Below are 55,166 nucleotides of genomic sequence, written 5' to 3'. Positions count from 1 at the left end.
TTTCAGGCAGCAGCTCTTGAAACCTCCTCCGGGAACCGCAGGGGCAGGGATCGTTACGGCCGAGTTTTTCGATCAGCTCGACATCACCATGGATGAATTGCGAGCCGGTCTTTACCCGAGTTTCCGATGGGAATGACTTGCGTCGTTTGGACGTGGCCTCAAAAGCTCACGTCATGGAGGATTCTGGATTTGCGTGACATGGCCGCCTCCTCTGTGTTGCTGTTGCTGCGATTGTCTGCAGCGCGCGTCCTATAGCTCGATTTTCGTGCTTCCGCGAGCCGCAAGACACATTTTCTGAGCAAGGCTATTGCGACCATGAAAAAGACGGCCGCAGCAAGCTGCGACCGCCCCTTTTTTGTTCCCGCCGATATTTTGCGCTGTTACTCCGCCGCCTGCCGAGCCATCGGATTGTTCGGATGGGTCGTCCAGTTGGCGTAGTTCGGGTCGACGACCTTACCGGTGCGCTTGTCGAGCGCGCCTGCCGGCAAGGCTTCCATGGTGATGCAGTTTTCGACCGGACAGACGCTGACGCAGAGATTGCAGCCGACGCATTCCTCGTCCATCACCTCGAAGTGCCTGACGCCGTCGACCATGTTGGTGATCGCCTGGTGCGAAGTGTCTTCGCAGGCGATGTAGCAGCGGCCGCATTTGATGCAGGCGTCCTGGTCGATCTTTGCCTTGGCGATGTAGTTGAGGTTGAGATACTGCCAGTCGGAAACATTCGGCACGGCGCGGCCGATGATGTCGTCCAGATTGCGGTGACCCTTTTCGTCCATCCAGTCGGAGAGGCCCGATATCATTTCCTGGACGATCTTGAAGCCGTAGGTCATCGCGGCGGTGCAGACCTGCACGTTGCCGGCGCCGAGCGCCAGGAATTCGGCTGCGTCACGCCAGGTGGTGATGCCGCCGATGCCGGAGATCGGCAGGCCGTAGGTTTCGGGATCGCGGGCGATTTCGGCCACCATGTTGAGCGCGATCGGCTTGACTGCCGGGCCGCAATAGCCGCCGTGGCTGCCCTTGCCGCCGACCGTGGGGTTCGGCGCGAAATTGTCGAGATCGACGGAGACGATCGAGTTGATCGTATTGATCAGCGACACGGCGTCCGTACCGCCGGCCTTGGCGGCGCGGGCGGGCTTGCGGATGTCGGTGATATTCGGCGTCAGCTTGGTGATGACGGGCATGCGGGTATATTGCTTGCACCAGCGCACGACCATTTCGATATATTCCGGCACCTGTCCGACCGCGGAGCCCATGCCGCGCTCGGACATGCCGTGCGGACAGCCGAAATTGAGCTCGATGCCATCGGCACCGGTTTCTTCCACCAGTGGCAGGATGGCCTTCCAGGCCTGCTCCTCGCAGGGCACCATGATCGAGGCGATCAGGGCGCGGTCCGGCCAGTTCATCTTCACCTGCTTCATCTCGCGCAGGTTGGTATAGAGGTCGCGGTCGGTGATCAGCTCGATATTGTTGAGGCCGAGCAGGCGGCGATCGGCGCCCCAGATCGCACCATAGCGCGGGCCGTTGACGTTGACGACCGGCGGGCCTTCCTCGCCCAGCGTCTTCCAGACCACGCCGCCCCAGCCCGCCTTGAAGGCGCGTTCGACGTTGTAGGCCTTATCGGTCGGCGGCGCCGAGGCGAGCCAGAACGGGTTCGGGGATTTGATGCCGATGAAATTATTGCGGAGATCAGCCATTTTGGTTCTCCTTTCAGGCGACTGCAGCGGCCGGCTTGGCGGCAGCGAGCGCACGATTGATGGATTCGGCCGCGTCGCGACCCTGTGCAACGGCGGAGACCGTCAGGTCGTCGCCGCCGAGCACGCAGTCGCCGCCGGCCCAGACGCCGTCAAGCGAGGTCCGGCCTTCGCCGTCGATAGAAATGCGGCCGGATTCCATGCGCAATGCGCCGAGCCCGGAGGCCTCGAAGGTCTGGCCGATCGCCTTGAAGATCTGATCGGCGGCGATGACGCCAGTATCGCCGGTGCCGGTCAACTTGCCGTCGCGTAGTTCCGTATATTCGACTTCGATGCCGGCGACTTTGCCGTCCTTGTCGAGGATACGCTTCGGCGCCAGCCAGTGGCGAATGATGACACCCTTTGAAGCGGCAAGGTCCTGCTCGTATTCCGAGGCGTTCATATGCTCCTTGCCGCGGCGATAACAGATCGTCACCTCTTCGGCGCCGAGCAGCTTTGCCTGCACGGCAGCGTCGATCGCGGTCATGCCGCCGCCGAGGACGACGACACGGCGACCGATGGCGATATCGGCCTTGTCCTTGGCCTGGCGCAGATCGGCGATATAGGCGACGGCATCGGCGACGCCGTCGAGATCTTCGCCTTCGGCACGCAGCGCGTTGACGCCGGCGAGGCCGAGGCCGAGGAAGACGGCGTCATACTGCGACGAAAGATCGGCAAGGCTGAAATCCCGGCCGAGCGCTTGGCCGTGCTTTACTTCGATGCCGCCGATCGACAGAACATAGTCAACTTCCTTCTGGGCGAAATCGTCGACCGTCTTGTAGGTGGCGATGCCGTATTCGTTGAGGCCGCCGGCCTTTTCGCGGGCGTCGAAGATGGTGACGTCATGGCCATTCACCGCCAGGCGGTGGGCGCAGGCAAGGCCGGCCGGACCGGCGCCGACGACGGCGATCTTCTTGCCGGTCGAAGCGGCACGGGCATAGAACTGCTTGTTCTCGGCCGTTGCCGTGTCGGTAGCATAGCGCTGCAGGCGGCCGATTTCGACGGGGCGCTCTTCGGCAGTATTGCGCACGCAGGCCTGCTCGCAGAGCTGTTCGGTGGGACAGACTCGCGCGCACATACCGCCCAGAATGTTCTGGTCGAAGATAGTCTTGGCCGAGCCGATGGGGTTGCCGGTCGAGATCTGCCGGATGAACAGCGGAATGTCGATGGAGGTCGGACAGGCCGTCATGCACGGCGCGTCGTAGCAGAAATAACAGCGGTCGGCAGCGACCAATGCCTCGTGACGGTCAAGGCGCGGATGCAGATCGGAAAAGTTCTGATCATATTCGGCCGGCGTCAGCCTGCCTTTATGAATCCCAGTTTCCAGTCGTCCCATTGAAGTTCCCTCATTATAGTAAACGGCCAGTGGAATGAACGGTAACTCAGGTTAAAAAATTTATCAAACGGTAAAATTTTGGAGAGTTCCGGCATTGCAAGCATAGGGATAGCTGTCATGGCCGCCTAGCCTAGTTTCCGTCCACAAACGACAACTTATTGATATTATTACGTGAATCTGAATTTTGCGCGGGTAAGGCCCGGCGGTTTCAGGTATACTTTGGGCTCATGCCACTGATTCCGAAGCACAATCTGCAACCGCCGGAGCCGACAATGCGCCAAGAACGCACCGTCCAAGCCAGTATATTCGATGTTTTCGCTACGCACGAGATCGGCCACGAACTGAAGGCGATGTCGCAGTGGCTGGACGAGCATCACGATCTGTTTGGCTTGGTGGGTCGGGATCTGGGTCGGCACGGTGTCAAGCCCACCGGACGGCAAGGGCTGCCGGCCGAGGCAGTGCTGCGTTGCGCATTGCTCAAGCAATACCGGCAGCTGAGCTACCAGGAACTGGCGTTCCATCTCGAGGACTCCGCATCGTTTCGGGCCTTTGCGCGTCTGCCGTGGTCATGGAGCCCGCAAAAGTCAGTGCTGCAAAAGACGATCAGCGCGATCCGACCCGAGACCTGGGAAGCGATCAATCGGGCGCTGCTGTCGAGCGCTCGGCAGGCGAAGCTGGAGGACGGCACGGTCGTGCGGCTGGACAGTACAGTGACCTCAGCACTCATACACGAACCGAGCGACAGCAGCCTGCTGTGGGATGCCGTGCGGGTCATGGTGCGCCTGCTGAAGAAGGCAGATACCTTGGTCGGCGCCGGCCTGGCATGGCGCGATCATTGCCGCGCGGCCAAGAAGCGTGCCCGCAAAATCCAGTTCACACGCGGTCAGCCCAATCGGGCCCGGCTCTACCGTGAGCTGATCGCGATCGCCCGCGCGACCTTGGCATATCTGAAGCAGGCAACCGAGCGACTGGGCGTGGCGAGCAATCCGCTCGTCCAACTCTGGCAGGCCCAGGTTTGCCGCTATCGACCGCTGATCGAACGCATCATCAAACAGAGCGAGCGGCGAGTACTGGCGGGAGAGAAGCTGCCGGCGGGCGAGAAGCTGGTAAGCCTGTTCGAACCCCATGCCGATATCATCGTCAAAGGTAGCCGCGAGACCGAATACGGCCACAAGCTCAACCTGACCACCGGCAGAAGCGGCATGATCCTCGATCTCGTGATCGAGGCGGGTAATCCGCCCGACAGCGAGCGGCTGCTGCCAATGCTGGAGCGCCACATCGCCGTCTATGGACACGCGCCGCGGCAGGCGGCGGCCGACGGCGGCTTTGCCAGTCGCGGCAACCTGGCCACAGCCAAGACCTGGGGCGTTCGCGACATGGCATTCCACAAAAAAGCTGGCCTCAAGGTCGAGGACATGGTCAGAAGCAATTGGGTCTATCGCAAGCTGCGCAACTTCCGCGCCGGTATCGAAGCCGGAATATCATGCCTCAAGCGTGCCTACGGCTTGGCACGCTGCACCTGGCGGGGCCTTGACCACTTCAAGACCTACGTCTGGTCCTCCGTTGTGGCTTACAACCTCGTCCTCTTCACCCGCCTCAAACCGACCTGAACTCCGACTAGCTTTTGGAATTACGCCGTCGCTACCAATGCCGGCCTTCATGGCGTACGCCTCAGCGCCGCCAACTGTATACTGTCCAACAACAAGCGCCCATGATCCTGTCGGTCGCCCTAAACTACTCTCTCCTCCAAGCACAAGCCCTTGTAAACGCGCCGAAATACGTATGTTTGTGGACGGAAACTAGCCTAGCGGGCAGCGGAGGGGTCTCCGCTAAACATATGTTTTAGTTTATTTTCGAGGATCGATTGCTGGCTGATTGGAGGGCAAGCCGGACGCTTCCAAGTCCAGCGTGGCTATAAACATTCGTTGGCGCCCGTTTTTGAAGTTCGCGATGGACGCGCGAGAAAAAAATCAAAATTTTTTTTAGAAAGATGGAACCAAGGTTGGGCGCCGTCGTTAAGAAGGTGTCTTGGTGATGATCGCATCAACCGATGCACGCCCCCAAAACTCATCACCGGGCATCTACTCACGGTCCCCTCCCGATGAGTGAAAAGCAGCCAGTGCGCCGCCCTCGCGCTGGCTGTTTTCTTTTGCAGTCTTCGTTTCGGATTGTCAGCGGCGCTTCAGGATTTCGTATTCGGTTTCGGGTATCGTCAGGCGATAGCCGATGCTGTCATCGTCGATCGCGAACTGGGCGCGCCCGTTCATCGATGTGGGCACGACCCGCTCCAGCACGGTGCGGCTGAAGCTGTTGTCCTCGAACTCATGGTCGGCGGGGAAATAGAAGCGCTCCGACCAGGCTACTTCGATCGCCTTCTTGCCGTCGAGTTCGGACTCCTTGCAATTCAGCGTGATGCTGGTGGCGCCGGCGGAGATGGCGCCGTGGGAGGCGGAATTGACGATCAGCTCGTGCAGGGCAAGACCGAGATGGACGGCCGCATTCGGCGTGAGATGCGCGTTGATGCCGTAGATCGGCATCGGCACGCCGGCATCGGGCCAATAGGGGGCGAATTGCTTTTCGGCAAGTTCGAACAGATAGGCGCCGCGCCAGCTTGAATCGGTGATCAGGTCCTGCGAATTCGACAGGGATTGCAGGCGGCCGCGGAACTTGATCAGAAAATTGTCGAGCGACAGCGTATGACGCGCCGTCTGCGTCGCGATGCCCTGGATGATCGCCAGGAGGTTCTTGGAGCGATGCGACAGCTCGCGCAGCAGCGATTTCAGCACCTTTTCGCGGTGACGGGTCTCCGTGACCTCGGTGATGACGGAAAGCAGGCCCTGCGGCTTGCGGCCACCGATGCGCTCGATCTTCAGCTCGTAGATGCGCACGCCGTCGCTGGTCACGAACTCCACTTCCGCGCTGACGGGCTTGCCGCTTTCGAGCACTCCGCGTTTCAATTGAGTGAGGTGCTCACCATCCTTCTCGCCGAAAAGATGGCGGTCCGTGCCGCCGATGATGAGGGACGGTTTCAGGTGGTCGGGCAGGTTTTCAGCATAGCGGATCGCGAGGCTTGTATCCTGAAAGAGGATCGAGACGCCGGCGCTATTGAGCGCCCGCTCCATCATAGCGGCCTTGCCTTCAAAACTCAGAGGCATGCCGGATAATGGTTCAGTCGTATTCACCGGCTTGCCTTTCACTCCAATTTCGAGAACCCCGCCGACAGGGTATTCTCAGCCGGAAGAACTCAATCCGGTTTATACAATCACTCGCTATAACAGTCGGTAAAGCGTCCCTAAGCTCCCGGAACGTCCGGTTGCTTTCTTTGTTCCGCGACAAAGTGTCGATTCGGGTCAGGCGGCCACCTTTGTGGTTTCATTAAAGAAAAGGGCCTGACTGATCAGAGCTTTCACCATATCGGGATTGAATGGTTTGGTTACGAGGAAGGTCGGCTCCGGCCGCTCGCCGGTCAACAAGCGCTCGGGGAAAGCGGTAATGAAAATGACCGGAATGCTCGACGTCTTGAGGATGTCATTGACGGCGTCGATGCCTGAGCTGCCGTCGGCAAGTTGGATGTCGGCGAGCACCATGCTGGGATTGGTGGCATTATGCAGGGCAACCGCTTCCGCATGGGTGCGGGCGATGCCGGTGACGCGATGTCCGAGGCTTTCCACCATCTGCTCGATATCCATCGCAATCAGCGGTTCGTCCTCGATGATCATGATGTCGGTGGCGACTTGGCGTGAAATCTCTTGGGATGCCTTGTCCAGCAGATTCATGGCCTCGGTCTCGGTCACCTCGAGAATGTCGGCGATCTCGCCGAGACGGAAGTTTTCGACGGAGGCGAGGAGGAAGGCCTGGCGGGCGACCGGAGAAACCTTGGCAAGATTGACCGAGGCGCGCTGTTCCCAAGCATAGGGAGAGGTTGGCTCGGGTATCTGGATCGCCGTGGAACCGAAGAGTTGGGTGAAGAGTTTATAGAGTGCAACGCGGTCGTTGGACGTGTCCGGGAATATGGAAAGATCAGCAATGATCGCTTCCAAAACCGCCGCGACATAGGCGTCACCCGATGTCTGTGTCCCGGTCAGAGCACGGGAGTAGCGGCGCAAATAAGGAAGATGCGGCGCAATGCGTGTGGAAAGTGTCATCAATGGCTCCCGCCCTTTATTAATTCCTAATTGAAACACAGCCTCCAAGACTGCAATGACAAACAAACGCAAATTCAGTAAAAAAGTTCCTCGGCACCGGAACTTTTTTTGGAGAAGTACATTACCCCTGCCGACGAACACTAGGTTCAACTTCTCCGATTCGGGCCGAAGCGGACGTGAGGACCTTCCAAACTGGGGTGCATAGAGGTACACCCCGCATCCATGAACGCAAGAAATGCGGAAGCGAGCAGGCTAAATGACCACCCAAAATCAAGAGGACGCGGACCGTAAACGGCCTGACGTGCGTGCCGCCGATATCCTCGATCCTAACAATCAAATCGGCAATCGGCTGCGCTCATTCTATGCCGCGGTGCAGGATGAGGCTATCCCGGATCGCTTGCTCGACCTGCTCGAGAAGCTGGATCAGGCCGAACGTTTGGCTTCCGCAAAAGTCTCCGATTAAGGAGGAAGCGTCATGGAACCGCAACCGAGCTTCAAGCGCGAACTCCTGGCTGCTCTGCCGAGCTTACGCGCCTTCGCCATCTCGTTGACCGGCCGCCACGACCGTGCCGATGATCTCGTGCAGGACACGATCATGAAGGCTTGGGCCAAGCAGGACCATTTCGAGATGGGCACGAATATGAAGGCCTGGCTCTTCACCATCCTGCGCAATGAACTCTACAGCCAGATGCGCAAGAGCGGCCGCGAGGTGCAGGACAGTGATGGCCTGTTCACGGAATCGATGGCAACGCATCCCTCGCAGTACGGTGCGCTCGACCTGCAGGATTTCCGCAAGGCGCTGGATCAATTGCCGCCCGATCAGCGCGAAGCCATCATCTTGGTCGGCGCGTCCGGTTTTTCTTATGAGGAAGCCGCCGAAATCTGCGGCTGCGCCGTGGGCACCATCAAGAGCCGGGTCAACCGCGCCCGGCAGCGCCTGCAGGAATTGCTGCAGATTTCCGGAGAAGCCGACTTTGGTCCGGACGCCACCTCAGCGCCTTTGACGTCCAAGGCGTTTGCCTTCTAAATCATGCGATCTGTCCTCGCCTGCTGGCGCGGACGGATTCTGTTGCGCCCATGAGGCTTTAGCGCGCCTGTTTGCCGTGATGTGCGGACTTGTGATGCAGCATGAGCCGATCAAGTCGCCCTAATCATCCCGCCTCTTTGTGCTCATCAAGTTGCCGAACACCAGGGCGGTCGCAATGGCGGCGGTCAGCAGCGGTTGCGACTTTGCAAGGCCGAGTGCCGCGACGGCCATGGTTTCCAAGGCGGCGCGGCGTTCGCGGGCACGGCGTTCTTCCTGCTTGTTGATGATCATCATGATGACGAGAACGATCACGGCGAGCACCAGGGCGCCGGCGGCAATCAGCAGCGCCGAAACGGCTGCGCCGTAAATGGTTGCCAGCCAGATGGCGGCCGCTATGAGGGCAAAGGCATAGGCCGTCAGAAAGAGGATAGCGGCGATGCCAATGAAAACACCGCTGCGTTTCGTGCGCGCAACGGTGCGATGCAATGTGCCCGAGAGAAGCAGGCCGAGTAACGGAGCTAGCATTGCGGCTCCTTAACGGCGCGACAGAAGCAGGGCAAACGCCAATCCGAAAGCTGCAGCAGCCCCGATGGTGGCAATGGGGTGTTGGCGCACGGTCCTGCGCATTTCGCGCGTACCCTTCGCATAGCCGTGCTGCAATTCACGCAGCAGGTCTTCGCCGCGAGCTGTCAAATCCTCAAGCCCGGTTTCGGCGCGCGCGCGCATCGTCTTGCTCTGGATCGCGCTGTTTTCACCGACGATCTTGGCGAAAGCGGCAATTTCGTTGCGCAGATGTTCGATCTGCTCCTCAATGCTGGCTTCGAGGTCATGTAGGCTGCCGCCATTACGCTTAGCTCGCGCCGAATGGAGGATGGTTGCCATGGTCTTGCTCCCTTACGTCGTTAGCGTCTGTGGCCTGGCGCCGCAAAGCTGCGCCGACTTTTGCGATGAGCGAATGCTGCCAGACATATTGCTGCTGATTTGCGCAGAACATTGATCTGGATCACCGATCATCAACGCGGCGATGCAACGAAAAGTTCCGGATTTGACGAAAGGAAGGTCAGTGCGTCAGTGCACTGTGGGCGAGAACGAATGGGACGCCGTCGATGGGAACGCGATTGACCCTGAGCGCACAGCCGAAGACATCCTGCAAATGCTGGTCGGTCAGAACGTCCCCCACGGGGCCTGCTGCTCGCAGCCGTCCGTTCTTGAGCAGGACTATCTGGTCGGCGAAGAGGGCCGTGAGGTTCAGATCATGCATGACGGCGATGACGCCGCCGCCGCGCCGACAGAATTGCCGGGCGAGCGTCATGATGGTCAGTTGATGGCTGATATCGAGGCTAGAGACGGGTTCATCGAGAAGCAGCCAGCAGGGCTTGCCGTCGACGATGGGTTCGGAGATCTGGCATAGCACTCGGGCGAGCTGGACGCGCTGTTGCTCGCCACCGGAAAGCTCCTGATAAAAGCGCCCTTCGAAGCCGGCGAGATCGACGGAGGAGAGGGCCTCCGCCGCGATGCGATCGGCCTGCTCGGGACGGCTGTTGCGCCCGCTCGTCAGCCCCATGCGGACGATTTCGCGAACGGTGAAGGGAAAAGAGATGGCGCTCGCCTGCGGCAGCACGCCGCGCATCTCAGCCAGTTGCCAGGCTTGAAGGCTGCCGATCTCCGATGCGTTGAGGCGCACCGAACCTTGATAGGCGAGCTCCCCCGAAATGGCCTTCATGGTCGTCGTCTTGCCCGAACCGTTCGGCCCGCAGATCGCCGTCAGCGCGCCGGCTTCGGCGGTAAAGCAAACGTCGTGCACGACTGTCTTGCCGGAGAACCGCACGGAAAGGTCAGAGACGTCGATCATCGAAAACTCACAGGCTGAGGCGCGAACGCTGCCGAAGCAGCATCCACAGGAAGAAAGGCCCGCCGACACCAGCGGTGATAATGCCGATCGGCAGTTCGGCAGGCGAGACGACGGTGCGGGCCACCACGTCGGCGATCATGAGCAGCGAGCCGCCGAGCAGGGCGGAGGCCGGCAGCAGAAAGCGATGATCCGGGCCGATCGCCATGCGCAGGATGTGCGGCACGATGATGCCGACGAAGCCAATGCCGCCGCTGACCGCGACGGAGGCGCCGGTTGCGGCCGCAACGCTGACGATAGCAATATTCTTTAGCCGCTGCACGGCGACTCCCATGTGGAAGGCTGCCGCTTCGCCGAGCGTCAGTGCATTGAGACCGCGTGCCATGAAGGGCAGTGGCAGCATGGAGAGGACGATGATCGGTCCGGCGGCGGCGATCTTGGTCCAGGTCGCACCGGCGAGCGACCCCATGCTCCAGAAGGTGAGATCACGCAATTGCCGATCATCTGCCATGTAGATCAGCAGGCCGGTCGCCGCCAGCGCCAGCGCGCCGAGCGCAATACCGGCCAGGAGCATGGTCGCTATGGATGTCTGTCCGTGCCGCGTCGCCACTCTGTAGAGAAGCACGGTCGTGACGAGGCCGCCGATGAAAGCGGCGATCGGCAGGGAAAAGATGCCGAAGAGATGCGCGACGGGGGCAAGGATGCCGCCGCCGAGGACGATCATTCCCACTGCGCCGAGACTGGAACCGGCCGAAATGCCGATCAGGCCGGGATCGGCCAGCGGATTGCGGAACAGGCCCTGCATGACCGCGCCCGACACTGCGAGCCCGCCACCGATCAGGAATCCGAGAATGGCGCGGGGGAGGCGGATGTCGAAGATGATGATACGGTCGCGGCTGCTCAATGCGCTGTCCGCACCGCCGCTTATCATGCTGCCGATGACGTCGACGATCGAGGCATCGGAGGCGCCGGTCGTGATCGAAAACGAGAACGCAAGGAGGGCGGAGATCACGAGGCCAGCCAAAACGAAGAGGGAGAGCGCAGTACGGTCGCCCTCGTGATGGCGGCGGTCCCTTCTGTGCGACATGCGCTTCAGCCCCGGCATGACCTCGTTGAGCGCCACCTCAGCCTCCGTAGATCGCGGCGTTCAGCTCGCGCACGGCGCTGGCGGTACGCGGCCCGAAGCCGAGCAGGTGCAGGCCGTCCATGCGGATGATCGCCTTGCGGCTCGCCGCGGGCGTCAGCGAAATCGCCGGCTGCTTCAAGAGGTCGTCCTTTTTTATCGACAGCGGACCTTCGCGGTCCATGATCAGGATGACGTCGGGCTTGGCCTCGATGATCGCTTCGTCGGTCAGCGGCTTGTAGCCCGAAAAACTGTCGACGGCATTGATGGCGCCGGCAAGCTTGATGATGCCGTCGGCGGCGGTGGCGCCGCCGGAAGCGAGGATTTTGCCGTTCTGGTTGCTCAGGATGAATAGCACGCGTTTGCGTTCGGCTTCAGGGCGTTTCCCGGAGTCTATAATCGCTGCGTCGAGATCGGCGGCAACCTTGTCTTCGAGCGCCTTCGCCTTATCCGGCACGCCGAGCAGCGAGCCGACGACGTCGATCTTCTTCAAGATGCCGTCGCGGTCATAGGTCTGCGGCACGGTTTCGAAAGGCACGCTGGCATTGCGCAGCACCATCAAAGCCTCCGGCGGGCCGGAGCCGTCCACCGCGATGATGGCGGTCGGATTGACGGCTAGGATGCCCTCCGGCGACAGCGCTCGCATATAGCCGACATCGGGCAGCTTGGCTGCCGATTCCGGATACATGCTGGTGGAGTCGCGGGCGATTAGCCTGTTTTCCTCGCCCAGCGCGTAGATGATCTCGGTGACATCGCCGCCAATCGAGACGAGGCGGGACGTGTCGATCTTCGGCGCTTCCGCGGCATGGGCGCGCTCAACCAGGCTATAGCCGCCCTTGATCGGGCTTGCGGGAACCAGTGGTAAAGTCATCACCATCGCCGTCAGCGCGATTTCCCACGGCTTGATGCGCTTGAGGTTCTTCAACATCGTCATGGCTCGATCCTTACGCGGCAACGCTGGCGTCGGCCTTCGGCAGGTTCTCGATAATGGCGCGCCAGTCGGGACGCTCGTCGAAGCCTTCCTTCCGCTTGCCGAAGAACTGGATGATCATCTCGCCTTTGGCGTTGTAGGCTTCGAGCGAGGTGACGTGACCGTCCTTCGTCGGCTTGCGCACGGCCCAGGCCTCGGCAATGTGATCCTGGCGCAGATGCAGATGGAAGGTGGGGTCCATGACGTTGATCCAGGGGCCCATAGCCTGCACATTGAAGATTGGCCCGGAATGGATCTGCACGATGCCGTCATTGGCGACGAAGCACATGATCGGCAGACCTTCGCGAACGGAAGCATACATCATCTCAGCGACCGCGTTCGTCTCCAACTTCCAGGCATAATCGTCGCCGACCGTGCGGATCGCCGCCTGGCGGCCGATCTTCAGCTTTTTCAGCATGCCGAAGAATTCATGCGTGTCCGTCATGCGGCTCCAGTGGTCGCGCAGTTCGTCCCGGCTGACATCGCCGTCGATCTCGCCGTTATCGTAGCCCGAGCGATCCTCTAAAAAATCCTGCGACTGATCTTCGAGCCGCAGTTCGGCGACGATGGCGTGATAGGCCTCGACATTCGAGGCGGGGCGCAAATGCACCTTATGAACGGCGTCGCCGGCCTTATCGAAGAATTGCAGGCTGAGCCGCTGCTGGTCGCCATCCGTCTTGGTGACGGCGAAGGCATGCGCCCAGCGCTTCGGGAAGATGCGCAGATCGATGTTCTCGCCGAGCACGATGGCCGCCTGCACGCCTGATTTGATGTTTTCGTAAGCCCCGATCTTTTCATGCACGGCGCTTTCGTTGCGCGACAGCGCCAGGACTTCGCCGAGGGAAGCGACGTGGGCGAGGAACCGGTGGGCATCGGCATCGATGCGAATGGCGGAAATGCCGACTTCCGCGGCAACCAGCGCCGCTTCGGAAACGCCCAATCGAGCGGCGATATCGCGCTCGCGCATTTTCGAATTTTCGGCGCGGAAGGCGCGGATCTCGGCTGGGGCCAATCGGATCGTTTCTCTGGTCGTCTCAGTCATCTGCAATGCCTATTTGTTGAGAATGAGTTTGCCTTGGCGCGTGATTTTCATCCGGTAGATGATGCCCTCGTGCCTGATCATGATTTCAGTCTGGCCACGAAAAATATCCGTGCTCTCGACAATTCTAATGTGCGGTGCGGCTGTCGGCGGCACCGGCTGTATTGGTGTTTTCTCAGCAATCATCCTGCTTGGTTTGGCCTGAAAATTCATAGGAAGCCGGGTTCTGTTCCGGCCAGATTTATCTTGACTCACATACTCAAGGTTTCCTAAAGACGCAATAGAAGACTGTAAGAGTCAAGTTTAAATTTTGGGCGATGCGCGCAGGAGCATCGATGTTCGATCTGCGCTCGCCAGCAGATATTCAGGAGAGATTGCCGATGCCGACGAAAACGATTTTGGCGCTGGCTGCCGGCGGGCTGTTCACCATTGCCTCCTGCCTCCCGGCCTTCGCGCAAGATGCGACCGCGGCTTCGGCGAATGCGCCGAAGCTCAGTGTCGAACTTAATGCGCTCGTGCCGTCTCAGAAGGGCTGCATGATGACCTTCGTCGCGGAAAACGATCTGGCAACACCGATCGGCAAGATCTCCTTCGAGCTTGCCTTCTTCAACGACAAGAATGCGGTCGACCGCGTGACCGTTCTTGATTTTCGCGACCTGCCGGTCGGCAAGAAGCGGGTGCGGCAATTCGATATGCCCGGTGTGAAGTGCGAGAGTGTCAGCCGCATCATCATCAACGATACGCCGGTATGCGATGGTCCGGCGGCGGGGCAGTGTAAGGCCGCGCTCACGACGCGTTCACAGCTTTCCGTTCCTTTCGAAGGCTGAGACTATGGCCTCGCGCTCGGTCAAGGTTTCCATCGAGCGTCGCCGCGCCGGCGGTGACATGAATGACAACAATCCGAGTGTGCTTCCCGGCCACGAGCTAGCCGGCCTTGACGGCCTGCCGAGCCCGCCGGCCGCCGAGGCGGTTGTTCATTACAGCCGCTTTGCCCAGATTGGTTCGTTTCCTGCCCATCCGAGTGAGCCCGTGGCTGATGCGTCGGAGCCGCCCAGCATGGATCTGTCGGCGGAGAGACCGGATCGCGTCCTCGCGCTGGGTAAGAGAACAGTCACCTTCGCCTGCGTAGGCTCCTTCCTCTTTCACGCTGCCATTGTCGCCGCTTTGTTGGTGACGATGGTTGCAACGCCCGAAGATGCTGTGGAAGAGGCAGGCGATACCGTCAGCGTCATCATGCTCGGCAGCTCCGATATGGACCAGATGTCGGCAGGCGAGGAAAGCAAGGACCCGCAGCCCGAAGAGATAACGGCAGATGCCGTGCAGCCGGAGACGGTGCAGCCAGCCGATGTAACGCCCGCAGAAACGGAAGCTGTTCAGCCGATGCCTCAAACCATGGAGGCCGCACAGCCGTCGCAACAGGTGTCCCCGGAAACGGTCGTCAGCCCGGAGCCGGAGGTGCTGGCGACGCAGGCGCCGGCCGAGACGACAGTGGTTCAGCCGATGACGGCATCTGTCCAGCCGACAGATGCTGAGTCTACCGAAGTCCGACCCGCGGAACCGGTTGAAGTGCAGCCGACGGAAACTGCACAAGCGGCCATACCGCCCACTGAAGTGGTGACCCCGGTCGAAAAACCGGCTCAACAAGCCAAGCCTGTCGAGAAGCCGAAAGACGTCGTCAAGAAGCCGGTGCCGAAGGCCGTAAAGAAGGCCGGCTCGGGCGGTGAGAGCGAGCAGGATTCGAAGAAGGGTTCTGCAGAAGGCACCGAAACCGCGCAGTCGAATACCAATTCGCTAACCGATGGCCAGCGCAGCGGCTCAGGCAGTGCGGCCGTTGCCAATTATCCAGGCAAAGTGCAGTCCCGCATTCGCCGCGCTGTCCGCCTGTCGTCGAAATACGAAAAGGGCATAACGGTTCGTGTGCGTCTGACGATCGGTTCGGGCGGTGAGCTCAGTTCCCTCTCCGTAGCGCGGAGTTCCGGCATTCCTGAACTGGATGAAGCCGTTACCGATGGTGTTCGCCGCGCCGCGCCGTTTCCGCCGCTGCCACCGGAATGGGGCAAGCCTAGCTGGTCCTTCACGCAAGAGGTTCAGGTGACAGGGCGATAGCCAGCAATAAAATATGACATAAATTATCAACTTTATACTTTACTGCAAAAATCAACTTTAATATGGTCCGCTTGCGCTCGCCGGAATCGAGCGCGCAAGAGCAACCAGCAAACGGGTGATGCATGGCGCGTAAGGGGAAAAAGGATTTTGGCCGCGATAGCAGCGAGGCGCAAACGCCGGCGCAGGTATCGGCAAGATCCAGTCTCGACGGGCGCAGTTTCCTTTATGTCGGCGGCCGGGATTGCCAGGTGGCGCATCTTCGTCAGATCGCCAGCAGTTTTGGCGCTGAGCTGATCCACCACGACGGCGGCTTGCGCGAGGCCGTGTCGCGCATCGACACCGTGCTGCCCTCCGTCGACTGCGTCTTCTGCCCGATCGACTGTATCAGTCACGATGCCTGCCTGCGGGTGAAGACCGGCTGCAAGAAATTCGGCAAGGCTTTCATACCCTTGCGCAACGGCAGCAAGTCGAGCCTCGAGCGGGCGCTGCAGACGATGAACGAGCGAGACAATTCCCGATGACTGACAAAGGCCCTGACGGGTTCATGATGATCGGCCTGCACAGGCTGGCCTCGCAGAAGGGCGACGGCTTGGTGCCGGAACTCTACGAGCTGCTGATGCGCCGCGCCGAAGAGCAACGGCAGGCTCCGAACGTGACGGCTTTTCCCTTTTGGCAAGCGCGGCTTCCAGGCGAAGCACCGGATGCGCCGCTCGGCATTTCTGCGCGCGACGGCACGAATGTCATTGCCTTTACACAGCAGCCGGGCAAAACTGCCGAGCGCCGCAAGAAGGTCTGACTGTCGGGAGATCCAGCCATGTATATTGCGATGAACCGCTTCAAGGTCGTCATCGGTTCCGAGAGCGCTTTTGAAGCCGTCTGGAAAGGTCGCGATTCACGGTTGGAAGACGTTCCGGGTTTCGTAGAATTCCGCCTGCTGCGCGGCGGCACAAATGTGGAAGAGGGCTTTACGCTCTTTTCCTCGCATACGATCTGGCGCAGCGAAGAGGATTTCCTCAACTGGACCAAATCCGAGAATTTCCGCATGGCGCACCGCAATGCCGGAGATAACAAGGCGCTCTATTGGGGACCGCCTCGCTTCGAGGGATTCAATGTGGTTGCTGGGGTTTGACGGCGTCGCTACATATCAGTCAAGCGAGATAAGTCGCCGGTTCTTCAAGCTTCCGTCACTGCTCTTTTAAAGAACGCGCCCAGAGCCACCACGGCCCATCCTGCTATCATGCCGAGCCCACCGGTCGGCGCGGCCAATGGGAAAAGCGAGTCACCGCCGAAATGGCGGCTGACGAGATCGCCGGCAAAGATCAGTGTTCCCAACCCAAGCAGCACCGCCGCCACCGGCGCGGTTCGGATACGGTCGTATCCGGCGTAGAGGGCAAGCAGGGCAGGGGCATGGGCCAGGCACATGGTCGAGGCAGAGCCGAGAAAATGCGCATCGCCGCCATGGGATGCCGCCGCCGCGAGCGCGACACCGGCGCCGCCGAGTATGCCGGCGACAAACAGGGTGAGCGGACGGATTGTGGCGCTGAAGCTCATGTCTTTTCTCATTCCCGGTTCTGCATATGAAAGGCGAGGCGCTCGATCGGCTCCCAGATAATGGCCCGAAGCTTCTCGTTCTCGATGGTTTCGTCCATGGCGCGGCGGAAGCAGAGGAGCCATTCGTCGCGTTCGCTAGGCCCAATAGCGGCAACGAAATGGCGGCTGCGCAGGCGCGGATGACCGCGCTTTTCGATATAGAGCTGCGGTCCGCCGAGATAGCCGGTCAGATATTCGTAAAGTTTTTCGATGGAGCCTTCGAGGCTAGGCGGATGCACGGCGCGGCAGTTTGCTGCTTCCGGCAGCGTATCCATCAGTTCGTAGAAGCGCGCCGTCAGCGCCCGCACGGTCCGATCGCCGCCGATTGCCTGGTAAAGTGTGATAGTCTCTTCGCTCAAATGCCAGCCCCCATTCGCTGCGCTCTACATGGCAACTCGTGAGGCTGGCTGCAACTGTCGATAGCCTGCATGCGGCGTTTCGGCGCTGCAGTGGCACGATCTTGTTTAAAAGCTGCTCCGCATCTTCCGAGATCGTGCGCTATTCCGCCGCCGTCAGATGGAAACTGTCGCTTTCCCCAGGGATGAGTTCGAGCGGCCAGATCGTCTGGCGCGTTTTCCTGGGATATTCCTGGCTGTAGGCGGGCATGCCGGAAAGCAGGATTTCGGCCAGTTCGACGCCGAGGTCGTGTAGTGAGGTGCGAAAGCAGGTCAGTGCCGGTTGCAGGAATTTGGCGCGCGGCGCCTCGCGGAAGCTGACGACGGCAATATCGCGTCCCGGAATGATGCCGGCTTCCATCATGCGCCGATAGAGGCCGATAGCCATCAGTTCGTAGATCAGGATCACGGCCGTTGGCCTTTGTTCGAGCCGCAACAGCTCGTCGGCGACTTGATACCCACCCTGTTCGCTCGATTTGGCGCGAATGATCAAGGCCGGGTCGTAGGCGATGCGATGCCGCTCCAGCGCGCGGCGATAGCCTTCCACGAAAACGAAGCCGAGATTGATGTCGCTAGCGGGGGCGCTGATGGCGATGCGGCGATGTCCATGCGCCACGAGCCGGTCGACTGCGCAGTTGACGACGCCGTCGAAATCGAGGTCTGCCCATGGATGCTGCGTGCCCGAAAGGCTGCGCCCGAGTGCTACGAAAGGGATCTTCGCCTTGGCGAGCAAGTCGAAACGCTTGTCGACGCGATGCGTCTCCGAAATGATGAGCGCATCGGCGATGCGTCTCGCCACCATGCGCTTCAGATATTCATAGGGGTCTTCGTCATGCGGACAGGGCAACATGATCAGATCGAGCTTGTGGCGCGACAATACGCTCTGCAGCCCGCCTGTTACGGTCAAAAAGAAATTATCGCTGTTTTCAACAGTCTCCCTGCTGGATTGGATCATCAGCCCAATGACGTTCGTCGTGCCTTGCCGCAGGCTGCGCCCTGATTGGTTCGCCACATAGCCAAGCTGTTCTGCGGCGGCGAGTACGCGCTTGCGGGTCTCCTCGTTGACATCAGGCTTGCCGTTCAACGCGCGTGATACTGTGCCGATCGAGATATCGAGATGCTCGGCAAGCTGACGAATTCCCTTCATCGGCCGCGGTCTTCCTCCATGCGCCATTTTCCGTAGTCCTCCTCTATTGACACAGGAAAATCTTTTCGCATAGTATCGTAAACGTTTACGGAGCGCGTGTCATGAGGGGTTACGCACCGCCCGCTGGAGGACATCGTGAAATTTAATGCCATTTTGTGCGGGTGCGGAGCTATGTCCAAGGGCTGGCTCAGGGCCGTCACCTCGACGCCGGCGCTTGCCGAATCCATTCAGATCGTTGGCCTCGTCGACCTCAACCGGGCGACGGCGGAAGGTCTTGCGAAGGAATTCGGTCTCGAAGAGGCCGTCATCGGCTCGGACCTTGCCGAAGTCATCGCCGCGACGAAGGCCGATCTGGTGTTCGACGTCGTCATCCCCGCCGCCCGTTTCGGTGTCGTATCGACGGCCCTGAAGGCTGGTTGCCATGTCCTCAGCGAAAAACCGATGGCAACCTCGCTCGCCGAGGGCGCCGCCCTTATCGATCTCGCCGCCGAGACCGGCAGGGTGCATGCCATCATCCAGAACCGCCGCTTCATCTCCGGCGTGCGCCGCATGCGACGCTTTGTGGAGGAGGGGGCGATCGGCGAACTTACGGGCGTCCATTGCGATTTCTTCCTCGGCCCCCATTTCGGCGGGTTTCGTGAGGAGATGGACAATGTGCTTCTGCTCGACATGGCGATCCATACTTTCGATGCCGCCCGCTTTGTTTCGGGCAAGGTGCCTATCTCGGTCTACTGCGTCGAAAAGAACCCGGTGGGGTCCTGGTACAAGCATGGCGCATCGGCCCATGCACTCTTCGATTTTTCCGACGATGTCGTCTTCAGCTATCGCGGCTCCTGGTGTGCCGAAGGTAAGCATACGAGCTGGGAGAGCCAATGGCGCCTCACCGGCAGCAAGGGCATGCTGACCTGGGACGGCGAGGGGCATTTCGAGGCCAGTGTCGCCGGCAACGAGCCGGGCCTGTTGCATGGCTTCACCCCGATCGAGGTTCCCGGCCCGAAGCATGAGGAAGAGACGCATGGCCATGCCAGCGTTATCGCCTCCTTCATCGAAGCGATCAAAACCGGCAAGCCGCCCGAGACCGTAAGCAGTGACAACATTCGCAGCCTCGCCATGGTTCTCGGCGCGATCGAGAGCGCCAAGACGGGCCGACGTGTCGATATTTCAGCACAAGGACAGTGACATCATGACAAATCCGGCAAAGGCCATCCGCATCGGCACGATGATCAGGGCGACGAACGAGGATGCCGCCAAGGGCATCGCAAAGATCGCCGATCTGGGCTTCGAAAGCTTCGAGCCCTTCTTCTGGCAGACGACCAACGGCCAGAACCTTGCGGAACTCGGCAAACGCTGCATCGCCGCCATCGGCGACCGCGACATCACCATTTCGACGATCGGCATGTTCGGCAATCCGCTCGAAAGCACCGAGCTCGACCAGCAGACGCTGCAGGGCTGGAAGGATTGCATCGACAACGCCCATCATTTCGGCGCCACCTGCGTTGCAGGTTTTACCGGCCGCATCCGCAACAAGCCGCTCACCGACAGCCTGCCGCGCTACAAGCAGGTGTGGAGCGAACTTGCCAAGCGCGCCGCTGACAAAGGCATCAAGATCGCCTTTGAAAATTGCGCCATGGATGGCAACTGGGCCACCGGCGACTGGAACATCGCGCATAACCCCGATGCCTGGGAATTGATGTTCAACGAGACGCCCGACGACAATCTCGGCCTGGAGTGGGAGCCGTGCCATCAGATGGTCTATCTGATCGAGCCGCTGCCGCAGATCCGTAAATGGGCAAAGAAGATCTTCCACGTCCATGGCAAGGATGCGACGATCCGCTGGGACGTCATCCGCGAACACGGCATTTTCGGCAAGGAGAAGTTCGTCTTCATGCGCACGCCGGGCTTTGGCGACAGCAATTGGACGGACATCATCTCCGAGCTGCGCCTGGCCGGCTGGTCCGGTTCGATCGACATCGAAGGCTGGCATGATCCGGTTTATCGCGATGCGCTGGAAATGACTGGCCAGATCCACGGTCTGAACTATCTGAAGAAGAGTCGCGGTGGCGAATTCGTCGAATAGGACGCGACCGTTTGGATCGGGATCGATTTAAGAAAAGAGTTGTGCGTTAATCGAGGGGCTGGAGCGGCGCTTTGTAACGCTCCAGACCGGCCCGGACATCGAAACGGAGGAGCGTTGAGAGGTCTGAAGACTGTTTGCCGGGCTAGGTTGGCGGACAGACGTAAAGTCGAGAGGAACGCGCCGACAGGCATCGCGAGCCATGCCGTCGGACGGGTACCGTCAGGTTCGCGAAGTGGAGGAGAATATATGAACATGTTTTCGAAGCTGGCGCTCACCGCCGGCATGTCGCTCCTGTTGGCTGCCGGTGTGGCGCAAGCCCAGAGCAAGACATTTAACGTCTGGTGGTACGAGCTGCCGGATACTGCCCAGGCCAAGGCATGGACGCAGGCGCTGGGCGAACTGAAAGCCAAGCATCCCGACATCACTATCAATTTCGAACAGAAGACCTTCGAGCAGCTACAGAAGGCTGGCAGCCTCATCCTTAATTCGGATCAGGCGCCGGACGTGCTCGAATATAACAAGGGTAACGCCACGGCCGGCCTCGTCGCTTCGCAGGGGCTGCTGACGCCGCTCGACGATGAATTCAAGTCGCGCGGTTGGGACAAGATCCTCAACGAAACCAATACGCAGCTCAGCAAATATGATGAGAACGGCATCTATGGCTCCGGCCCGATGATCGGCATTCCTGCCTACGCCGAATTCGTCTCGGTATTCTATAATATCGACATGTTCCAGGCCAATGGCGTGAAGGTGCCCACCACCCTGGACGAGTTCGAGGCCGCTCTCGATACTTTCAAGAAGAAGGGCATTACGCCGCTCGCCTATGGCACGGTCGATTCCAACGCGCAGCATCTGCTTTACACGCTGGCGCTGACGCAGGCGGATGACACCTGGGTCAAGAACTACCAGGGCCTCAAGGCGCCGCTCGACACCAAGCCCTTCCTGTTTGCTGCTCAGAAGATCGTCGACTGGGTCAGCAAGGGTTACATCTCCAAGGATTCGACCGGTCTCAAGGGCACCGGCGGTGCCGATAACCTGTTCTCGTCCGGTAAATCGCCGATGTTTGTCAGCGGCACCTGGAACAACGGCAATTTCGCGACCAATATCAAGAACTTCAAGTGGAGCCAGTTCATCTTCCCGACGCCGAAATACAGCACCGGCTCCACGGGCAGCATGTTCATGGTGCCGAAGAGCGCCAAGAACAAGGATCTTTCCTATGAGTTCATCGATCTGGTGTTGAGCAAGACAAACCAGAACGCGCAGGCAAATCTTGGCGGTGTCGCCATTGCCGCCGATCCGGCCGCCATCACCGATGAAGTCGGCAAGCGCAACGTGGAGCTTTTCAACCAGATTTCCAGCAAGGGTGGCCTCGGCTTCTATCCGGACTGGCCGGTGCCTGGCTATTACGAGCTTCTCATCCAGGCAACCACCGGTCTGGTGAATGGCTCGGCGACGCCCGATCAGTTCGTCGCGCGCCTGAAGAAGGCCTACGACGACGTGCAGGCGGCTCAATAAAACCATCGGCGGCAATTCATGGCGGCGGGACGGCTTCAATGCCGCCTCGCCGTATCGAACTGGAGGAATTCGATGGAGAAGTCGCAGAACGCCGGGAGAGCAGGGTACTACCTTTACATGATCCCAGGCATGCTGGGATTTATCCTGGTGGTGCTCGTGCCGCTGATTGCCAATTTCGCGATCAGCTTTACCACCTGGAAAGGCGGAAACATTGCACCACGCTATGTCGGAGTCGAGAATTACCAACGGCTGCTCGCCGATGCGGTGTTCTGGGGTTCGATTCAGCACACGCTTCTGTTCATCATTTCGATGACGATCGTGCCCATTCTTCTTGGATTGGTTCTGGCGGCGGTCCTGTTCGACTATATCAGCGCCCAATTCAGCGAGGCTTGGTCGAGTTTCTTCCGCGCCGGCTTCTATCTGCCGCAGATTTTGCCGCTGACGGCCGCGGGCGTCCTCTGGGCGTGGATCCTCAATCCGATCGGCATCATCAATGCGGTACTGAAAGGGATAGGCCTCGATTTCATGGCGCAGAACTGGCTAGGGGATGCAAGCTATGCGCTCTGGGCCGTTTCCGCCGTCATCGTGTGGGTGCAGGTCGGCTATTGCCTGGTGGTGTTCATGTCAGGATTGGCGCGCGTGGACCCTTCGCTTTATGAAGCTGCCGAACTCGACAATGCGAGCTGGTTCGGGCGTTTCCGTTACATCACGATCCCCATGCTCATGCCGGAGATTTTTGTCGTCGCGCTTACGACGCTGATCGCGGCACTGAAGGTCTTCGCGCCGATCTACGTTCTGACGTCCGGCGGCCCGGACAATGCGACGACGGTGCCTTCCTACCTGTCTTACTATCATTTCTTCACGACAAACCGCGTCGGCTATGCAGCGGCGATCGCGACCTTGCAGACTGCGATGACGATCGTCCTCGGCATCGTCTTCCTGCGCATGCAGTCGAAACAAGAGGGAGGGCGCTGACATGACGACCACGGCTTCGCTTTCGACCGAGGTTGCATCGGAAATGCATGTGCATCACGGCCAGAAGAAGGGCCTTGCCCGCTGGATCGTCCTCGCTATCTTGCTCGTCTTCCTTGCTGCTACGCTCTTTCCGTTCCTGCTGGCGGCTTTGAACGCCATCAAGACGCCGACGGACTATGCAGCCAATGGTCCGCTTGCCTTGCCGCATAGTTTCGACCTGACGGCGCTCAAGAACTTCTGGACGACGGTCGATTTCACCCGCAAGCTCTTCAACAGCATTCTGATCAGCGGGTGCACGGCCATACTGGCTGTCGTCCTCAGCCTGCTCAATGCCTATGCCATCGGCATCGGACGCGTGCGGGGCGGAAAGGCATTGCTGGTGGTCCTGCTGATTTCCATCATGGCCCCGCAGGAAGCATTGGTTTATCCGCTTTACTACATGGCCAAGCAGGTCGGTCTGTTCGACTCGATGCTCTCCGTGATCCTGATCATCGGCGTCTTGCACACCGCATTCGGCACTTATCTTCTGTCATCGGTCCTGACGACGTTCCCACGGGAGATCATCGAGGCGGCGCAGATCGACAATGCCAGCCGCTGGCAGATCCTTTGGATGGTGATCGTACCGGTGCTGCGGCCGACACTTGCCGTGCTGGCAACCTTCTTCTTCATCTGGACCTGGAACGAGTTCCTGATCCCCCTGGTTTTCCTGGTCTCCAACAATAACCAAACGGTCTCCGTCGCCATGGGCGTGTTGTCCGGCGCCAATACCCAGGATCCGACCGCGATTGCGGCGGCATCCTTGCTCGGCGTCACACCGACGGTGATCTTCTTCCTGATTTTCCAACGCACGCTGACGCGTGGCGTAGCAGTCGGCGCTGTCAAGTAGGCCGAGGGACAAGGCAGGTCTGACGAAGTTCAATTCTCCTGGAGGAGGAAAAAGTGGCTGGTATCAACATCAAATCCCTCACCAAGCATTTCGGTGCGGTGCAGGTTCTCAACGACATAGACCTGACCATTCAGCGCGGAGAGTTTGTCGTGTTCCTGGGTGGGTCCGGTTGCGGCAAGTCGACTTTGCTGCGGATGATTGCGGGGCTTGAATCGATCACGAGCGGCGAGATCTGGATCGGGGGCAAGCGCGTCGACCAGCTCCCGCCTGGCGAGCGCGGCGTGTCGATGGTGTTCCAGTCTTATGCGCTTTATCCGCATATGACGGTTCGCGACAACATGTCGTTCGGCCTCCGGAACATCAAGACGCCGAAGGCGGAGATCGCAAAGCGCATCGATGCCGCCGCCAAGATATTGGAGATGCCGCATCTGCTCGACCGCAAGCCGTCCGAACTCTCCGGCGGCCAACGCCAACGTGTCGCCATCGGTCGTGCCATCGTGCGCGAGCCCGAGGTTTTCCTGTTCGACGAGCCGCTGTCCAACCTCGATGCCGGCCTGCGCACCCGCACCCGTGTCGAGCTCGCTCAATTGCATGAACGACTGGGCGCAACGATGGTCTTCGTCACCCACGACCAGGTGGAGGCGATGACGCTTGCCGACCGCATCGTATTGCTGAACAACAAGAAGATCGAACAGGTGGCGACGCCAGTGGAGATCTATACGCGGCCCGCGACGCGCTATGTCGCTCAATTCGTCGGCTCCCCGGGCATGAACTTCGTCAATGTAGCCAATGTCGGCGAAGCTGGCGGCTTTGCGACGGCGACCTTGCCCGATGGATCTGTTATCAAGACGTCGGTTCCGCTGAACGGTATAACGCGGTCCGAACTGACGCTCGGCATCCGGCCCGAATATCTGGTGGTCACGACGGAGGAGGAGGGCGACATTGCCGGCACCGTCGAGACGGTGGAGCGATTGGGTGACCGCTCGCTCGTCCATGTCAGGCTGAAGGACGGCTCGAAGATCATCGGGACCGACCCGGGCATGACCACCATTGCCACGGGGGCGCCGATCGCCTTTACGGTCAATAGTGCGAAGCTGACAATCTTCGACCAGAACGATGTTGCCCATCATTCCGCGATCGAGAGTACGCACTAGCAGCCGAGAATAATTGCTGCCGCCGGCGCAGAGTGTCAAACCTGCCATTGACGAAACCGTCTATTTGGTATGTTATGTTGGCATGTCTGACGCGCACCACAGAAAGAAGCAGCCTTTGCTCGTCCGCCAGCAGTTGCTGGAGGTGGCGGCGCGGCTTGCATCGGAGAAGGGGATGACGGCGGTGACGCTGGATGCCGTTTCCGGTGCTTCCGGTGTGAGCAAGGGCGGGCTGCTGCATCATTTTCCCAACAAGAATACCCTTTTGGAGGCGTTGTTCGACAGCCTGCTCGAGCGCCTGGACCGGGCAATCGAGGAGGCGATGCGGGCCGATCCGTTGCCGCATGGGCGTTTTACCCGCGGCTACCTCCGCGCCTGCCTCGCGCTTCGCGACCAGCCACAGGAAACAAAGGACTGGGCGCAGGTGACGATGGTGCTGCTCAGCGAACCGCAGTTGCGGCAACGCTGGCGGAACTGGGTGCGCGAGCGCAGCGAGGAATATGTCGGCACGGACTCTTCGGCGGATGCCGCGATCGTGCGGCTTGCGACCGATGGGCTCTGGCTTGCCGACCTTCTCGGCAGCCATGAGATGGATGAGAGCGCCCGTGAAAAACTGATCGACCGGCTGATCGAACTCACGCAGCTTTAGAAATCAAGGGAAGACCGTAATGGCGAATGCATCTGTCTATGCGATGCTGCTGGTGGCGATTGTACTGGAAGTGATCGGTACGACGGCTCTGCAGATGTCGCAGCAGTTCACCCGCCTCGGTCCCTCGATCGTGCTTGTGCTGTGTTACGTTGCCGCCTTCTATTTCCTGTCGCTGACCCTGCGTGTAATTCCGGTCGGCATTGCCTATGCCATCTGGAGCGCGCTCGGCATCGTGCTGATCTCTGTTGTCGGCCTGGTATTTTTCCGCCAGAAACTCGATCTGGCTGCCATTATCGGCCTGGGGCTGATCATCGCCGGTGTGCTCGTGGTCAATCTTTTTTCGAAATCCGTGTCGCATTAGAGCGCGTTACACACCTTACATTCACGGTTTATATCATATGACCGAAAACGTTTTCGGTTGCGGCGATTTTGCCTTTGTCAAATCGCTAATGAGCGGCTATGTCTTTGGCTCAGGAGGCCGAGAGGAGAGTTGAGCGGCTATTTCTCAAAGCGCTTTGGATCGGCTAACCTATTCCATTAAGTGTGTTTTTAGAGGAGCACCGAAATGACCATTCGCACCGTCGTTTGGGGGGAGAATATCCATGAGCAAACCAACAAGGTCGTCGCTGAGATCTATCCGGAAGGCATGCATACGACGATTGCCAAGGCGCTGAATAGGGATGCCGGCATAGAGGCGACGACTGCGACGCTGCAGGAGCCCGAGCATGGTCTGAGCGAGGCACGGTTGAAGGACACGGATGTCCTCGTCTGGTGGGGGCATAAGGACCACGGCGCCGTAAAGGACGAAATCGTCGAGCGTGTCGCCAAGCGCGTCTGGGAAGGCATGGGCCTTCTCGTGCTGCATTCCGGCCATTTCTCGAAAATCTTCAAGCGGCTAATGGGCACGCCCTGCGCATTGAAGTGGCGCGAGGCCGGCGAGCGCGAGCGTCTTTGGGTCATCAATCCCCGCCATCCGATCGCCGCCGGTCTTGGCGAGCATTTCGAGCTTGAGAACGAGGAAATGTATGGCGAACAGTTCTCCGTTCCAGAGCCGCTGGAAACGGTGTTTATTTCCTGGTTCCAAGGCGGCGAAGTTTTCCGCTCCGGCATGACCTGGCGTCGCGGCGCGGGCAATATCTTTTATTTCCGCCCCGGCCACGAGACCTATCCGACCTATCACAATGAGACCGTGCAGAAGGTGCTGATCAACGGCGTCAAGTGGGCGCACAATCCGCTCGGCACGCAGGCGAGCATCCATGATGCGCCGAATGTCCCGGTCGAAAAGGCGCTGGAGCCGATCGTCGAACGTGGCCCGAAACTCCACCAGGCCGGCGAAGCCGGTTATCGCTGAGGTACAATATGCGTCTCATAGTTGTTGGCACGGGCGGCATGGCGAAGAACCATGTGGAGCATTTCGCCCGTATTCCAGGTGTTGAGGTCGTTGGTGCCGTGGATACGGATGCGACGAGGCTCACGGCCTTCACCGATATGTTCGATGTCAAGAAGCGCTTTTCGTCGCTGGACGAAGCGCTCGCCTGGGGCGAGTTCGACGCGGCGACCAACGTCACGCCGGATCGGGCGCATAATCCGACCACCTTGCCGCTGCTTGCCGCCGGCAAGCATGTGCTCTGCGAGAAACCGCTTGCGGAGAATTACGACAAGGCGCTGGAAATGACGGAGGCGGCCGAACGCGCCGGCGTCGTCAATATGGTGAACCTTACCTATCGCAATGTCGCGCCGCTGCAGAGGGCACGCGAGATGGTGATATCGGGTGAGATCGGCACGGTGAAGCATGTGGAGGCGTCCTACCTGCAAAGCTGGCTGGTCTCGAGGGCCTGGGGCGATTGGCGCAGCGAATCCAAGTGGCTGTGGCGGTTGTCGACCGGTCATGGTTCGAACGGCGTGCTTGGCGATATCGGCATCCATATCCTCGATTTCGCCGCCTATGGCGCGGCAACGGATATCGACCACGTCTTTGCCCGGCTGAAGACCTTCAACAAGGCGCCGGACGAGCGCATCGGCGAATACACGCTCGACGCGAACGACAGCTTTTCGATGACGGTCGATTTCGCCAACGGCGCGCTCGGTGTCGTGCATGCGAGCCGCTGGGCAACGGGGCATCTCAACGAACTGAAGTTACGTATCTATGGCGAGAGGGGCGGGCTGGAAATTTCCCATAGTCCGGCTGGCTCCGAACTGCGTGCCTGCCTCGGCGATGATACCGAAACGGCGACGTGGAAGGTTATCGAGGTTCCGCCGGTGCCGACCAATTATCAGCGTTTCGCCGATGCCGTCATGACCGGCAGCCATCAGGACCCGAGCTTCCGCCATGCCGCCAATCTGCAGCGGGTGCTGGATCTTGCGATGGTCACGGAAGTGGAGAGACGCGAACTAAAGGTTTGACGGCACCTCTTTTTTACCTTCGACGTTCACGCGGTCGCCTTCGGGCGGCCGTTTCTTTTGAAGACAGTACAATTCCAAGGTATATTTTGTTTTTATTATTAAAACGATGATATCGTTGATTATTTTCTATATATTAGACATATCGTATATTGAGAATATTCTATAAAATATCGCTAATACCAAAAATGTTTCTTGAATTATTTAGAATTTATATCAATAAACTGATTCGCACATAATACTTATGGGTATGGTGGGTGAAGTGCTTGGATCGGCCGATCAGGCCGAGGTGAGGGGACAATGCGGTTTGATCTCCATGCGCTAGACCGGGCAACGGACGGATTCTTCGGCGCTGCGCTGGATCCGACGCTGTGGCCGGTCGTGCTGGAGAAGGTCTCGGCCGCGACCGGATCCTACGGCGTCAACATCGCGCCGATCGAAGGTCGGTTGCTGAATACCTTCATCGTCACCGAAAGTCTTATTCCGGCGATGGAGAATTATTTCGCGGAAGAGTGGTACAAGCAGGACTTTCGCAGACAGAACGTGCCGATCATGAGACGTGCGGGAGTGATGGTCGAGCAGGATTTTGCGGGGGAGGACGAGTTCAAAACACTCGACTTCTACCATTCCCAAGAACGTTTCGGCCTGCGTTGGTCGGCAATAATAGGTTTTTCGTCAGGTGACGATCTCCTGGCTTTTGCCTTGCAGCGGCGGATCAAGGACGGTCCTTACAGCCGAGAAGAAGCAAGAAATTTATATCGCATTCGTCAGAAACTTATGATCACGGCGAGAATTATGCGCGACATATCCGCAAGTGAAGTGAAGGGCATGGCGGCCGCCTTCGAAATGGCCAACGTCGCCTGCGTGTTTTTCGATCGGATGGGCCTTGTGACCACCGTCAACGAGAAGATGCGCCGATTGCTCGGCCCCGATCTGCAGATCACCCAGGGGCAAATGCGTCCGACCCGCAAGGATGACGCAAACGCATTCGACCGGCAGCTCAAGGTCGTATTGGGCGAAGACAACCTGCTGACAACGGGGGAGCCCGATATCCTGCTGCTCAGCCGCAAAGGCAGGCGGCCGCTTATCGTGCGCATGCAGCGTCTCGATGGCGGCATGCAGGATATTTTCTGTCATTCCTGTGCCTTTGCGACCATTGAGGACCCTGAGGAGAAAGTCCACCAGCGCCCGGCAACCCTGACCAAGCTTTTTGGATTGACCCGCGCCGAGGCGGAAATTGCCCTGCTGCTTGCCCAGGGTATGACGCTGCACGATATCGCCGCCCAGCGTACCGTCAGCTATCAGACTGCCCGCGCCCATTTGAAATCGATCTATCGCAAGACGGACACAAACCGGCAACCGGAACTCTCCCTACTGCTTGCAGGGATCAGGATGGCGTGAGGAGCAGTCGGCATAGCCGACGAACGCCCTGAGCCTTAACGAAGGGCCGGGTGGCGCGGTCAATGTTGTGTCTGAAGGCGATGGGATTTCTGCCCAGTTACATCGAACTGCGCAAACCCTTGCTCGATCCCGATCTTGCCCTATGCACCATTTGCCGGGCCACCAGATACGTCGTGTCGCTGCAACCGCTTGACGGAGCGGGGGCGGGGGCGCAGCATTCTTCCATGATCGTGTGAATGCGGGTCATGGGAGAAGGGGTCATGTCCACCGAAGAACAGGTTGCAAGCCACTATACGCGTGGATCACTGGAGGCGACGATTCTCGGCGGGCTCACGGCCAGCGGCAAGGATATCGAGCATCTCAGCATCGACGATCTCGCCGGTGTCGATGAATTCCATCTCGGGCGGCGCGAGGCTACGGTGGAATTCGCCAAAGATCTCGATTTGCTCGATGGCATGCGGCTTATCGACATCGGATCAGGGATTGGCGGTTCGGCGCGCTATATAGCCAGCGAGTATGGTTGTATCGTCACCGGTGTCGATCTGACCGAGGAATTCGTCAACGTCGCCAATGCCCTGACCGCGCGATGCGGCATGACCATGCAGGTGTCGTTCCACCAGGCGAGCGCGCTGGCGTTGCCTTTTGCCGATGAAAGCTTCGAGCGCGCGACGCTGATCCACGTCGGCATGAATATCGAAGACAAGGCGTCGTTGTTTGCTGAAATACGGCGGGTGCTGAAGCGTGGCGGCCGGTTCGGCCTTTACGAGATCATGCAGGTTCGCGACGGCGCGGTGCCTTATCCTATGCCCTGGGCAATGACGCCGGAAACAAGTTTCGTGTGCAGTCCCATGACCTATCGTCAATTGCTCAAAGGGGCCGGCTTCACGGTGGAGTTCGAACAGGATCGCAGCGCATTGGCAATCCGGATGGCGCAGGAGATGCGCGCCAGCGCCGCAAACGGCGGGCAGGGGCTGAGCCTCGGCGCGCTGATGGGGCCGAGGGCGGCGGAGCGGATGGGCAATGTCAGCACATCGGTCGGAGGCGGCTTGCTCGCTCCTATCGAAATGGTTGCCAAAGCCGATTGAAGAAGACCGTGCTTGCGACGCCGGATTGACAGGGGCATTCGCCTATCTGTATGGAAAATCCAACGGTAATGGATTCTGCCGGGCCATGGTGGCCGAACCGCTGCTCTGAATTTTCAGGGTCGCTAATGACTCCTACTCAATACGCCTGACGGGCGATGGAGTAGAGTCATGTCCGCAATCCTGTTGTCACTTCTTTCTTGTTCAATGATCATTGTCCCCGACAGGCCCACCGCCGGTCTTCCGGGAGAGGCGAACTGATGTCCGCATTCTCATTTTTTCATTATCGCTTTCAGCAACTGCGCAGCATATTCAAATGGATCATCTTGGTGGTGCCGATGGCTGCCGTGGTCGGGTCGCTCTGTGCGTTGTTTCTGTGGAGCCTCGACCGGGCGACGGCGGCGCGCTTCGATCATCCCTGGTTGATCTTTCTGATGCCTGTCGCGGGCTTTCTGATGGTGCTGGTCTACCAGCGCTTTGGCCGGGGCTCGGAGGGCGGCAATAATCTGATCGTCGAGCAGATCCATGAGCCCGGCGGCGGCGTGCCGCTGCGTATGGCGCCGTTTATCCTCGTCTCGACCGTATTGACGCATCTGGTCGGCGGTTCGGCGGGGCGCGAGGGAACGGCAGTACAGCTCGGCGGCAGTATTGCCAGCGCCTTTGCCAAGCTTTTCCGATTAAGCCACGCCGAGGTTCGTATCCTGCTGATGGCCGGCATTGCCGCCGGTTTCGGTGCGGTGTTCGGTACGCCGATTGCCGGCGCGGTCTTTGCGTTGGAAGTGCTGACGATCGGGCGCATGCAGTATGAAGCTTTGATCCCTTCTCTTATGGCGGCGATTGCGGCCGACTGGACATGCCATGCCTGGGGTATCGAACATGTTCAGTATCATATCGTCTATCTTGCCGGCACTCCGGCGAGCACGTTTCATCTCGACACGCTGTTACTGGGGAAAGTCGGCATCGCCGGTGTGCTCTTCGGGCTGATGGCGCGCTGCTTCAGCGAACTTTCCCACGGGATGTCGGCTGCCTTCAAGAGCATCTGCGCCTACGCGCCGCTCAGGCCCGTCATCGCCAGCGCAATCCTGATCGGCCTCGTCTATGTGCTCGGCACCCGCGAATATTTGGGCCTCGGTGTCTGGTCGCCCAATGCCAACGATGCAACCATTCTCGGCTTCTTCGATCCGGCGCGCATCGACTATTGGAGCTGGTTTTGGAAGGCGGTCTTTACGATTGTGACGCTCAGCTCCGGTTTCAAAGGCGGAGAGGTGACGCCGCTGTTCTTCATCGGTGCTGCGCTCGGCAACGCCGTTGCCGCCGTTCTCGGTGCGCCGATTGATCTCTTCGCGGCTCTCGGCTTTATTGCGGTTTTCGCAGGCGCTACGAATACGCCGCTCGCCTGCATGATCATGGGCATCGAGCTCTTCGGCGCGACGCATACGGTCTATTTCGCCGTCGCCTGCTTTCTTGCCTATATCTGCAGCGGTCACACCAGTATCTACCTGTCGCAGCGTATAGGCATCGCGAAGAGTGCCGGCGCCAATCCCATTCCTCCCGACGTCACCCTTCGCCACCTTCGCGATCTCGGCGTCAATTCACTCGGCGACATGATCGGCAAAGTTCGCCAGACGCCATTGCAATCCCAAGGGGAAGGTTCGGAGCCATGATCAGCGACGAGCTTGCCGTTCTAATTTTTACCAGGGGAGTTTCATGAACTATCTGATCGTCTTCCTTGGCGCTGGATTGGGCGGCGCCTTTCGTCTCGGTGTCAATCAGGCGACCATCCGTTTGTTTGGCCTTGGCTTTCCATTCGGAACTCTCGCGGTCAATGTTGTCGGCTCGTTGATCATGGGCCTGCTGACCGAATATTTCGTTCTCCGCAGCGGCCTGTCGCAGGAGTTTCGGCTCTTTCTGACCACAGGTATCCTTGGCGGCTTCACGACATTCTCGACCTTTTCATTGGATGCGGTCGCGCTCTGGGAGCGGGGCCAACGGGCGATTTCGTTGATCTATGTCGCGCTTTCGGTCGCCTTGTCATTGGGCGCATTGGTGGCCGGGCTCATGATCATTCGGCTGCTCGCGCAAAGCCAGACGGCATAAACTATTCGCTTAGGGGTGAACGCTCGATAAGGCGCGGCTATCGAAAATGTGAAGTTACCTGCGGCAAAAGGCGTCGCTGCCGGCCGCATTTTTGCCGATTCCGCAGCGCAGCATTTCGGAGAATTCGTTGGGATTTCATCGCACGACAAGACGCCGCTCTCACGAACGGTTTCCCTTGCGAAATTCGACTAACGAACTCATATAATCGCCTATTATGATCGTTGCATAACAAAGGAGTCGCGCGCCGATCAAGGATGGGCCAGACAAAGGCTGCAATTGTCGGACCTATCGCCCTCCCAAGATTTCCACGCAACTTCCTCTGAGACAAGATTTCCTCCCTCCCAATACAGCCCCTATTAGACAGACATGACGGAGAGCACTTTGAGCGTACCAGCTCCCACAACCACCGAGCCGCGTGCTCCGGAGCAAACCTTCGGCACGGCCGGCATCGCACCGATGGATCGCCCCAGCGCAATGACGCGCTTTTTCATGAGCATCGTCGCCTGGGCCGAAAGCCTCAATCTGAAATACGCCAAACTCGGCAATCCGCCGGTCTATGACAATGCGACCTTTCCGTGGGCCGCCGAGATCGAGAAAGACTATCCCGCGATCCGCGCCGAGCTGGAAAAGGTGCTGCAACGCCAGAGCGAGCTGCCGACCTTCCAGGACATCTCCACCGATGTGAAGACCATTTCGACGGATAGCCGCTGGAAGACTTTCTTCCTTCTTGGTTTCGGCGTGAAATCCGAACAGAACATCAAGGCCTGCCCGAACACCTGGGCGGCCGTGCAGAAAATTCCGGGCCTGAAAACGGCGATGTTCTCGATCTTTGAGCCAGGCAAGCATCTTCCGGCTCATCGCGGCCCCTATAATGGCGTGCTGCGCCTGCATGTCGGCCTTATCGTGCCGGAGCCGAACGACAAGCTCGCCATCCGCGTCGACAAGCAGATTTGCCATTGGCAGGAAGGCAAGGCGCTGATCTTCGACGACGCCTATGAGCACGAGGCCTGGAACCACACCGACAAGACCCGCGTGGTGCTCTTCGTCGATTTCGTCAAGCCGCTGAAATTCCCGGCCCGTTTCGTCAACTGGGCGCTGATGAACCTGGCGATCTTCACGCCCTTCATCCGCGAAGGCCTCGACAATCACAAAGAATGGGAAAAGAAGTTCTATGCCGAAGCCGAGGCGCTGAGAAACCGCCCGAAGGCATAGGGTACAGCGCGTATAGATCTTACAGAAAACCCCGGATCCTAAGAGGATTCCGGGGTTTTGTTTTGGTCGGTCTGAAGCCGGTTACAGTTATTTTATCGTGCGCACGATGGCTGCGCCCGACGTCATGCCGCCGCCGAAGGCGACGAGGCCGAGGTTGAGCGGCTCAGAGCGTTCATTGGCCACATGCATCATGGCGAGCGGGATGCTCGACGAGCTGGTGTTGCCGTAGGTCTCGATGACGCTGAGTGCCGGCCGGCCACTGCGCTTGGCAATGGTGTCGATGATGCGTTGGTTCGCCTGATGCGGCACCAGAAGATCGAGATTGGCGAGCTCAAGCCCGGCATCGACGCAAGCGTCCTCGATCGAGCGCGACATGGAATGCACGGCCTCGGTGAAGACCGAGCGGCCGTTCATCGAAATGACGCCTTCGTCCGGCAACGGCACGTAGAGAAGGTCACCCGGCTCCGGACGGCCGCTGATGACCGGACGGCTCGCGGCAAACAGCGGATTGCGGGCCATGTCGCGGCTGGTGACCAGACAAGCCGTAGCAGCGTCGCCGAACAGGATGGCGGTGGAAAAATCGTTCATGTCGAGCAGCGGCGACAGCACTTCCGAGGTGACGATCAGCACCTTGGCATCGTTCTGCTGGGCGATGAAATCGTAGGCCTGCTGCAAAGCGTAGAGATAGCCGGAGCAGGCGGCTCCCATGTCATAAGCGGCAAGCGACGGCCGCACGCCGTCTTCGGCAACGGCAACCGCAACGCGGCTTGCGAGCGACGGCGTGGCGATATCGGGTGTGCCGGTGGCGGCGATGACGAGGTCCATGTCGTGGATCGTCATATTGGTCTGGCGCAGGAGATCGCGGACCGCCTTGGTTGCGAGGCTTAAGGTGCCTTCGTCGGGGCCAATCCAGAAGCGGCTCTTGATGCCGGTCAGCGCAAAAATTTCCTCGGCGCGTCGGTTCGGCCAGTTATGGATGATGTCTTCATTGCTGACGCGGCGGGCGCCGGTCGCAAAGCCCATGCCGCTGACGGCAATTTCGGTGAAATTGCCGGAATGGCGGCGTAGCGCCGGGATCGAATGCGACTTCAACCGACGCAGCACGAATTTATTGTGGGTCTCAGAGGCCAGCGCGAAGTTGCGTTCGCTCAGGTCACGGTTGGCATCGACAGTCAAAAGCGCGCTGTCGGTGGCGATCTGATCGCCGATCTTGGCGAAAACCTCCTGAACAACGCCGCCGATATTAGCGCAGATTTCAACCGAAGCCTTGGTCGCCTCGACCACGGCGACGAGCTGGCCAACCTCGATCGTATCGCCGGGCTTGACCAGCATATCGGTCACCAGCACGCTTTCATCGGCCGGGCCGGAGCCGATAGCCTTGATGGCTGCGGTCGGGCCGGACTTGTCCTCTTCATGCCAGGTGACCTCGCATTCGAGAACCTCGGCCATCAGATCGACCAGCTTGCTGTAGGACGGCAGCGTTTCCAACTGATTGCGGAAATTGAAGGGCACATGCGCATCCGAGCGGGCAAGCCGGCGGACGATGACGGGCACGTCGGTTTTCTCGGTGACGGTCGCGACGATTTCGGCGCCCATGCCGACCGTGCGATTGTCTTCGTGCACCACGATCAGGCGACGGGTGCGCTTGGCGCTGGCGAGCACTTCCTTCTCGTCCCAGGGCGAGATCGAACGAAGGTCGATGACTTCCACCGAAAACCCCTGGGCTTCGAAGGCGCTCGCCGCCTTGGCACAGAGCGAAACCGTGTTGCCGTAGGTGACCAGCGTCAGGTCGCGGCCGCGGGCGACATAGCGCGACAGGCCGGGGCGGACGAAATGCGTGTCGAGATCGGTGGATGTGCGGCCGTCGGAATTGTTGAGCACCGCCTTGGGGTAAAGGAAGACGGTCGGGCGGCGTGACTCGAAGGCGGCGTTGAGCAGGCCAGCGGCATCGCCGGCGCTGGAGGGCATGACGACGTCGATGCCCGGCGTATGCGCCAGCATGCTTTCGAAGCTCTGCGCATGAAACGGGCCGAGGCCCGGCTTATAGCCGCCGCAGCTCACCATCAGGATGACGGGCGATTCCCAGGCGCCTTGGGTGCGCCAGTACATGCTGCCCATCTCCGAGACGATCTGGTTATAGGCGAGCGGCAGGAAATCGGCGAATTGGAGGAAGGCAACCGGCCGCTCGCCGGCAAGCGCACGGCCGACAGCAGTGCCGACAATGGTGGATTCGCTGAGCGCCGCATTGCGCACCCGCTCGGGATATTTCGTGCTGAGGCCGCGGGTGACGCCGAAAACATCGCCCTTGGGATCTTCGATGTCCTGGCCGAAGAGGACGACATCGGGATTGTCGGCAAGCTGCTTGTCGAGCACGCCGTTCAGCGCTTCGCGCATGGTCAGGGTGGCCGCGCTCTTGCCGCCGCGGTATTCGGGGGTTTTGTCGAACGAAGCCGGGTAGGGCGCTTTCGCCTCCGGCTCGACATGCGGCGCATCTTCCTTGCGGGCAAGGGCTGCTTCGGCCTGCACCTCGGCAGTCAGGTCCCTCTCGATCTTTTCCAGCGCATCGGCATCGACACCTGCCTTCAGCAGGGCGGCACGCAGATTGACCAGCGGATCGCGGACGGAGCCGGTCTCGATCTCATCCTGGGTGCGATAGGTTTTCTGGTCGTCGGCGTTGGTATGGTCGGATAGGCGCTCGACGTTGAGGATCACCAGGCTCGGCGTGCGGTTGTTGCGGCTGTGGCGGACGGCTTTGCGGAAAGCTTCGCGCGATGCCTGCAGATCGTCGCCATCGGCACGGATGATATCGAGGCCGTAGAAAGAAGAGGCGGGCCCGGTCGGTAGGTCGAAGAAGGTCTGCTTGGTGGTGCGCGTCGAGATGGAGAAACTATTGTCTTCGATGATGAAGACGACGGGATATTGGCTGCGTACGGCTTCGGCCACGGCTTCGACGAATTCGCCCTGCTGCGTGGTGCCGTCACCGACGCAACAAACGGCAATCGGCATGCCGGACTTGTGTTTCAGCGCGGCGCCAACGCCGACGGCATGCAGTGCATTATTGCCGACGGGGCCGACGATGGAGGTGATGTTGAGAGCGCGGGAGGAAAGATGCGCGCTCATCTGCCGGCCGGCGGAATGGGAATTGGCCGTGGCGAGAAGGCTGGAGAAAAACTCACGAATGGGCATGCCGCGCGCCAGCATCAAGGCTTTGTCGCGATAATGCAGATGCAACCAATCGTCATCATGGAGGAATTCATTCAGCAGCGCCGTCGACTCATGTCCGGCACCGGAAACGTGAAAATGTGCTATGCCTTGCTTGATGAATTCTCGTTCAAGCCGGTCTATTTCACGCGATGTGAAAAATATTCTATGAAGTTGCTTGAGATGATCTGGGGTAAATCTCCCTTCCATTTCAATGATTTTCCTAATCTGTCATGACCATCAATTTGCGTCGGATAGGTAACGCCGTGGGGTATCTTTTTCAATACACGTTAGATGACAATATCTTCTCGGTTTGAAATAGGTTTCCGAGCATTGGTTGCATCCAGGCATTTGGCGGCGCCGGTTTCGATGAAAAAAGTCTATACCCTCCGGCCATCTCCTGGGCACTTCGGCACCAACCGGCGGATGCCGTTCATCATCATCCTTCAGCCCGTTTTCGGATCGGTTCGTCGGCTTGCTTACGAAGGGAGGCCTTCCTTGCTGCCAGCTTTTCCTTGGCCACCAGCTCCTTCGGCTTTTTCCCGATGATCTGCCTGCGTCCCTTGGTGGAGAAGGGCTGCACGAGCTGGGCAAGGAAACCCTTGGCGACCTTGCCGCTGATGCCGATGTCGGCGGAGGAGGGGCGCGGCGGATTGTAGTAGGTGCCGAGAATCTGGTCCCAGATCACGAGGTTTTCGCCGTAATTGGTGTTGCCCTCGGAAAGCAGTTTCGAGTGATGCCAGCGGTGCAGGCGCGGCGTCGAAAGGAACCAGTCGAGCGGGCCGGTGCGCACGTCGATGTTGCAATGGGTGAGGAGGCCGATAAACGCCGTCACCGCGCCAATCCACAGGAAAACCGGCAGCGGCGCACCAAGGAGATAGAGCGGGATCTGGCCAAGCGCGATCTTGAACAGCGAATCAATGATGTGGAAACGCCCGGTATTGATGACCCACAAGCGCTCGACGCTGTGATGCAGGGCATGGAAACGCCAAAGCGTCAGGTACTCATGCGCAAGGCGATGGGCGGCATAGAGGCCGAATTCGGCGATGATCAACCCCAGCACGACCTGCAGGGCCAGCGGCCATTGCTCCGGCCAGATATGGGCCTGATGGCTCAGGAGAGGTTGCGCCACCGTCGCCACCGCCATTGGAAATGACGTGCCAATGGCTGCTGCGATCTGCACGCTGCCTTTGCTCAAAAGCGTGTGCGCGATATTGCTGATCGTCTCGCCGTCGCGTTCCAGCCAGGTCTCCTCATAGGGCATAAGCCGCTCGAAAAGCGCAATCGTCGCGACGATGGAGAGGTAGACGACATTGAACCAAAGGAGCCGCATCGGCGACTGAAACGCAAAATAGGAGCCTGTCAGTCCGGCGCAAAAGATCGCCGGCCACAACAAGGATGAAACAGCAGCGTAGAGACGCGAACTGTTTTGAAATGTCATGCCATTATCCTCGGATTCTAATCGATCGGGGTGGGGTGGCGCTTAAAATATGCGCGATATGTACCGCGATGATTGTGGGCGAGGAAGCGAAATCTTGAGTTCGTCGGAAGCGTTTGCGTTTCTCTCATGTTGCAGAACGCGTTCCGGGCGGTCTGACAAGGCCGATGTGGCCGGCGGTCATCTCTCGAATCGGAGCGACCGCCGGGTGCGCGATCAGCGGTCGAACGTCAGCCTGCTCTTCTGCTGCCCGGCCTCGTCGAAATTCTCAGGAGACAGCCATCTCTCGTAGCCGGCCTTCAGGCGCGGCCAATCGGCGTCGATCATCGCGAACCAGGCGGTGTCCCGGTTCGTGCCCTTGGCGACCATATGCTGGCGGAAGATGCCTTCGAAGGTGAAGCCGAAACGCTCCGCAGCGCGCTTCGATGGCTCGTTGAGATTGTTGCATTTCCACTCGAAACGGCGATAGCCGAGCGTATCGAAGACGTAGGAAGCGAAGAGATAGAGCGTTTCGGTGGTGACGCGGCTGCGCGCGATCGCCGGCCCCCAGAGGATGCTGCCGATTTCGATGACGCCATGTACGGGATCGATGCGCATCAGCGCCTGGCGGCCTTCGGCCTTGCCGGTCCGCTTATCGATGGTGGCGAAAAACAGCGGGTCGGTGCCGGAAGCGGCCTTTTCGAGCCATGGCGTGAAGGTGGCGAGATCGGCCGGTGCATTCTCGAAGAGATAGCGGAAGCGATCTTCGGCACCGGGCGCTTGCGCCGAGGCGCAGAGATCAGCGCCATGGTGCGCCGGGTCGAGCGGCTCCAGCCGGACATAGCGGCCTTCCAAAGTGATCCGTTCCGGGCGCGGCACGCCATTCCAATTCGCGAGGTCCATATCGAAGTCCTTTGGTATCAAATCAAAAAATAATCTATCTAATCCGGCCCGATTGTATCAGTGCCGCGAGCGGTTCGGGTAGCTCTATCCCATGCGGCAATCCCGGTGCCGCTTCCGCCGGAGCCAGATGGCTTCGCACTGGCAGGACGCCCGCCCAGACGGGGAAATCCGCCTCGTCAACATCGCCTGGCGGGCCGTTACGGACTTTGGCCGTCGCCTCATCGATTTCCATCCTCAGGACCGATGTCGCTTTCACCTCCTGGCGGGTCATCGGCCGCAGGCTGTCCCAGCGGCCGGGGAACAGATTTTCGATGAAGCGGCGGAGCGCATCGGCCTTCTCCTCGACATCCTCGAGAAGGCGGGCCGTGCCGAAAACCATGGCGGAACGGTAGTTGACCGAGTGGTTGAAGGCGGAACGGGCAAGCACATAACCATCCATGAGGCTGCAGGTGAGGCAGACAGGCATATCCTCAGCCGCGCGCAGAAAGCGGCTTGCCGCCGAACCGTGCCAATAGACATGGTCGCCTTCGCGCCAATGGAGCGTCGGCGTCACATAGGGCGCACCATTGATGACATAGCCGACGTGACAGAGGGGGGATGCATCCAGAATGGCATGGACATCCGTGCGGGCATGGCTGCCGCGATGATGTTCGCGCCGCATGCGCGAGCGTTCGGTGGTCGGATAGTCGTCGGCCTGGGGCGGGTAAAGGTCAGCCATCGTTTCCTCACTGGTATCATCTTTAATCTATGCCGCCAAAGAGGTAGGTTATAAATAGCCAGTTTATGTATTTCTAGCAGACCAGTCGGAGATGTCATGGCAGCGATTGCACAATGGCCGGCGCTCGATCGGGTGGCGGGTGATTTGGAAGGCCAGGTATATCGCGTGATGCGCGATCGCATTCTCCAGGGGCAGATGCCGCCGGGACAGCGGCTGCCGTCGACACGAATGCTGGCGATTTCGCTTGGTGTTGCGCGCTCCACCGTGGTCAACGCCTATGAGCGGCTGAAAGCGGAGGGCTATCTGCAATCGGCGACGGGTTCCGCGACCCGCGTCGCCGCATTCACGACACCGCCTCTGCAAGGGCAAGCTGCGTCGACGCCGCTCAGTCCGATGCCGATGACCGAGAGTGCCGCGGGCGGCCTGTTCGAGCCGGGTGTGCCGGATGTCTCAGCTTTTCCGCACGCCGCCTGGGCGCGATGCCTCGGCGCTCGCGGTCGCTCGCTGCGGGTGCATGATCTCGGCTACGGCGCTCACAGCGGCATTCGCGAGCTGCGTGAGGCCATCCTCGATCATATCTCCGCCACGCGCGGTGTGACTGCCCGCCCCGAACAACTCCTCATCGTTCCCTCTACCGGAGCTGCCATCGATCTGCTGGCACGTGTCCTGCTGCAGCCCGATCGCCGGCTTGGAACCGTCGCCTGGATGGAGGAACCCGGTTATGAGACGGCGCAGGCGTTGCTGCGGATGGCAGGCGCGGACCTCGCGCCGGTGCCATGCGACCAGGCGGGCATCGATGTCGCAAGAGCCGCCGGTCCGCCGCCACGGCTGATCTATGTCACGCCCTCGCATCAATATCCGACCGGCGTGACGATGAGCCTGCCGCGCCGTCTGGCACTGCTGGAATTTGCCCGCGCCAACGGTTCGGTGGTGTTGGAAGACGATTATGACAGCGAATTCCAGTATGCCTCCCGCCCGATCGCCGCGCTGCAGGGCATCGATCGCGGCGAAGTGGTTGCCTATCTCGGAACTTTCTCGAAGACGCTCGCCCCCGGCCTGCGCGTCGCCTACGCAGTCGTGCCGTCCTGGCTCGTGTCCGAGGCCGCGGCCGCGCAGCGGCTGAGAGGGGCTGTCGTGCCGATCCACATCCAGGCGGCGCTTGCCGATTTTATCCGCGAAGGCCGTTTTCGCGCGCATCTGAGGCACATGAACGCGATCTATGCCGCGCGTATGGCAGCGGCTGTTTCCGCGTTGCGCCGTCATTGCGGAGATTGGCTCGATATCGGCGAGGGCACCGGCGGGCTGCAACTGGCGACATGGTTCCGCAACGCCAGCACGGATGACCGGGCGGCCTTACAAAGGATCAACGCTCAGGGCTTTGCGCTTCGCTCCATGTCCGCGCTGCATCTTGGCCCTCCGCGGTCGGGACTGCTGTTCGGCATAGCACGCATGGCGCCCGAGGCTGCGGACGCCGCGGCGGCAAGGATTGCCGCGCTGCTTCGAGTTCCCTGAGTCACCGTCTGACGAACAATCTTCTGTACTCCCGTGGCGTCATGCCTTTCAGGGTTTTGAACTGCCTGTTGAAATTGGCGATTGAATTATAGCCGACGGCATCGCTGATATGATGGACCGCTTGATTGGTGGAGGAGAGGCGAGCACAGGCGTCGCCAATGCGCATACGCATGAGGTAGTCGGAAATGGCGGTGCCGGTGTGGCGGCGAAACATCCGATGCAGACCGGAAACGCTGAGCGCGGCGATATCGGCCAATTCGTCCAGGCTGACGGCGCGCGCATAGTTGAGATGCATGTGTGTCAGAACACGGTCGATGCGTTCCCGGCTCTCCCTCAGTTCCTGCGATTGGCCTGGTGCGCTCGCAAGCGGCATCGCCTGCCTGTCGCCGGCAATGGTGACAAGGATGCTCAACAGCGACAGCAGCCGTTCGACGGGCGGTTTTTCAAAGACTGCTTCGAATTCCAGCCGTACCGCCGCGGCGATCTCTTTCGAAAATTGCAAGCCGTTATCGGCTCGCATCACCATCGCCTCGATCGGCCGAAATTCGACAGCACCGCCTGATATCTGCAACAGCCATTCGCGATGGAACCAAAAGACAAGGGCGACATGCGGCTTATGCTCATCGATCTTTGCGCGTGAGGCCCATGTATGCGGCAGGTTGGGTCCGACGAGCACGAGATCGCCGTCGCCGTAATCGCCGCTATGGTCACCGATGAAACGCTGACCGATCGAGTTCAGCGTGAGCGTGAGTTCGAATTCGGGATGATGATGCCATTGAAAGGGGATGACATTGTCGAGCCGCCGGTTGAGCATGCTCCACGACGTTTCCGGCGACTGCGGCAATATCTCAAGATAGGGTCTCATCGGGCGTCAACTAGAGTACAGAAGCCAGAACAGTATCAGAAAAAGCCAGGACCAAGCAACACGGACTGCCGACATCCCATTATTGCTCGAGCATCGCCTGACGTGACAGGGATAACCAGATGGGAGACTCATATGCAGCAAAGTTTGAAACGGGACGCGCATCCAACCGCTTCTTCGGCCGTGAAGCAGTTGAAGGACATAAGGAAGACATTGCCGCTGCGGGTTCTCTCGCAACAAGACTGGCAGCATTGGATCACCAAGGGTTATGTGATCGTGCGGCAGGCTGTCCCCCCGGCAAATGTCGAGCGGCTTGCAGAGGTGCTTTGGACCTTCGACGAGAAGGACCCGAATGATCCATCGACTTGGTATGCGCCACAGCGCCGCGAGCACAAGATGAAGGAGCTCAACAACACCGGCATGCTGGAGATCTACAATCACCAGTACCTTTGGGACAATCGCATGGAGCCGCGCATCTATGGCGCCTTCGTTGATATTTGGGACCGCGAAGACCTGTGGGTGACGATCGATCGCGCCAATCTCAATCCCCCGAAGAAGATCAAGGGCAATCCGAACGGCTTCATTCATTGGGATGTCGACACGTCCCTTCGCCCCCTGCCAATAGGGGTTCAGGGCGTCTTGAGCCTGAAGAAGCAGGACGGTGATGTCGGGGGTTTTCAGTGCGTGCCGGAGCTGTTCGAGCACTTTGAGGAATGGGAAGAAACCCAGCCCGCGGATCGGGACCCGATGCACCCCGACATGGCCGGACTTTCGGTCGTCAACATCGACATGGAGCCGGGTGATCTGATGATCTTCAATTCATTGCTTGCTCATGGCGTCCGCCCAAACCATGCGGAAAACCGCGTCCGCATGGCGCAGTATATTTCGATGCATCCGGCCGAGTTCGGCAATGTTGCCGAGCGTGAAGAACGCATCCGCTTGTGGCGCGAGCGCGATCATCCGATGCGTGACGCGTTTCCCGGCGATCCCCGGGAGTGGGAAAAACACAATGCCGAGACAGCCGTTTTGACGCCGTTGGGCGAAAAGCTGCTGGGGCTGACTGCCTGGTAAGGGTGGTCGCGGAGCTTTGATCGAGCGGCCCTATTGCCGCTCGATGTCTATCGATCGACGTCCCGTTAAACCTGGTTCCAGCGGCGGATGACCGGTTCGCTCAGATCGTGTTCATAGCCGAGAATGCTGATGCTGGTGGTGTCGAGCACGAAATGTGCGCCGCCTTGCGGCTGAAGGCCGAGCCAGCGGGCGGCGAAGACCCTCAGGAAATGCGCGCTGGAGAAGATCAGGACGTTGCCGTTCACCTGCCGTAGCTCGCCGATGATCCGGTCGGCTCTTGCGCCGACATCGGCTACGGTTTCGCCATCAGGGCATCCGTCGCGAAAGAGTTGCCAGCCGGGGCGCTGAGCAAGGATTTCCTTGGTGGTGACGCCTTCATAGGCGCCATAATTCCACTCCGCCAGATCGTCCTTGACGGCACGGGCATCGCCGAAGCCGGCGAGCGTGCTGGTGCTTTTGGCGCGCTCAGACGGGCTCGACCAAACGGCAGCGAAATCGATGGCGGGCAGACGGCCGGCGACCTTGCGGGCGGCTTCTTCACCGGCGGGGGTGAGGGGGATATCGGTTCGCCCCGTGTGCCGGCCGGAGAGGCTCCATTCCGTCTGTCCATGCCGAACCAGATAGATTTCCGGATACGCGCTGCTCATCTGAACGCCTCTCGATCGCGCTGAAATTCCCGTAATTCTTCGCATCTGTGAGACCCTCTGTCGAGGGAGCATGCCGGTACCCGCAGAGGAATAGTCATGTCATCGTTTCACGGCGCGGCGAACGCTGTATAGGAGGATGGCAAGGCAGCCCAGCAGCAGAAGCAGGCCGCCGATGAACGGCGGCAATGCGAGAAGCTTGACCGCGCCGGCGACCACGATCACCAGGATCAAGGAAAAGGCCGCGAGGCTGCCGTCGTCGATGAACATGCCGATAAGTTCGGATAGGGCGATGCGGATAATGTTCATTGGACTGCCTTTGCTGTGGTTTTGCCGATAGAGCCGCGCAGGCTGCGGATGATGGCGAAGGACGCCAGGGCAACAATTGCGAAGATGGCGATAAGTGCAAGGTCTTCGCCCGGCCAATCCGCGCCGATGCCTTCGCCGGTCCAGAAAATGCCGAAGCTGGTCAGCATCAGCCCGACGATGAATTTGAGCGTGTTTTCCGGCACTGTCGCGAGCGGGCGATGGACCAGCAGACCGATCAGCATCACCAGGATGAACGCGGCCAGAGCGCCGAGGCCGGCAAAGAGCGTCAGGCCATGGGCACCGCCGACGGCGATGACGATGAAGACCACCTCGACGCCTTCCAACAGCACCGCCTTGAACGAAGCAAGGCCGGCGAGATAATCGGCGCGCAGGTCCTCGGATTGTTGCCGGAGCGCCGCTGTTTCCTTGGAGAAGGCTGCTTCCTCATCATGCAGGGCTATTACGCCGAGTGAGCGCAGAATGGCTTTGCGCAGCCAGCGCATGCCGAACAGGATCAGGAGAACGCCGACAACGAATTGCAGTGTGGTAATCGGCACCAGCGCCAACAGCGGCCCGAAGATGAGGACGAGGGCTGCAAGCACCGCAAGCGCGAGAGCGGCACCCGTCAGCGCCGGACGCCAGCTCCGTGTGACGCCGACGGCAAGGACGATGGTGAAAGCTTCCACGACCTCGACGAAAGAGCCGAGGAAGGACGCCGTTATGGTGGAAAGGATCGGTGTGAGACTGTTCATGCAGTGAATCCTGGGCAACGGATAGCTGTTGATTTTGCATGATCTTATCCGATAGCCGCTCGAATTTTTCGGATAAGACGATGCCGAAAGTCACATTCATGATCACGTTTCGGTGCTTCACGCGCAGATATGTAACAAAATCCGCGCCAGCGCCGTATATTTTGCGGGACAGGTGATCGTCCCTTCGATGGGAGTTCCAGACATGTTGAACAGACGACTTCTCCTCATCGCCGCTGGCCTCGGGGCGGTTGCGGCCCGTCTTGGCTTGGCATCAGGCCCGGCCGTTGCGGGTGAGAAATTTCCCGTTACCCACACCGACGAAGAATGGCACAAGCTGCTGACGCCGGACCAATATGCCGTGCTGCGCGAGGAGGGGACGGAATATCCTTTTTCCAGCCCGCTGCTGCATGAGGAGCGCAAGGGCAATTTCGCCTGTGCCGGCTGCCAGCAGGATGTTTTCTCTTCAAGCACGAAGTTTGACAGCGGCACCGGCTGGCCGAGCTTTTGGGCGCCGATCGACGGTGCAGTCGGAACGACTGAGGACCATTCCTTCGGCATGGCGCGTACGGCTGTGCATTGCAGCCGCTGCGGCGGCCATCTCGGCCATGTCTTTCCGGACGGGCCAAAGCCGACAGGCTTGCGCTACTGCATGAACGGCGTTGCCATGACATTCCACGAGATTTCGGCCTGATCGCCGAAGGGCGAGCCCCCGCTGAAAAGGCTGGGTCTCAGCTCTCCTTGCTTATCGCCGCTCGCACCGCGGGGATAACTTTCTGGCCGTAAAGTTCGATGCAGCGCATCAGTTTGCGATGGCTGAGTGTACCGGCGCTGTATTTCATCTGGAAGCGGCTGACGCCGAGCGTCTTGATGACCGGTGCGAGCTTGGCGGCGACGGTTTCGGGCGAGCCGACATAGAGTGAGCCGCTTTCGATCTCGCTATCGAATTCGTTGCGCGTCATCGGCGGCCAGCCGCGCTCGCGGCCGATGCGATCGCGCATCGCCTTGTAGCTCGGCCAGAGCTCCTCGCGGGCCTGATCATCCGTATCGGCAATATAACCCGGCGAATGGATGCCGATCGGCTGAACCGTGCCGCCCAATTGCGCAAACGCCCTGTGATAGAGATCGATATAGGGCTGAAAGCGATAGGGGCTGCCGCCGATGATCGCCAGCATCAGCGGCAGGTTATATTGTGCGGCGCGGACGACCGAAGCCGGGCTGCCGCCAACGCCGATCCATGTCTTCAGATGACCCTTCTCGATCGTCGGGAAGACGCCTTGATTGCTGAGCGGCGGGCGGGTCGTTCCCTTCCAGGTGACCGGTTCATTGGAGAGGAGGGCGGCGAAAAGATCGAGCTTTTCCTCGAACAGTTTTTCATATTGCGACAGCTCGAAACCGAAGAGCGGGAAGGATTCGGTGAACGAACCGCGGCCGAGGATCACCTCGGCGCGCCCGCTCGAGGCCGCATCCAGGCTGGAAAAACGCTGGAAGACGCGGATAGGATCATCGGAACTCAAAACCGTGACTGCGGAGCCAAGGTGGATGCGCGATGTACGGCCTGCGATCGCGGCAAGCACCGTTTCCGGCGAGGAGACGGCGAAATCCTGACGATGATGCTCGCCGATGCCGAAGAAATCGACCCCGAGCTGGTCCGCGAACACGCCTTGCTCGATCACATTACGGATGACCTGTGCGTGGGATTCCAGTGTTCCACCTTCGTCTTGGGTCACGTCGCCGAAAGTATCGAGCCCGAATTCGACAGTGTTTGCCGTCATGATTTTTCCGTCGCCTATAGCAATTCCATTAGGGGGAGGCCTTTACCCCCGTTCCCCCGCGCGAACCATCTGCAAAGTTTCGGCGATTCCGTTCGAAGAATTCGATATGGTCCCGGTGGTAGTGTGGTGGCGTTGCGTTTGGCCGGGCCGCCGTCGATAGTGTCCCGGCCGGCATTCGATCGTTGGAGGGAAAAGGAGGAGGCGCATGTCAGAGCTGAAGAAAATCAATCTCACGAAAGCCTTTGCGGCGTTCAACGAGCCCTGGATTCCGCGGATCGGTGGCGACATCAACGACTTTCAGATCAAACTCGTCAAACTCGAAGGCGCCTTTCATTGGCATCATCACGAGGAGGAGGACGAGTTGTTCCTCGTTATCAAGGGCACGCTTCGCATGAAGCTGCGCGAGGAGAACGGCGGCGACATCATCCTCGGCCCTGGCGAATACATCATCGTGCCACACGGCGTCGAACATTGCCCCACGGCGGAGCCGACATGCGAGGTTCTGCTGCTGGAGCGGAACACGACGCTCAATACCGGCAATGTGGAGAATGAGCGCACGGTGCGGCAGCCGGCGCGGCTTTGAACGGTGCGGGAGGACTTGCGATCGCGGCTTAGCGGGACCGCAAGTCGGGTTCGAGGCTGCTCGCCGTCAATTCAATTGCGCCAGCTTGTTCGGCGAACGGCGGCATTCGGCGAAGACATCCAGGCTGCGGTCGTAGACCTTCGTCGCGACATCCATCAGGCCGAGGACGCTGTGGAAGATATTGTCGTGAGAATAGGTGCCGTCAACGGCGCGTTTTCCGAGGCAGGCCATGTCATAGCCGCCCGTCTTTGCCAGATCGTCGGCCACCCAGACCAGGAACGGCACATGGGTCTGTTCCGAAGGGGCGATGATATAGGGCGTACCGTGCAGGTAGATCCCGTTTTCGCCAAGCGACTCGCCGTGATCGGAGAAATACACGACTGCGCCGGACAGCGAATTTGAGCGCTGCTTCAATTTATCGATCACCGTCGAAACGATATGGTCCGTATAGAGGATCGTATTGTCGTAGGCGTTGGTGATCTCTTCCGGCGTGCAACTGCCGAAATCATTGGCGCGGCAGTCGGGCTGGAAGCGGCGGAACTCTTCGGGATAGCGCTGGTAGTAGGCAGGGCCGTGGCTGCCGAGTTGATGCAGCACGAGGACGCTGTCTCCTTTGACATGGTCCAGCCAGTTATCGACCTTGTCCACCAGGATAGCATCCAGGCATTCGCCATCCTTGCAGAAGCGGGGATCGGCCGATGTCGGCAGATAGGTGTAGGGAACGCGGTCGGTGACGTGATAGCTGCCCGTATCGTTGTCCAGCCAGCTCACGTCGACCTTCGCATGGGTCAGCACGTCAAGAAGATTCTGCGTCTCTAGGCCCTTCAGGTGGGTATATTGCTCCCGCGTATAAACGGAGAACAGACAAGGGATCGAGGTTGCTGTCGCCGTCCCGCAACTGCTGGTCTTGGGGAAGTAGACCACATTCTGTTTCGCCAGTTCCGGATTGGTCATCTTGCCATAGCCGCCGAGTGAAAAGTTTTTGGCACGCGCGGTTTCGCCGGCGACGATGATCGTCACGCGCGGCTTGCCGTTATCTGTCGTGCCAACCCTGTGGGCATCCGTCCCCAGAGGCTGTGCGACAATGCTTGAATCCTTGCGCGAGTTGATGGCGTAGCGCACGGCGCTGGTGATCGGCATTACTGGATTGAGCATATCCACGAGATCGGGGTGCGCACGGCCGACACCTGCGAACGTCTTGTAGAAGCTGGTGCCTACGATCACGAAGACGGTGAGGCAGGAGAGGATGACAGCGGTATTATAGGCAAGCTTCTTGAGAAGGGGGCGATGCGCGATGCGTACCCATGCAATCACCAGAGATGGCAAAACACCCGTCAGCAGCACATGCATCGCAAAGCGCAGCGTGATCAGATGGCCAGCCTCGGCGCCAGTCGATACCGCGGCATTACGGATCATCTCCTTGTCGATGATGACCCCGAATTGATCGTTGAACCAGGAGGACACCGCCGCCACGAGAACGAAGAAAATCAGGATCGGCTTCGTGAGGTATTTGGCGGAGAAAGACGTGAAGAGCGCCATGATGGCCGCGGAGATGCCAATGGCGAAGGCGGCAAAGGCAACAGGCTCCGCAATAAAATAACCATAAGCCTTGGTCCAAAATGCCTGGTTCGTCACAAGAAGGATATAAATCGTGGTTAAAAGGCAAAGTGTAACGCTGCCGATTGCTGGCCGGATGCTTCGTCGGCCAGGCTGGATGTTTTTATCGTCCAATGTTTTTCTCCAAGGCGTTTCCTGCGAAGCGAGTCGGAAACCGCAGACCGCAGCGCATAGGGCGCAACTTTGACTATTTTAAAGCGCGCGACCGTGCCCGCCGTTCCTGACATTTACCTGAACGGCATTCGTTTGTGCACAACTGATTGACGATCGTTGCCGTTTTCCCGCTCTTTTCGGCGCTTGGGCACGCGAATTTCAGGTCGCCGTCAGCAATCCCGATCATAGCTTCATGTCTCGAACAAGGGAGAAGTCGTGCGGATTTTGCTGGTCGAAGACAATGCCATTATCGGCAATGCGGTGCAGGATCATTTGCTTGCAGAGGGCTGGACAGTCGATTGGTCGACGGACCTTAAGTCCGCGATGACGGCGGCCGCCGCCGGAGCTTATAGCGTCGTTCTCCTCGACCTTCGCCTGCCGGACGGAAGCGGCCTGGAACTGCTGAGATATATGGGGACGAAGGTCGATTCGACGCCGGTGATCATCATGTCCGCTTATGATCAGCTCTCGGACCAAATGACTGGAATGAGCATTGGTGCGGTGGACTATCTTATAAAGCCGTTCGGGCTTGGCGAGCTCACCGCTCGCATCCGCAGAGCTACAGCATCTTCAAGCGCCGGAAAATCGGGACATCACCGGTCGAGCGTTCTTCCGAAAGCCGGCTGAACGCGGCAACATTGCGCTCAAGGCCGCGCCGATCTGGGGCCGAAAATCTCGAAAACGGTCAACATGGCTGCGAAGATGACCAGCGACAAAAGCCAACCGAGGACTGCATCGGAGAGATAGTGGGCACCGGTCAGAACACGCATCGTCGGCATTATGATCGACGCGACGGCGAGCGGCACTCCGAGAGGAAGGCGCCAGCGCGGCGGCAGCAGCAGGACGAGACAGAGAAGCCATCCGGCCGATGATGACTCTCCGGAAATGAAAGAACAATTCTTCAGGCATTGGCCGGCAAACGAGCCCGCCTCAACGAAATTGAACACTCCACCGAAGAGATCGGTATCGCGGGGGCGCGGCCGGCCGGAGAACGCTTTCAGGATCAGATTGACGATGACGCCGCAGCCGATGGCAAGTGACAGGAGTGCCGCTACGCACTGGTTGACTTTTGGTGTGCGCCAATGGGGTCCGAGTTTCCTCCAGGACAAGTAAATGACGGCGAGCAGCACGACCACTGCGATATAGGGTAAAACGAGCGTGATGGAGCGCAGATTGACGAAGAGCCGATCCCTGTCATAGCCAAACATGCCGCAGACATCGCCGACCGGGTCTGCCGAAGCGCAAGGCCCATTCGTAAAGACGCTACCGGCGACGGAAAGATCGATCTGGGGAAATCTGTTGAAGAGAAGAAGCAGCAAACACCAAAGTGCGGATAGTGCTAGGAACGAGGCGAGCGGCCTTCCGAACGACGCCGCACGTTTGGGGTAGGCAACATAATCTTCATACATCAGGAAACGCCGTCTTCCGTCATCGCATACAGGAATGGGACGAGGGTCCGTCGGCCTCGAAACGCACTGATGATCTTCGCCCATCATTCCCTACGGCAGAAGCCTGACAGTAGCCTGAAACATCAAATGCTTACGACCCACGGTTTCTCCTTTTGGTGAATGAACAGTAGATTTCCGCGATTGCGGCGATTACCGAGCGCGATCATTTGCGGAGCGAGCGGAGAGGGCCTCGGTTTCGTCGTTGACGATTCCCAGCCTTGCCTCGATGACAGCAATCTTTTCGGGCGTATCCGCGCCTGTCGCTTCGATGTCTATGAAAAGTTGTTCACATCCGCCGGGCGTAACAGTGACGAACATCTGGCCGGTTTCGTCGCTGATGTTGCGCCAGCTATGGCGCACATGTGGGGGCAGCGCGACGACGGTGCCGGGAGCGGCATCGAACCCCTCTTCGCCGCACTGGAAGCGGTATGTGCCACGAATGATGCGAAATACCTCCATCTCGCGCGTATGGGTGTGCGGCGCGGGTCCTTGGCCGGGCGCGGTGAATGTTTCCCACATGCCCATGGCGCCATTTGTATCCGCGGCGGTTGCGTGAATGACGACGGGGGCGCCGAAGGGCGTGCGGGCGATCCGTTCAGCGCCCGGCCGAGAGATAACTGCCTTGCTGAATATCGTCATGTCTGCCTCCAAGGTGAAGGTTACAATAGGATAGCACTGATATTCTCGGACGAAGGCGAGGAGATTAGCACGGGACAGCTCAGGATTGAAGGCGGGCTTGTTTTGTATCCGGCGGAAAATCCTAGCCGAGGCCCGCCTGACCGGCGCTTCTATTGTATTTCTATCCGCAGATTATTCGCCGGTCTGGAAGTAAGCTTCGAGGCGATAACCGTCGGGATCGATGATGAAGGCTGCGTAATAGAATTGGCTGTAGTCAGGCCGGATGCCAGGCTTGCCGTTGTCCTCGCCGCCGTTGGCAAGCGCGGCGGCGTAGAAGGCGTCGACCGCCGCCTGGCTCGGCGCGACGAAGCAGAAATGCAGCCCGGAGCCGCGATCGGCCGGAACCGGCCGCTCCACTTCCATGACCCAAAATTGCGCCCGCTCCGCGCCATATCCGATCGTGCCTTCGAAATTCGACAGCCGCTCGTAGCCGAGCGGTGCCAGTGCCGCGTCGTAGAATTGCCGCGCTCTGTCCAGGCTTTTGACACCAATCGAGATGTGATCGAACATAAAACAGGCTCCTGTTGTCGGCTTTCGCGGCTTCATGCTTGCCAGGGCTGAAGGTATTATCATCCCTTCAAATCCAATGGCTTCGGCGTTGGCTCCAACCATCTTTCAACGACCGTTCGAAGTCAATGAAGAGTGCGGGGAAGAGCGCGGCGCCTGTTTGGGATCTTGAGCCAGAGGCGCCTTCGATGCATTTTTTCAAATCGTCTGTCGATTTTCGAAGGACTGCTTCGTCGTTGTATTGAGCGAGACAATTCAGCGGCACTGGCGCCAGCGGCTCGCCTCGAAAGGAATGGTCAAATGCGTTTCATGTCTATCATCACGTCCGCTCAAATCGGCATGCCGACGCCGGAGCTCATGGAAGCCATCAGCAAGCTCGCCGATCGCGAGACCAAGGCCGGCCGCATGATCGACACCGCCGGGCTTATGCCGATGGAAACCGGGGCTCGCGTCAGCATCAAGGACGGCAAACTCGACATCGTCGATGGCCCGTTCGTTGAGGCAAAGGAAGTGGTTGGCGGCTATGCGATCTTCGAATTTCAGAACAAGGAGGAAGCGTTGGCGCTGACGGTCGAATTCATGCAGCTCCACATAGATCACATGCCGGGCTGGGAGGGCACGTGCGAGGTTCGTCCGTTTTTCACGCCGGATATGTACCCATGCAGCGCGCACTCGGTCGCGGCCGAGGTCGCGTGAGGCGAGCGGCCGAAAGAGGGAATAGGCGGCCATGACGGCCGCCAACGCCCATCGCACGATCCTCGCCGTCTGGCGGATCGAGCAGCCCCGGCTGATCACCAGCCTGGCAAGGATGTTGCGCGACGTGCCTTTGGCCGAAGACCTGACGCAGGAAGCGCTGTTGGCGGCTCTGGAACGGTGGCCGGAGACGGGTGTTCCGGAAAGACCCGGTGCATGGCTGATGGCGACCGCCAAGCGCCGGGCGCTGGATCATATGCGCCGCCGCGAGATGCTTGGGCGCAAGCACGACATGATCGCCCGGGATATGGACGAGGAGCAGCAGGCCATGCCCGATTTAGACGCTGCCCTTGATGACGACATAGGCGACGAACTGCTCCGTCTCGTTTTCACCGCCTGCCATCCATTGATATCGCGGGAGGCCCGGGTCGCCTTGGCGTTGCGGATGATCTGCGGCTTGACGACAGAGGAGATCGCGCGGGCTTTTCTGTTGCCGGAGGCGACGATCGCACAGCGTATCGTCCGCGCCAAACGAACCCTTTCGGAATCAGGTCTCGCCTATGAGACGCCCCGCGGCGAGGAGCTCGCGCAGCGGCTCGCCTCCGTGCTGGAGGTCGTCTATCTCATTTTTAACGAAGGCTATACGGCGGCGCGCGGCGAGGACTGGCTGCGGCCTCAGCTCTGCAACGAAGCACTGCGCATGGGCCGCGTGCTCACCTCGGTCTCTCCAAACGAACCCGAGGCACATGGGCTGCTGGCGCTGATGGAGCTGAACGCCTCGCGCGCTGCGGCGCGCACCGACGCAGCCGGCGAGCCGATCCTTCTGCTGGAACAGAACCGCGCCCTTTGGGATCAGCTCCAGATCCGGCGAGGGCTGCGAGCACTTGCGCGGGCACGGGATCTCGGCGGTGCAAGCGGTGCTTACGCTCTGCAGGCGGCCATTGTCGCCTGCCACGCGGAGGCCAGGACAGCCGAGGCGACCGATTGGGCGCGCATAGCCGGGCTCTATGCGAAACTGGCGGCGGTTGTGCCTTCGCCGATCATCGAACTCAATCGCGCCGTCGCGGTTGGCATGGCGGAAGGGCCGGAGGCTGGGCTGGCGATCGTGGATCAGCTTGCAGACGAGCCGGCGCTCAGGGGATATCATCTGCTGCCGAGCGTTCGCGGCGATCTGCTGCAGAAGCTTGCTCGCCATGAGGAGGCGAAAGCCGCTTTTGAAGCGGCGGCAGCCCTGGCCGGAAACCAGCGGGAACGCGACCTGCTGATGCGGCGTGCCGCCGAGGCGGCGGCACTGTCGTCATCATAATATTTGCCGGGGCAATGGCCATTTCCTTCGACAATCAGCTTCGGGATAGTCGACGCTGGCTGATTGCAAATACCCGCACTCAAGACGGTGCGGGTATTTGCGACACCAACTACTCCGCCGCCTGATAGACATTCGAACGCGACGTCGATGTCCTCGGGCCGACCGCCGCCAGCAATGTCACCGTAGCGGCCAATATCGCGACGAAGGCGGTGCCGGCGATATAGGGATTCCAGCCGAAGCTTGGTGCCGCGCCGAAGGTGGCGGATGCGGCTGCCAATACGATGCCGCCGCCGATCTGGAAGGAGGCGAACAGCAGCCCGGAGGCCAGGCCCGACTTATCGTCTTCGACATCGGAGAGGGCGGCCACCTGCACCGACGGATAGGTCATGGCATAGCCGACGCCGAGCAATAGCTGAGAGACGGCGACGAGCAGGATCGGATTGATGTTTCCGACCGAGAGGACCCAGAAGACATAGCTGATGGCTTGCAGCCCGACGCCAAGCGTCATGAGGCCGGTCGTGCCGCGATTTTGCCCGATCGCCGCAAATCGTGGTGCTAGGAACATGACACAGACGCCGCCGAAGGCGAAGGAAAAGCCAGTAGCGAAGGCCGACCAGCCGACGACGTCCTGGTAGTAGAGCGTCGCGATGAACTGGAAGCCGACATAGGAGCCCTGGAAAAGAGCGGCGATGGCGTTGGCATGGCTGAGCTTTGCCCGCCGGAAGATGGCAAGCGGCACCATCGGATCCCTATGCCGGGCCTCGACCAGCAGGAAGAGCAGGATGAGGACCAGTGCTGCGACCAATGCCCCCCAGGTCGGAAATGCCTGCCAGCCGGCGGATGCGGCGTTGGTGATGCCGAAGACGAAGAGCAGCAATCCGGGCGTGATCGTCAGCGCACCGGCCCAGTCGAAGTGCGGCCGCGGCCCAGTGCGCCGATGATCGGTAGGCAGGACGAAGGGCGCAAGCACCAGTGCGAGGATGGCAACGGGCGCGCCCATGACCAGCGTCGCCCGCCAGCTAATGATGGTTGCGGCGCCGCCCAGCACCATGCCGAGCACAAATCCGGCAGCGCCGGTGGAGGAGAATACGCCGAGCGCCTTGGCGCGGGCGCTTCCT

At 59.8% G+C, this 55,166-nt stretch carries 59 protein-coding genes (2 of these 59 cut by a window edge); 30 read left to right on the top strand and 29 right to left on the bottom strand.

Translation table 11 applies throughout. The annotated features are described in order from the left end of the window. From QA648_RS11445 to QA648_RS11435, 3 genes are all read right to left on the bottom strand, one after another. On the bottom strand, nt 1-73 hold the 5' portion of the coding sequence (locus QA648_RS11445; protein ID WP_245276515.1) for an SEC-C metal-binding domain-containing protein. The gene continues 14 nt to the left of window position 1, outside the view; only the first 73 of its 87 coding nucleotides appear in the window; the start codon lies at nt 71-73; the stop codon falls past the left edge of the window. 307 nt (nt 74-380) lie between these two features. After that, a complete protein-coding gene (gene preA, locus QA648_RS11440; protein ID WP_283046988.1) occupies nt 381-1,694 on the bottom strand; it encodes an NAD-dependent dihydropyrimidine dehydrogenase subunit PreA in 1,314 nt (437 codons plus the stop codon). A 13-nt stretch (nt 1,695-1,707) separates the two neighbouring features. Further along, entirely contained in the window at nt 1,708-3,066 is a 1,359-nt protein-coding gene (locus tag QA648_RS11435) for an NAD(P)-dependent oxidoreductase (RefSeq protein WP_283046986.1), read from the bottom strand. 272 nt (nt 3,067-3,338) lie between these two features. On the opposite strand from QA648_RS11435, the gene QA648_RS11430 reads away from it, so the two are divergent. Beyond that, nucleotides 3,339-4,676, top strand: coding sequence for an ISNCY family transposase (locus tag QA648_RS11430; RefSeq protein ID WP_283046984.1), 1,338 nt, complete (start codon nt 3,339-3,341; stop codon nt 4,674-4,676). 561 nt (nt 4,677-5,237) lie between these two features. Here QA648_RS11430 and QA648_RS11425 read toward each other — a convergent pair. After that, nucleotides 5,238-6,221 carry a PAS domain-containing sensor histidine kinase gene (locus QA648_RS11425; RefSeq protein WP_283051306.1) on the bottom strand — a complete coding sequence of 328 codons (984 nt, stop codon included), beginning with the start codon at nt 6,219-6,221 and terminating at the stop codon, nt 5,238-5,240. A 195-nt stretch (nt 6,222-6,416) separates the two neighbouring features. After that, a complete protein-coding gene (locus tag QA648_RS11420) occupies nt 6,417-7,211 on the bottom strand; it encodes a response regulator (RefSeq protein ID WP_104823977.1) in 795 nt (264 codons plus the stop codon). A 256-nt stretch (nt 7,212-7,467) separates the two neighbouring features. On the opposite strand from QA648_RS11420, the gene QA648_RS11415 reads away from it, so the two are divergent. Both QA648_RS11415 and QA648_RS11410 read left to right on the top strand, forming a co-directional pair. Continuing rightward, nucleotides 7,468-7,674 (top strand): NepR family anti-sigma factor, encoded by a 207-nt coding sequence (locus QA648_RS11415; protein WP_028751877.1) that lies wholly within the window; start codon nt 7,468-7,470, stop codon nt 7,672-7,674. A gap of 12 nt (nt 7,675-7,686) precedes the next feature. Continuing rightward, nucleotides 7,687-8,238, top strand: coding sequence for an RNA polymerase sigma factor (locus QA648_RS11410; protein WP_104823976.1), 552 nt, complete (start codon nt 7,687-7,689; stop codon nt 8,236-8,238). Nucleotides 8,239-8,358: 120 nt separating this feature from the next. Here QA648_RS11410 and QA648_RS11405 read toward each other — a convergent pair whose 3' ends face one another. The 7 genes from QA648_RS11405 to hemP form a co-directional block, all read right to left on the bottom strand. Beyond that, the gene (locus QA648_RS11405; protein WP_283046979.1) at nt 8,359-8,763 is read right to left on the bottom strand and encodes a hypothetical protein; all 405 of its coding nucleotides are present in this window, start codon (nt 8,761-8,763) and stop codon (nt 8,359-8,361) included. Nucleotides 8,764-8,772: 9 nt separating this feature from the next. Beyond that, nucleotides 8,773-9,120 carry a DUF883 family protein gene (locus tag QA648_RS11400; protein WP_104823974.1) on the bottom strand — a complete coding sequence of 116 codons (348 nt, stop codon included), beginning with the start codon at nt 9,118-9,120 and terminating at the stop codon, nt 8,773-8,775. A gap of 178 nt (nt 9,121-9,298) precedes the next feature. Further along, on the bottom strand, nt 9,299-10,090 hold the full coding sequence (locus QA648_RS11395) for a heme ABC transporter ATP-binding protein (protein WP_283046976.1): 792 nt from the start codon (nt 10,088-10,090) through the stop codon (nt 9,299-9,301). Between the two features lie 7 nt (nt 10,091-10,097). Then, a complete protein-coding gene (locus tag QA648_RS11390; RefSeq protein WP_283051304.1) occupies nt 10,098-11,192 on the bottom strand; it encodes an iron ABC transporter permease in 1,095 nt (364 codons plus the stop codon). A 19-nt stretch (nt 11,193-11,211) separates the two neighbouring features. After that, nucleotides 11,212-12,144 carry a hemin ABC transporter substrate-binding protein gene (locus QA648_RS11385; RefSeq protein WP_283046975.1) on the bottom strand — a complete coding sequence of 311 codons (933 nt, stop codon included), beginning with the start codon at nt 12,142-12,144 and terminating at the stop codon, nt 11,212-11,214. A 10-nt stretch (nt 12,145-12,154) separates the two neighbouring features. Further along, a complete protein-coding gene (locus QA648_RS11380; RefSeq protein ID WP_283046973.1) occupies nt 12,155-13,222 on the bottom strand; it encodes a ChuX/HutX family heme-like substrate-binding protein in 1,068 nt (355 codons plus the stop codon). A 9-nt stretch (nt 13,223-13,231) separates the two neighbouring features. Continuing rightward, a complete protein-coding gene (gene hemP / locus QA648_RS11375; RefSeq protein ID WP_104823970.1) occupies nt 13,232-13,405 on the bottom strand; it encodes a hemin uptake protein HemP in 174 nt (57 codons plus the stop codon). Between the two features lie 194 nt (nt 13,406-13,599). On the opposite strand from hemP, the gene QA648_RS11370 reads away from it, so the two are divergent. From QA648_RS11370 to QA648_RS11350, 5 genes are all read left to right on the top strand, one after another. Then, nucleotides 13,600-14,046, top strand: coding sequence for a hypothetical protein (locus tag QA648_RS11370; protein ID WP_104825177.1), 447 nt, complete (start codon nt 13,600-13,602; stop codon nt 14,044-14,046). A gap of 4 nt (nt 14,047-14,050) precedes the next feature. Beyond that, entirely contained in the window at nt 14,051-15,325 is a 1,275-nt protein-coding gene (locus tag QA648_RS11365; RefSeq protein WP_283046970.1) for a TonB family protein, read from the top strand. Between the two features lie 122 nt (nt 15,326-15,447). Further along, nucleotides 15,448-15,846: a DUF2325 domain-containing protein gene (locus QA648_RS11360; protein ID WP_104823968.1), complete on the top strand. Its 399-nt coding sequence runs from the start codon at nt 15,448-15,450 to the stop codon at nt 15,844-15,846. Beyond that, on the top strand, nt 15,843-16,121 hold the full coding sequence (locus QA648_RS11355) for a hypothetical protein (protein ID WP_283046969.1): 279 nt from the start codon (nt 15,843-15,845) through the stop codon (nt 16,119-16,121). Before QA648_RS11360 ends, QA648_RS11355 begins: the two co-directional genes overlap by 4 nt. An 18-nt stretch (nt 16,122-16,139) precedes the next feature. Next, nucleotides 16,140-16,454 carry an antibiotic biosynthesis monooxygenase gene (locus tag QA648_RS11350; protein WP_283046967.1) on the top strand — a complete coding sequence of 105 codons (315 nt, stop codon included), beginning with the start codon at nt 16,140-16,142 and terminating at the stop codon, nt 16,452-16,454. Nucleotides 16,455-16,498: 44 nt separating this feature from the next. Here QA648_RS11350 and QA648_RS11345 read toward each other — a convergent pair whose 3' ends face one another. The 3 genes from QA648_RS11345 to QA648_RS11335 form a co-directional block, all read right to left on the bottom strand. Then, nucleotides 16,499-16,876, bottom strand: coding sequence for a DUF423 domain-containing protein (locus QA648_RS11345; RefSeq protein ID WP_283046965.1), 378 nt, complete (start codon nt 16,874-16,876; stop codon nt 16,499-16,501). 8 nt (nt 16,877-16,884) lie between these two features. Continuing rightward, nucleotides 16,885-17,274 (bottom strand): group II truncated hemoglobin, encoded by a 390-nt coding sequence (locus QA648_RS11340; RefSeq protein ID WP_283046963.1) that lies wholly within the window; start codon nt 17,272-17,274, stop codon nt 16,885-16,887. Nucleotides 17,275-17,413: 139 nt separating this feature from the next. Next, nucleotides 17,414-18,457 (bottom strand): substrate-binding domain-containing protein, encoded by a 1,044-nt coding sequence (locus QA648_RS11335; RefSeq protein ID WP_283046961.1) that lies wholly within the window; start codon nt 18,455-18,457, stop codon nt 17,414-17,416. 135 nt (nt 18,458-18,592) lie between these two features. Between QA648_RS11335 and QA648_RS11330 the strand changes: the two genes are divergently transcribed. From QA648_RS11330 to QA648_RS11260, 15 genes are all read left to right on the top strand, one after another. Continuing rightward, nucleotides 18,593-19,636, top strand: a complete 1,044-nt coding sequence (locus QA648_RS11330; protein WP_283046959.1) for a Gfo/Idh/MocA family oxidoreductase — start codon at nt 18,593-18,595, stop codon at nt 19,634-19,636. Between the two features lie 4 nt (nt 19,637-19,640). Continuing rightward, the gene (locus QA648_RS11325; RefSeq protein ID WP_104823961.1) at nt 19,641-20,534 is read left to right on the top strand and encodes a sugar phosphate isomerase/epimerase; all 894 of its coding nucleotides are present in this window, start codon (nt 19,641-19,643) and stop codon (nt 20,532-20,534) included. 246 nt (nt 20,535-20,780) lie between these two features. Then, the gene (locus tag QA648_RS11320) at nt 20,781-22,049 is read left to right on the top strand and encodes an extracellular solute-binding protein (RefSeq protein ID WP_283046958.1); all 1,269 of its coding nucleotides are present in this window, start codon (nt 20,781-20,783) and stop codon (nt 22,047-22,049) included. Nucleotides 22,050-22,121: 72 nt separating this feature from the next. After that, nucleotides 22,122-23,024 (top strand): sugar ABC transporter permease, encoded by a 903-nt coding sequence (locus tag QA648_RS11315; protein ID WP_283046956.1) that lies wholly within the window; start codon nt 22,122-22,124, stop codon nt 23,022-23,024. Nucleotide 23,025: 1 nt separating this feature from the next. Next, complete coding sequence (locus QA648_RS11310) at nt 23,026-23,910, top strand: carbohydrate ABC transporter permease (protein ID WP_104823958.1); 885 nt, start codon at nt 23,026-23,028, stop codon at nt 23,908-23,910. Between the two features lie 53 nt (nt 23,911-23,963). Further along, a complete protein-coding gene (gene ugpC / locus QA648_RS11305) occupies nt 23,964-25,064 on the top strand; it encodes a sn-glycerol-3-phosphate ABC transporter ATP-binding protein UgpC (RefSeq protein WP_283046954.1) in 1,101 nt (366 codons plus the stop codon). 82 nt (nt 25,065-25,146) lie between these two features. Beyond that, on the top strand, nt 25,147-25,710 hold the full coding sequence (locus QA648_RS11300; protein ID WP_104825176.1) for a TetR/AcrR family transcriptional regulator: 564 nt from the start codon (nt 25,147-25,149) through the stop codon (nt 25,708-25,710). A gap of 19 nt (nt 25,711-25,729) precedes the next feature. Continuing rightward, on the top strand, nt 25,730-26,071 hold the full coding sequence (locus QA648_RS11295) for an SMR family transporter (RefSeq protein WP_104823956.1): 342 nt from the start codon (nt 25,730-25,732) through the stop codon (nt 26,069-26,071). Nucleotides 26,072-26,275: 204 nt separating this feature from the next. Further along, the gene (locus QA648_RS11290) at nt 26,276-27,061 is read left to right on the top strand and encodes a ThuA domain-containing protein (protein ID WP_104823955.1); all 786 of its coding nucleotides are present in this window, start codon (nt 26,276-26,278) and stop codon (nt 27,059-27,061) included. An 8-nt stretch (nt 27,062-27,069) separates the two neighbouring features. Continuing rightward, the gene (locus tag QA648_RS11285; protein ID WP_283046952.1) at nt 27,070-28,113 is read left to right on the top strand and encodes a Gfo/Idh/MocA family oxidoreductase; all 1,044 of its coding nucleotides are present in this window, start codon (nt 27,070-27,072) and stop codon (nt 28,111-28,113) included. Between the two features lie 297 nt (nt 28,114-28,410). Further along, nucleotides 28,411-29,511 carry a helix-turn-helix transcriptional regulator gene (locus QA648_RS11280; protein ID WP_104823953.1) on the top strand — a complete coding sequence of 367 codons (1,101 nt, stop codon included), beginning with the start codon at nt 28,411-28,413 and terminating at the stop codon, nt 29,509-29,511. Between the two features lie 260 nt (nt 29,512-29,771). Continuing rightward, nucleotides 29,772-30,596: a class I SAM-dependent methyltransferase gene (locus tag QA648_RS11275; RefSeq protein ID WP_104823952.1), complete on the top strand. Its 825-nt coding sequence runs from the start codon at nt 29,772-29,774 to the stop codon at nt 30,594-30,596. Nucleotides 30,597-30,853: 257 nt separating this feature from the next. Further along, nucleotides 30,854-32,257, top strand: coding sequence for a voltage-gated chloride channel family protein (locus QA648_RS11270; protein ID WP_283046949.1), 1,404 nt, complete (start codon nt 30,854-30,856; stop codon nt 32,255-32,257). 43 nt (nt 32,258-32,300) lie between these two features. Then, a complete protein-coding gene (gene crcB, locus QA648_RS11265; RefSeq protein ID WP_283046947.1) occupies nt 32,301-32,690 on the top strand; it encodes a fluoride efflux transporter CrcB in 390 nt (129 codons plus the stop codon). A 366-nt stretch (nt 32,691-33,056) separates the two neighbouring features. Further along, a complete protein-coding gene (locus QA648_RS11260; RefSeq protein ID WP_283046945.1) occupies nt 33,057-33,902 on the top strand; it encodes an aspartyl/asparaginyl beta-hydroxylase domain-containing protein in 846 nt (281 codons plus the stop codon). 87 nt (nt 33,903-33,989) lie between these two features. On the opposite strand, the gene QA648_RS11255 is transcribed toward QA648_RS11260, so the two are convergent. From QA648_RS11255 to QA648_RS11240, 4 genes are all read right to left on the bottom strand, one after another. Next, the gene (locus QA648_RS11255) at nt 33,990-37,313 is read right to left on the bottom strand and encodes a thiamine pyrophosphate-dependent enzyme (protein ID WP_283046942.1); all 3,324 of its coding nucleotides are present in this window, start codon (nt 37,311-37,313) and stop codon (nt 33,990-33,992) included. 229 nt (nt 37,314-37,542) lie between these two features. After that, on the bottom strand, nt 37,543-38,544 hold the full coding sequence (locus QA648_RS11250; protein ID WP_283046940.1) for a sterol desaturase family protein: 1,002 nt from the start codon (nt 38,542-38,544) through the stop codon (nt 37,543-37,545). A gap of 213 nt (nt 38,545-38,757) precedes the next feature. Then, nucleotides 38,758-39,423 (bottom strand): GNAT family protein, encoded by a 666-nt coding sequence (locus QA648_RS11245; RefSeq protein WP_283046939.1) that lies wholly within the window; start codon nt 39,421-39,423, stop codon nt 38,758-38,760. Between the two features lie 34 nt (nt 39,424-39,457). Further along, complete coding sequence (locus QA648_RS11240; RefSeq protein ID WP_283046938.1) at nt 39,458-40,141, bottom strand: pyridoxamine 5'-phosphate oxidase family protein; 684 nt, start codon at nt 40,139-40,141, stop codon at nt 39,458-39,460. 96 nt (nt 40,142-40,237) lie between these two features. Between QA648_RS11240 and QA648_RS11235 the strand changes: the two genes are divergently transcribed. Then, complete coding sequence (locus QA648_RS11235; RefSeq protein ID WP_283046936.1) at nt 40,238-41,653, top strand: PLP-dependent aminotransferase family protein; 1,416 nt, start codon at nt 40,238-40,240, stop codon at nt 41,651-41,653. A 1-nt stretch (nt 41,654) separates the two neighbouring features. Here QA648_RS11235 and QA648_RS11230 read toward each other — a convergent pair whose 3' ends face one another. Continuing rightward, the gene (locus tag QA648_RS11230) at nt 41,655-42,518 is read right to left on the bottom strand and encodes an AraC family transcriptional regulator (RefSeq protein ID WP_283046935.1); all 864 of its coding nucleotides are present in this window, start codon (nt 42,516-42,518) and stop codon (nt 41,655-41,657) included. Nucleotides 42,519-42,650: 132 nt separating this feature from the next. On the opposite strand from QA648_RS11230, the gene QA648_RS11225 reads away from it, so the two are divergent. Next, nucleotides 42,651-43,586 carry a phytanoyl-CoA dioxygenase family protein gene (locus QA648_RS11225; protein WP_283046934.1) on the top strand — a complete coding sequence of 312 codons (936 nt, stop codon included), beginning with the start codon at nt 42,651-42,653 and terminating at the stop codon, nt 43,584-43,586. 65 nt (nt 43,587-43,651) lie between these two features. Here QA648_RS11225 and QA648_RS11220 read toward each other — a convergent pair whose 3' ends face one another. The 3 genes from QA648_RS11220 to QA648_RS11210 form a co-directional block, all read right to left on the bottom strand. After that, nucleotides 43,652-44,233, bottom strand: coding sequence for a histidine phosphatase family protein (locus QA648_RS11220; protein ID WP_283046933.1), 582 nt, complete (start codon nt 44,231-44,233; stop codon nt 43,652-43,654). A gap of 99 nt (nt 44,234-44,332) precedes the next feature. Further along, the gene (locus QA648_RS11215; protein WP_283046931.1) at nt 44,333-44,539 is read right to left on the bottom strand and encodes a hypothetical protein; all 207 of its coding nucleotides are present in this window, start codon (nt 44,537-44,539) and stop codon (nt 44,333-44,335) included. After that, a complete protein-coding gene (locus tag QA648_RS11210; RefSeq protein ID WP_283046929.1) occupies nt 44,536-45,291 on the bottom strand; it encodes a COG4280 domain-containing protein in 756 nt (251 codons plus the stop codon). Before QA648_RS11210 ends, QA648_RS11215 begins: the two co-directional genes overlap by 4 nt. A gap of 202 nt (nt 45,292-45,493) precedes the next feature. Between QA648_RS11210 and msrB the strand changes: the two genes are divergently transcribed. Next, on the top strand, nt 45,494-45,982 hold the full coding sequence (gene msrB / locus QA648_RS11205; protein WP_283046927.1) for a peptide-methionine (R)-S-oxide reductase MsrB: 489 nt from the start codon (nt 45,494-45,496) through the stop codon (nt 45,980-45,982). Between the two features lie 37 nt (nt 45,983-46,019). Here msrB and QA648_RS11200 read toward each other — a convergent pair whose 3' ends face one another. Continuing rightward, nucleotides 46,020-47,063 (bottom strand): LLM class flavin-dependent oxidoreductase, encoded by a 1,044-nt coding sequence (locus tag QA648_RS11200; protein ID WP_283046925.1) that lies wholly within the window; start codon nt 47,061-47,063, stop codon nt 46,020-46,022. A gap of 205 nt (nt 47,064-47,268) precedes the next feature. On the opposite strand from QA648_RS11200, the gene QA648_RS11195 reads away from it, so the two are divergent. Next, nucleotides 47,269-47,646 carry a cupin domain-containing protein gene (locus QA648_RS11195; protein WP_283046923.1) on the top strand — a complete coding sequence of 126 codons (378 nt, stop codon included), beginning with the start codon at nt 47,269-47,271 and terminating at the stop codon, nt 47,644-47,646. A gap of 66 nt (nt 47,647-47,712) precedes the next feature. Here the strand turns inward: QA648_RS11195 and QA648_RS11190 are convergent, their stop codons facing one another. Beyond that, the gene (locus tag QA648_RS11190) at nt 47,713-49,377 is read right to left on the bottom strand and encodes a phosphoethanolamine--lipid A transferase (RefSeq protein ID WP_283046921.1); all 1,665 of its coding nucleotides are present in this window, start codon (nt 49,375-49,377) and stop codon (nt 47,713-47,715) included. Nucleotides 49,378-49,632: 255 nt separating this feature from the next. Between QA648_RS11190 and QA648_RS11185 the strand changes: the two genes are divergently transcribed. Next, nucleotides 49,633-50,043, top strand: a complete 411-nt coding sequence (locus tag QA648_RS11185) for a response regulator (RefSeq protein WP_104823935.1) — start codon at nt 49,633-49,635, stop codon at nt 50,041-50,043. A gap of 17 nt (nt 50,044-50,060) precedes the next feature. On the opposite strand, the gene QA648_RS11180 is transcribed toward QA648_RS11185, so the two are convergent. From QA648_RS11180 to QA648_RS11170, 3 genes are all read right to left on the bottom strand, one after another. Further along, nucleotides 50,061-50,825, bottom strand: a complete 765-nt coding sequence (locus QA648_RS11180) for a phosphatase PAP2 family protein (protein WP_283046919.1) — start codon at nt 50,823-50,825, stop codon at nt 50,061-50,063. A 189-nt stretch (nt 50,826-51,014) separates the two neighbouring features. After that, nucleotides 51,015-51,503: a cupin domain-containing protein gene (locus QA648_RS11175; RefSeq protein ID WP_283046917.1), complete on the bottom strand. Its 489-nt coding sequence runs from the start codon at nt 51,501-51,503 to the stop codon at nt 51,015-51,017. A 171-nt stretch (nt 51,504-51,674) separates the two neighbouring features. Then, the gene (locus QA648_RS11170) at nt 51,675-52,052 is read right to left on the bottom strand and encodes a VOC family protein (RefSeq protein WP_104823932.1); all 378 of its coding nucleotides are present in this window, start codon (nt 52,050-52,052) and stop codon (nt 51,675-51,677) included. 297 nt (nt 52,053-52,349) lie between these two features. On the opposite strand from QA648_RS11170, the gene QA648_RS11165 reads away from it, so the two are divergent. Then, nucleotides 52,350-52,745 carry a YciI family protein gene (locus QA648_RS11165; protein WP_283046916.1) on the top strand — a complete coding sequence of 132 codons (396 nt, stop codon included), beginning with the start codon at nt 52,350-52,352 and terminating at the stop codon, nt 52,743-52,745. A 31-nt stretch (nt 52,746-52,776) separates the two neighbouring features. Next, on the top strand, nt 52,777-54,048 hold the full coding sequence (locus QA648_RS11160) for an RNA polymerase sigma factor (protein WP_104823930.1): 1,272 nt from the start codon (nt 52,777-52,779) through the stop codon (nt 54,046-54,048). Between the two features lie 109 nt (nt 54,049-54,157). On the opposite strand, the gene QA648_RS11155 is transcribed toward QA648_RS11160, so the two are convergent. Beyond that, nucleotides 54,158-55,166: the 3' portion of an MFS transporter gene (locus QA648_RS11155; RefSeq protein WP_283046914.1), read on the bottom strand. Its footprint extends 392 nt past the window's final position; the window shows 1,009 of its 1,401 coding nt (coding positions 393-1,401); its start codon lies beyond the right edge, outside the window; its stop codon occupies nt 54,158-54,160.

The organism is Rhizobium sp. CB3171 (assembly GCF_029714265.1).
Taxonomy (GTDB): domain Bacteria; phylum Pseudomonadota; class Alphaproteobacteria; order Rhizobiales; family Rhizobiaceae; genus Rhizobium.
Note: the sequence above shows the minus strand (reverse complement) of the source record. Positions and strands in the feature narration are given on the sequence as shown.

Excerpts from the sequence above, each read along its gene's own strand:
- preA (WP_283046988.1), bottom strand. The coding sequence starts at position 1,694 with ATGGCTGATCTCCGCAATAATTTCATCGGCATCAAATCCCCGAACCCG.
- QA648_RS11435 (WP_283046986.1), bottom strand. The coding sequence starts at position 3,066 with ATGGGACGACTGGAAACTGGGATTCATAAAGGCAGGCTGACGCCGGCC.
- QA648_RS11430 (WP_283046984.1), top strand. The coding sequence starts at position 3,339 with ATGCGCCAAGAACGCACCGTCCAAGCCAGTATATTCGATGTTTTCGCT.
- QA648_RS11425 (WP_283051306.1), bottom strand. The coding sequence starts at position 6,221 with ATGCCTCTGAGTTTTGAAGGCAAGGCCGCTATGATGGAGCGGGCGCTC.
- QA648_RS11420 (WP_104823977.1), bottom strand. The coding sequence starts at position 7,211 with ATGACACTTTCCACACGCATTGCGCCGCATCTTCCTTATTTGCGCCGC.
- QA648_RS11415 (WP_028751877.1), top strand. The coding sequence starts at position 7,468 with ATGACCACCCAAAATCAAGAGGACGCGGACCGTAAACGGCCTGACGTG.
- QA648_RS11410 (WP_104823976.1), top strand. The coding sequence starts at position 7,687 with ATGGAACCGCAACCGAGCTTCAAGCGCGAACTCCTGGCTGCTCTGCCG.
- QA648_RS11405 (WP_283046979.1), bottom strand. The coding sequence starts at position 8,763 with ATGCTAGCTCCGTTACTCGGCCTGCTTCTCTCGGGCACATTGCATCGC.
- QA648_RS11400 (WP_104823974.1), bottom strand. The coding sequence starts at position 9,120 with ATGGCAACCATCCTCCATTCGGCGCGAGCTAAGCGTAATGGCGGCAGC.
- QA648_RS11395 (WP_283046976.1), bottom strand. The coding sequence starts at position 10,090 with ATGATCGACGTCTCTGACCTTTCCGTGCGGTTCTCCGGCAAGACAGTC.
- QA648_RS11390 (WP_283051304.1), bottom strand. The coding sequence starts at position 11,192 with ATGCCGGGGCTGAAGCGCATGTCGCACAGAAGGGACCGCCGCCATCAC.
- QA648_RS11385 (WP_283046975.1), bottom strand. The coding sequence starts at position 12,144 with ATGACGATGTTGAAGAACCTCAAGCGCATCAAGCCGTGGGAAATCGCG.
- QA648_RS11380 (WP_283046973.1), bottom strand. The coding sequence starts at position 13,222 with ATGACTGAGACGACCAGAGAAACGATCCGATTGGCCCCAGCCGAGATC.
- hemP (WP_104823970.1), bottom strand. The coding sequence starts at position 13,405 with ATGATTGCTGAGAAAACACCAATACAGCCGGTGCCGCCGACAGCCGCA.
- QA648_RS11370 (WP_104825177.1), top strand. The coding sequence starts at position 13,600 with ATGCCGACGAAAACGATTTTGGCGCTGGCTGCCGGCGGGCTGTTCACC.
- QA648_RS11365 (WP_283046970.1), top strand. The coding sequence starts at position 14,051 with ATGGCCTCGCGCTCGGTCAAGGTTTCCATCGAGCGTCGCCGCGCCGGC.
- QA648_RS11360 (WP_104823968.1), top strand. The coding sequence starts at position 15,448 with ATGGCGCGTAAGGGGAAAAAGGATTTTGGCCGCGATAGCAGCGAGGCG.
- QA648_RS11355 (WP_283046969.1), top strand. The coding sequence starts at position 15,843 with ATGACTGACAAAGGCCCTGACGGGTTCATGATGATCGGCCTGCACAGG.
- QA648_RS11350 (WP_283046967.1), top strand. The coding sequence starts at position 16,140 with ATGTATATTGCGATGAACCGCTTCAAGGTCGTCATCGGTTCCGAGAGC.
- QA648_RS11345 (WP_283046965.1), bottom strand. The coding sequence starts at position 16,876 with ATGAGCTTCAGCGCCACAATCCGTCCGCTCACCCTGTTTGTCGCCGGC.
- QA648_RS11335 (WP_283046961.1), bottom strand. The coding sequence starts at position 18,457 with ATGAAGGGAATTCGTCAGCTTGCCGAGCATCTCGATATCTCGATCGGC.
- QA648_RS11325 (WP_104823961.1), top strand. The coding sequence starts at position 19,641 with ATGACAAATCCGGCAAAGGCCATCCGCATCGGCACGATGATCAGGGCG.
- QA648_RS11320 (WP_283046958.1), top strand. The coding sequence starts at position 20,781 with ATGAACATGTTTTCGAAGCTGGCGCTCACCGCCGGCATGTCGCTCCTG.
- QA648_RS11315 (WP_283046956.1), top strand. The coding sequence starts at position 22,122 with ATGGAGAAGTCGCAGAACGCCGGGAGAGCAGGGTACTACCTTTACATG.
- QA648_RS11310 (WP_104823958.1), top strand. The coding sequence starts at position 23,026 with ATGACGACCACGGCTTCGCTTTCGACCGAGGTTGCATCGGAAATGCAT.
- QA648_RS11300 (WP_104825176.1), top strand. The coding sequence starts at position 25,147 with ATGTCTGACGCGCACCACAGAAAGAAGCAGCCTTTGCTCGTCCGCCAG.
- QA648_RS11295 (WP_104823956.1), top strand. The coding sequence starts at position 25,730 with ATGGCGAATGCATCTGTCTATGCGATGCTGCTGGTGGCGATTGTACTG.
- QA648_RS11290 (WP_104823955.1), top strand. The coding sequence starts at position 26,276 with ATGACCATTCGCACCGTCGTTTGGGGGGAGAATATCCATGAGCAAACC.
- QA648_RS11285 (WP_283046952.1), top strand. The coding sequence starts at position 27,070 with ATGCGTCTCATAGTTGTTGGCACGGGCGGCATGGCGAAGAACCATGTG.
- QA648_RS11280 (WP_104823953.1), top strand. The coding sequence starts at position 28,411 with ATGCGGTTTGATCTCCATGCGCTAGACCGGGCAACGGACGGATTCTTC.
- QA648_RS11275 (WP_104823952.1), top strand. The coding sequence starts at position 29,772 with ATGTCCACCGAAGAACAGGTTGCAAGCCACTATACGCGTGGATCACTG.
- QA648_RS11270 (WP_283046949.1), top strand. The coding sequence starts at position 30,854 with ATGTCCGCATTCTCATTTTTTCATTATCGCTTTCAGCAACTGCGCAGC.
- crcB (WP_283046947.1), top strand. The coding sequence starts at position 32,301 with ATGAACTATCTGATCGTCTTCCTTGGCGCTGGATTGGGCGGCGCCTTT.
- QA648_RS11260 (WP_283046945.1), top strand. The coding sequence starts at position 33,057 with ATGACGGAGAGCACTTTGAGCGTACCAGCTCCCACAACCACCGAGCCG.
- QA648_RS11255 (WP_283046942.1), bottom strand. The coding sequence starts at position 37,313 with ATGGAAGGGAGATTTACCCCAGATCATCTCAAGCAACTTCATAGAATA.
- QA648_RS11250 (WP_283046940.1), bottom strand. The coding sequence starts at position 38,544 with ATGACATTTCAAAACAGTTCGCGTCTCTACGCTGCTGTTTCATCCTTG.
- QA648_RS11245 (WP_283046939.1), bottom strand. The coding sequence starts at position 39,423 with ATGGACCTCGCGAATTGGAATGGCGTGCCGCGCCCGGAACGGATCACT.
- QA648_RS11240 (WP_283046938.1), bottom strand. The coding sequence starts at position 40,141 with ATGGCTGACCTTTACCCGCCCCAGGCCGACGACTATCCGACCACCGAA.
- QA648_RS11235 (WP_283046936.1), top strand. The coding sequence starts at position 40,238 with ATGGCAGCGATTGCACAATGGCCGGCGCTCGATCGGGTGGCGGGTGAT.
- QA648_RS11230 (WP_283046935.1), bottom strand. The coding sequence starts at position 42,518 with ATGAGACCCTATCTTGAGATATTGCCGCAGTCGCCGGAAACGTCGTGG.
- QA648_RS11225 (WP_283046934.1), top strand. The coding sequence starts at position 42,651 with ATGCAGCAAAGTTTGAAACGGGACGCGCATCCAACCGCTTCTTCGGCC.
- QA648_RS11220 (WP_283046933.1), bottom strand. The coding sequence starts at position 44,233 with ATGAGCAGCGCGTATCCGGAAATCTATCTGGTTCGGCATGGACAGACG.
- QA648_RS11215 (WP_283046931.1), bottom strand. The coding sequence starts at position 44,539 with ATGAACATTATCCGCATCGCCCTATCCGAACTTATCGGCATGTTCATC.
- QA648_RS11210 (WP_283046929.1), bottom strand. The coding sequence starts at position 45,291 with ATGAACAGTCTCACACCGATCCTTTCCACCATAACGGCGTCCTTCCTC.
- msrB (WP_283046927.1), top strand. The coding sequence starts at position 45,494 with ATGTTGAACAGACGACTTCTCCTCATCGCCGCTGGCCTCGGGGCGGTT.
- QA648_RS11200 (WP_283046925.1), bottom strand. The coding sequence starts at position 47,063 with ATGACGGCAAACACTGTCGAATTCGGGCTCGATACTTTCGGCGACGTG.
- QA648_RS11195 (WP_283046923.1), top strand. The coding sequence starts at position 47,269 with ATGTCAGAGCTGAAGAAAATCAATCTCACGAAAGCCTTTGCGGCGTTC.
- QA648_RS11180 (WP_283046919.1), bottom strand. The coding sequence starts at position 50,825 with ATGTATGAAGATTATGTTGCCTACCCCAAACGTGCGGCGTCGTTCGGA.
- QA648_RS11175 (WP_283046917.1), bottom strand. The coding sequence starts at position 51,503 with ATGACGATATTCAGCAAGGCAGTTATCTCTCGGCCGGGCGCTGAACGG.
- QA648_RS11170 (WP_104823932.1), bottom strand. The coding sequence starts at position 52,052 with ATGTTCGATCACATCTCGATTGGTGTCAAAAGCCTGGACAGAGCGCGG.
- QA648_RS11165 (WP_283046916.1), top strand. The coding sequence starts at position 52,350 with ATGCGTTTCATGTCTATCATCACGTCCGCTCAAATCGGCATGCCGACG.
- QA648_RS11160 (WP_104823930.1), top strand. The coding sequence starts at position 52,777 with ATGACGGCCGCCAACGCCCATCGCACGATCCTCGCCGTCTGGCGGATC.